This window comes from Aeromonas sp. MdU4 (genome assembly GCF_041929505.1).
Classification (GTDB): Bacteria; Pseudomonadota; Gammaproteobacteria; order Enterobacterales; family Aeromonadaceae; genus Aeromonas.
The window spans coordinates 57,672-115,342 of sequence record NZ_JBHFMW010000032.1; the positions used below are offsets into that span (position 1 = coordinate 57,672).

Annotated in this window: 53 protein-coding genes and 2 tRNA genes (1 of these 55 only partly in view); 21 read left to right on the top strand and 34 right to left on the bottom strand. The window is 57.7% G+C overall.

Translation table 11 applies throughout. From position 1 onward, the window contains the following. Nucleotides 1-74: 74 nt before the first annotated feature. The 11 genes from ACE1BR_RS19335 (at nucleotide 75) to ACE1BR_RS19385 (ending at nucleotide 12,318) form a co-directional block, all read left to right on the top strand. Nucleotides 75-1,163, top strand: coding sequence for a ketoacyl-ACP synthase III (locus ACE1BR_RS19335; protein ID WP_374873143.1), 1,089 nt, complete (start codon nucleotides 75-77; stop codon nucleotides 1,161-1,163). A gap of 253 nt (nucleotides 1,164-1,416) precedes the next feature. Beyond that, a complete protein-coding gene (locus ACE1BR_RS19340) occupies nucleotides 1,417-2,637 on the top strand; it encodes a methyl-accepting chemotaxis protein (protein ID WP_374873145.1) in 1,221 nt (406 codons plus the stop codon). A gap of 9 nt (nucleotides 2,638-2,646) precedes the next feature. Continuing rightward, nucleotides 2,647-3,015 carry a response regulator gene (locus tag ACE1BR_RS19345; protein WP_042018146.1) on the top strand — a complete coding sequence of 123 codons (369 nt, stop codon included), beginning with the start codon at nucleotides 2,647-2,649 and terminating at the stop codon, nucleotides 3,013-3,015. A 13-nt stretch (nucleotides 3,016-3,028) separates the two neighbouring features. After that, entirely contained in the window at nucleotides 3,029-3,355 is a 327-nt protein-coding gene (locus tag ACE1BR_RS19350; RefSeq protein WP_374873147.1) for an STAS domain-containing protein, read from the top strand. A 22-nt stretch (nucleotides 3,356-3,377) separates the two neighbouring features. Continuing rightward, a complete protein-coding gene (locus ACE1BR_RS19355; protein ID WP_374873149.1) occupies nucleotides 3,378-5,588 on the top strand; it encodes a chemotaxis protein CheA in 2,211 nt (736 codons plus the stop codon). A gap of 10 nt (nucleotides 5,589-5,598) precedes the next feature. Then, on the top strand, nucleotides 5,599-7,524 hold the full coding sequence (locus ACE1BR_RS19360; protein WP_374873151.1) for a methyl-accepting chemotaxis protein: 1,926 nt from the start codon (nucleotides 5,599-5,601) through the stop codon (nucleotides 7,522-7,524). A 12-nt stretch (nucleotides 7,525-7,536) separates the two neighbouring features. Then, nucleotides 7,537-8,106 (top strand): chemotaxis protein CheW, encoded by a 570-nt coding sequence (locus ACE1BR_RS19365; RefSeq protein WP_374873153.1) that lies wholly within the window; start codon nucleotides 7,537-7,539, stop codon nucleotides 8,104-8,106. 44 nt (nucleotides 8,107-8,150) lie between these two features. Next, complete coding sequence (locus ACE1BR_RS19370; RefSeq protein WP_374873155.1) at nucleotides 8,151-9,908, top strand: methyl-accepting chemotaxis protein; 1,758 nt, start codon at nucleotides 8,151-8,153, stop codon at nucleotides 9,906-9,908. Between the two features lie 56 nt (nucleotides 9,909-9,964). Next, complete coding sequence (locus tag ACE1BR_RS19375) at nucleotides 9,965-10,768, top strand: CheR family methyltransferase (protein ID WP_374873157.1); 804 nt, start codon at nucleotides 9,965-9,967, stop codon at nucleotides 10,766-10,768. Between the two features lie 3 nt (nucleotides 10,769-10,771). Then, nucleotides 10,772-11,263 carry a chemoreceptor glutamine deamidase CheD gene (gene cheD, locus ACE1BR_RS19380; RefSeq protein ID WP_374873159.1) on the top strand — a complete coding sequence of 164 codons (492 nt, stop codon included), beginning with the start codon at nucleotides 10,772-10,774 and terminating at the stop codon, nucleotides 11,261-11,263. Beyond that, nucleotides 11,260-12,318 (top strand): chemotaxis response regulator protein-glutamate methylesterase, encoded by a 1,059-nt coding sequence (locus ACE1BR_RS19385; protein WP_374873161.1) that lies wholly within the window; start codon nucleotides 11,260-11,262, stop codon nucleotides 12,316-12,318. Before cheD ends, ACE1BR_RS19385 begins: the two co-directional genes overlap by 4 nt. Before the next feature lie 99 nt (nucleotides 12,319-12,417). Here ACE1BR_RS19385 and pnp read toward each other — a convergent pair whose 3' ends face one another. The 15 genes from pnp to rlmE form a co-directional block, all read right to left on the bottom strand. After that, the gene (gene pnp / locus ACE1BR_RS19390) at nucleotides 12,418-14,562 is read right to left on the bottom strand and encodes a polyribonucleotide nucleotidyltransferase (RefSeq protein ID WP_374873163.1); all 2,145 of its coding nucleotides are present in this window, start codon (nucleotides 14,560-14,562) and stop codon (nucleotides 12,418-12,420) included. Nucleotides 14,563-14,732: 170 nt separating this feature from the next. Next, on the bottom strand, nucleotides 14,733-15,002 hold the full coding sequence (gene rpsO / locus ACE1BR_RS19395) for a 30S ribosomal protein S15 (protein WP_005326646.1): 270 nt from the start codon (nucleotides 15,000-15,002) through the stop codon (nucleotides 14,733-14,735). 147 nt (nucleotides 15,003-15,149) lie between these two features. Next, nucleotides 15,150-16,109: a tRNA pseudouridine(55) synthase TruB gene (gene truB / locus ACE1BR_RS19400; protein WP_374873165.1), complete on the bottom strand. Its 960-nt coding sequence runs from the start codon at nucleotides 16,107-16,109 to the stop codon at nucleotides 15,150-15,152. Between the two features lies 1 nt (nucleotide 16,110). After that, nucleotides 16,111-16,548, bottom strand: a complete 438-nt coding sequence (gene rbfA / locus ACE1BR_RS19405) for a 30S ribosome-binding factor RbfA (protein ID WP_042060105.1) — start codon at nucleotides 16,546-16,548, stop codon at nucleotides 16,111-16,113. A 55-nt stretch (nucleotides 16,549-16,603) separates the two neighbouring features. Next, nucleotides 16,604-19,300, bottom strand: coding sequence for a translation initiation factor IF-2 (infB, locus tag ACE1BR_RS19410; RefSeq protein ID WP_374873167.1), 2,697 nt, complete (start codon nucleotides 19,298-19,300; stop codon nucleotides 16,604-16,606). Nucleotides 19,301-19,320: 20 nt separating this feature from the next. After that, nucleotides 19,321-20,823: a transcription termination factor NusA gene (gene nusA, locus ACE1BR_RS19415; RefSeq protein WP_005338808.1), complete on the bottom strand. Its 1,503-nt coding sequence runs from the start codon at nucleotides 20,821-20,823 to the stop codon at nucleotides 19,321-19,323. 14 nt (nucleotides 20,824-20,837) lie between these two features. Continuing rightward, on the bottom strand, nucleotides 20,838-21,296 hold the full coding sequence (gene rimP, locus ACE1BR_RS19420) for a ribosome maturation factor RimP (RefSeq protein ID WP_042060102.1): 459 nt from the start codon (nucleotides 21,294-21,296) through the stop codon (nucleotides 20,838-20,840). Between the two features lie 166 nt (nucleotides 21,297-21,462). Then, nucleotides 21,463-21,539, bottom strand: a tRNA-Met gene (locus ACE1BR_RS19425). Nucleotides 21,540-21,631: 92 nt separating this feature from the next. Next, nucleotides 21,632-21,716, bottom strand: a tRNA-Leu gene (locus tag ACE1BR_RS19430). Between the two features lie 9 nt (nucleotides 21,717-21,725). Beyond that, nucleotides 21,726-22,052 carry a preprotein translocase subunit SecG gene (gene secG / locus ACE1BR_RS19435; RefSeq protein ID WP_374873169.1) on the bottom strand — a complete coding sequence of 109 codons (327 nt, stop codon included), beginning with the start codon at nucleotides 22,050-22,052 and terminating at the stop codon, nucleotides 21,726-21,728. Next, nucleotides 22,053-22,817, bottom strand: coding sequence for a triose-phosphate isomerase (gene tpiA, locus ACE1BR_RS19440; RefSeq protein ID WP_374873171.1), 765 nt, complete (start codon nucleotides 22,815-22,817; stop codon nucleotides 22,053-22,055). A gap of 131 nt (nucleotides 22,818-22,948) precedes the next feature. Next, complete coding sequence (gene glmM / locus ACE1BR_RS19445; RefSeq protein ID WP_374873173.1) at nucleotides 22,949-24,283, bottom strand: phosphoglucosamine mutase; 1,335 nt, start codon at nucleotides 24,281-24,283, stop codon at nucleotides 22,949-22,951. A 15-nt stretch (nucleotides 24,284-24,298) separates the two neighbouring features. Then, entirely contained in the window at nucleotides 24,299-25,144 is an 846-nt protein-coding gene (gene folP, locus ACE1BR_RS19450; RefSeq protein WP_374873175.1) for a dihydropteroate synthase, read from the bottom strand. 59 nt (nucleotides 25,145-25,203) lie between these two features. After that, nucleotides 25,204-27,150 carry an ATP-dependent zinc metalloprotease FtsH gene (gene ftsH, locus ACE1BR_RS19455; protein ID WP_374873177.1) on the bottom strand — a complete coding sequence of 649 codons (1,947 nt, stop codon included), beginning with the start codon at nucleotides 27,148-27,150 and terminating at the stop codon, nucleotides 25,204-25,206. A gap of 45 nt (nucleotides 27,151-27,195) precedes the next feature. Beyond that, the gene (rlmE, locus tag ACE1BR_RS19460; RefSeq protein WP_204484039.1) at nucleotides 27,196-27,825 is read right to left on the bottom strand and encodes a 23S rRNA (uridine(2552)-2'-O)-methyltransferase RlmE; all 630 of its coding nucleotides are present in this window, start codon (nucleotides 27,823-27,825) and stop codon (nucleotides 27,196-27,198) included. A gap of 97 nt (nucleotides 27,826-27,922) precedes the next feature. On the opposite strand from rlmE, the gene yhbY reads away from it, so the two are divergent. Beyond that, nucleotides 27,923-28,219, top strand: a complete 297-nt coding sequence (gene yhbY, locus ACE1BR_RS19465) for a ribosome assembly RNA-binding protein YhbY (protein ID WP_005338829.1) — start codon at nucleotides 27,923-27,925, stop codon at nucleotides 28,217-28,219. 690 nt (nucleotides 28,220-28,909) lie between these two features. On the opposite strand, the gene greA is transcribed toward yhbY, so the two are convergent. From greA to pomA, 3 genes are all read right to left on the bottom strand, one after another. Further along, nucleotides 28,910-29,386, bottom strand: a complete 477-nt coding sequence (gene greA / locus ACE1BR_RS19470) for a transcription elongation factor GreA (RefSeq protein ID WP_374873179.1) — start codon at nucleotides 29,384-29,386, stop codon at nucleotides 28,910-28,912. Nucleotides 29,387-29,539: 153 nt separating this feature from the next. Beyond that, a complete protein-coding gene (locus tag ACE1BR_RS19475) occupies nucleotides 29,540-30,436 on the bottom strand; it encodes a flagellar motor protein MotB (RefSeq protein WP_374873181.1) in 897 nt (298 codons plus the stop codon). 8 nt (nucleotides 30,437-30,444) lie between these two features. After that, nucleotides 30,445-31,203: a flagellar motor protein PomA gene (pomA, locus tag ACE1BR_RS19480; RefSeq protein ID WP_374873183.1), complete on the bottom strand. Its 759-nt coding sequence runs from the start codon at nucleotides 31,201-31,203 to the stop codon at nucleotides 30,445-30,447. Nucleotides 31,204-31,414: 211 nt separating this feature from the next. On the opposite strand from pomA, the gene xseB reads away from it, so the two are divergent. From xseB to dxs, 3 genes are read left to right on the top strand one after another with little or no spacing between them, the layout of a single operon-like run. After that, on the top strand, nucleotides 31,415-31,666 hold the full coding sequence (xseB, locus tag ACE1BR_RS19485; protein ID WP_374873185.1) for an exodeoxyribonuclease VII small subunit: 252 nt from the start codon (nucleotides 31,415-31,417) through the stop codon (nucleotides 31,664-31,666). Then, nucleotides 31,667-32,557, top strand: coding sequence for a (2E,6E)-farnesyl diphosphate synthase (gene ispA / locus ACE1BR_RS19490; protein ID WP_374873187.1), 891 nt, complete (start codon nucleotides 31,667-31,669; stop codon nucleotides 32,555-32,557). It begins immediately after the preceding gene. A 21-nt stretch (nucleotides 32,558-32,578) separates the two neighbouring features. After that, a complete protein-coding gene (gene dxs / locus ACE1BR_RS19495; protein WP_374873189.1) occupies nucleotides 32,579-34,447 on the top strand; it encodes a 1-deoxy-D-xylulose-5-phosphate synthase in 1,869 nt (622 codons plus the stop codon). A gap of 74 nt (nucleotides 34,448-34,521) precedes the next feature. On the opposite strand, the gene ACE1BR_RS19500 is transcribed toward dxs, so the two are convergent. From ACE1BR_RS19500 to ribD, 11 genes are all read right to left on the bottom strand, one after another. Beyond that, nucleotides 34,522-35,463: an ABC transporter permease gene (locus tag ACE1BR_RS19500; RefSeq protein WP_005358470.1), complete on the bottom strand. Its 942-nt coding sequence runs from the start codon at nucleotides 35,461-35,463 to the stop codon at nucleotides 34,522-34,524. Nucleotides 35,464-35,467: 4 nt separating this feature from the next. Further along, nucleotides 35,468-36,442: an ABC transporter permease gene (locus ACE1BR_RS19505; RefSeq protein WP_374873192.1), complete on the bottom strand. Its 975-nt coding sequence runs from the start codon at nucleotides 36,440-36,442 to the stop codon at nucleotides 35,468-35,470. A gap of 99 nt (nucleotides 36,443-36,541) precedes the next feature. Then, the gene (locus ACE1BR_RS19510; RefSeq protein ID WP_374873194.1) at nucleotides 36,542-38,098 is read right to left on the bottom strand and encodes an ABC transporter substrate-binding protein; all 1,557 of its coding nucleotides are present in this window, start codon (nucleotides 38,096-38,098) and stop codon (nucleotides 36,542-36,544) included. Nucleotides 38,099-38,168: 70 nt separating this feature from the next. Further along, nucleotides 38,169-39,893, bottom strand: a complete 1,725-nt coding sequence (locus tag ACE1BR_RS19515; protein WP_374873196.1) for a dipeptide ABC transporter ATP-binding protein — start codon at nucleotides 39,891-39,893, stop codon at nucleotides 38,169-38,171. Nucleotides 39,894-40,379: 486 nt separating this feature from the next. Further along, the gene (locus ACE1BR_RS19520; protein ID WP_374873198.1) at nucleotides 40,380-40,874 is read right to left on the bottom strand and encodes a phosphatidylglycerophosphatase A; all 495 of its coding nucleotides are present in this window, start codon (nucleotides 40,872-40,874) and stop codon (nucleotides 40,380-40,382) included. Next, nucleotides 40,871-41,830, bottom strand: coding sequence for a thiamine-phosphate kinase (gene thiL, locus ACE1BR_RS19525; RefSeq protein ID WP_374873200.1), 960 nt, complete (start codon nucleotides 41,828-41,830; stop codon nucleotides 40,871-40,873). Before thiL ends, ACE1BR_RS19520 begins: the two co-directional genes overlap by 4 nt. A gap of 57 nt (nucleotides 41,831-41,887) precedes the next feature. Next, the gene (nusB, locus tag ACE1BR_RS19530) at nucleotides 41,888-42,301 is read right to left on the bottom strand and encodes a transcription antitermination factor NusB (protein WP_374873202.1); all 414 of its coding nucleotides are present in this window, start codon (nucleotides 42,299-42,301) and stop codon (nucleotides 41,888-41,890) included. 14 nt (nucleotides 42,302-42,315) lie between these two features. Beyond that, nucleotides 42,316-42,786, bottom strand: a complete 471-nt coding sequence (ribE, locus tag ACE1BR_RS19535; RefSeq protein WP_374873204.1) for a 6,7-dimethyl-8-ribityllumazine synthase — start codon at nucleotides 42,784-42,786, stop codon at nucleotides 42,316-42,318. Nucleotides 42,787-43,022: 236 nt separating this feature from the next. Then, the gene (gene ribBA, locus ACE1BR_RS19540) at nucleotides 43,023-44,132 is read right to left on the bottom strand and encodes a bifunctional 3,4-dihydroxy-2-butanone-4-phosphate synthase/GTP cyclohydrolase II (RefSeq protein WP_374873206.1); all 1,110 of its coding nucleotides are present in this window, start codon (nucleotides 44,130-44,132) and stop codon (nucleotides 43,023-43,025) included. Nucleotides 44,133-44,268: 136 nt separating this feature from the next. After that, a complete protein-coding gene (locus tag ACE1BR_RS19545) occupies nucleotides 44,269-44,922 on the bottom strand; it encodes a riboflavin synthase (protein ID WP_374873208.1) in 654 nt (217 codons plus the stop codon). Nucleotides 44,923-44,977: 55 nt separating this feature from the next. Then, the gene (ribD, locus tag ACE1BR_RS19550) at nucleotides 44,978-46,087 is read right to left on the bottom strand and encodes a bifunctional diaminohydroxyphosphoribosylaminopyrimidine deaminase/5-amino-6-(5-phosphoribosylamino)uracil reductase RibD (protein WP_374873210.1); all 1,110 of its coding nucleotides are present in this window, start codon (nucleotides 46,085-46,087) and stop codon (nucleotides 44,978-44,980) included. 47 nt (nucleotides 46,088-46,134) lie between these two features. Between ribD and ACE1BR_RS19555 the strand changes: the two genes are divergently transcribed. Further along, on the top strand, nucleotides 46,135-46,317 hold the full coding sequence (locus ACE1BR_RS19555) for a hypothetical protein (protein ID WP_374873212.1): 183 nt from the start codon (nucleotides 46,135-46,137) through the stop codon (nucleotides 46,315-46,317). 80 nt (nucleotides 46,318-46,397) lie between these two features. On the opposite strand, the gene nrdR is transcribed toward ACE1BR_RS19555, so the two are convergent. The 3 genes from nrdR to glyA form a co-directional block, all read right to left on the bottom strand. After that, nucleotides 46,398-46,847: a transcriptional regulator NrdR gene (gene nrdR, locus ACE1BR_RS19560; protein ID WP_005298086.1), complete on the bottom strand. Its 450-nt coding sequence runs from the start codon at nucleotides 46,845-46,847 to the stop codon at nucleotides 46,398-46,400. 143 nt (nucleotides 46,848-46,990) lie between these two features. Then, nucleotides 46,991-47,425 (bottom strand): hypothetical protein, encoded by a 435-nt coding sequence (locus tag ACE1BR_RS19565; protein ID WP_374873329.1) that lies wholly within the window; start codon nucleotides 47,423-47,425, stop codon nucleotides 46,991-46,993. 105 nt (nucleotides 47,426-47,530) lie between these two features. Further along, the gene (gene glyA / locus ACE1BR_RS19570; RefSeq protein ID WP_374873214.1) at nucleotides 47,531-48,784 is read right to left on the bottom strand and encodes a serine hydroxymethyltransferase; all 1,254 of its coding nucleotides are present in this window, start codon (nucleotides 48,782-48,784) and stop codon (nucleotides 47,531-47,533) included. Nucleotides 48,785-49,108: 324 nt separating this feature from the next. On the opposite strand from glyA, the gene ACE1BR_RS19575 reads away from it, so the two are divergent. Continuing rightward, the gene (locus tag ACE1BR_RS19575; RefSeq protein ID WP_374873216.1) at nucleotides 49,109-49,393 is read left to right on the top strand and encodes a hypothetical protein; all 285 of its coding nucleotides are present in this window, start codon (nucleotides 49,109-49,111) and stop codon (nucleotides 49,391-49,393) included. Nucleotides 49,394-49,441: 48 nt separating this feature from the next. Here ACE1BR_RS19575 and torS read toward each other — a convergent pair whose 3' ends face one another. Continuing rightward, nucleotides 49,442-52,264, bottom strand: coding sequence for a TMAO reductase system sensor histidine kinase/response regulator TorS (torS, locus tag ACE1BR_RS19580; protein WP_374873218.1), 2,823 nt, complete (start codon nucleotides 52,262-52,264; stop codon nucleotides 49,442-49,444). A 70-nt stretch (nucleotides 52,265-52,334) separates the two neighbouring features. Between torS and torT the strand changes: the two genes are divergently transcribed. Both torT and ACE1BR_RS19590 read left to right on the top strand, forming a co-directional pair. Next, nucleotides 52,335-53,381 (top strand): TMAO reductase system periplasmic protein TorT, encoded by a 1,047-nt coding sequence (gene torT, locus ACE1BR_RS19585; RefSeq protein WP_374873220.1) that lies wholly within the window; start codon nucleotides 52,335-52,337, stop codon nucleotides 53,379-53,381. Nucleotides 53,382-53,418: 37 nt separating this feature from the next. Continuing rightward, complete coding sequence (locus tag ACE1BR_RS19590; protein ID WP_283940657.1) at nucleotides 53,419-53,823, top strand: GFA family protein; 405 nt, start codon at nucleotides 53,419-53,421, stop codon at nucleotides 53,821-53,823. A 39-nt stretch (nucleotides 53,824-53,862) separates the two neighbouring features. Here the strand turns inward: ACE1BR_RS19590 and torR are convergent, their stop codons facing one another. Beyond that, on the bottom strand, nucleotides 53,863-54,573 hold the full coding sequence (gene torR / locus ACE1BR_RS19595) for a two-component system response regulator TorR (protein WP_374873222.1): 711 nt from the start codon (nucleotides 54,571-54,573) through the stop codon (nucleotides 53,863-53,865). Nucleotides 54,574-54,718: 145 nt separating this feature from the next. Here torR and torC point away from each other — a divergent pair, with 145 nt between their 5' ends. Together torC and torA are read left to right on the top strand one after the other, a co-directional pair. Then, nucleotides 54,719-55,885, top strand: coding sequence for a pentaheme c-type cytochrome TorC (gene torC / locus ACE1BR_RS19600; RefSeq protein ID WP_374873224.1), 1,167 nt, complete (start codon nucleotides 54,719-54,721; stop codon nucleotides 55,883-55,885). A 27-nt stretch (nucleotides 55,886-55,912) separates the two neighbouring features. After that, a protein-coding gene (gene torA / locus ACE1BR_RS19605) for a trimethylamine-N-oxide reductase TorA (RefSeq protein WP_374873226.1) crosses the window boundary here: on the top strand, nucleotides 55,913-57,671 show its 5' portion. Its footprint extends 734 nt past the window's final position; 1,759 of the gene's 2,493 nt are visible here — the first part of the coding sequence; it begins with the start codon at nucleotides 55,913-55,915; its stop codon lies beyond the right edge, outside the window.

A 57,671-nucleotide genomic window follows, 5' to 3' on the forward strand; every position in this document is an offset into this window, starting at 1 on the left:
CAGTGGTGGTCTCGTGCGGCATAATTGCACGATTTTCCGCCTGCGGGCGATCCACTTTGAGAAGCGGTAACAAGATGAAATACGCCAATATCACCGGCTGGGGCAAATGCCTGCCCCCCTCAGTGCTGACCAACGACGACCTCAGCACCATCATGGATACGTCAGATGAGTGGATCTATCCGCGAACCGGCATCAAGGCCCGCCGGATCTCCCATGTCAGCACCTCGGATCTCGCCACGCTGGCCGGGCGCCGCGCGCTGGCCTGTGCAGGCCTCGAAGCGAGCGATCTCGACGGCATCATTCTGGCGACCGCCACCCCGGACAACCTGTTGCCAAACGCCGCCTCTGCGGTGCAGAAGAAGCTGGGAGCCGTCAACGCTGCGGTCTTTGATCTCAACGCAGCCTGCACCGGTTTCGTCTACTCCCTCTCGGTCGCTACCTCGCTGGTACAGACCGGCATGATGAAGAAGGTGCTGGTGATCGGCGCCGAGCGTCTCACCTATCTGCTTGACTGGGCACGCCGCGATACCGCCGTACTGTTTGGCGATGGTGCCGGTGCCGTAGTGATCGAAGCGAGCGAACAAGAGTGCGGCCTGATTGCCAACAAGCTCGGCTGTGACAGCGAAGCGCGCGAGATCCTGCACGTACCGAACTTCGGTACCGATCGGGTGCGTTTTGCCGATATCGACGGTCTGTTCACCTTCAACTTTGAAGGGCCGGAGATCTTCAAGCGCGCCGTACGCGGCATGGGCGAAGCCACCAGCACAGTACTGGCGCAGGCCGGTATCGCCCCGGAACAGGTTGACCTGATCGTCCCCCATCAGGCCAATATCCGCATCATCGAAACCCTCGCCAAACGGATGAATGCGCCGATGGAGAAGGTTATGGTCAACATCGAAAACTACGGCAACACCTCTGCCGCTACCGTCCCCATCGCCCTGTGCGAAGCGCTGGAGCAGGGCCGCGTCAAACCGAACTCCTATCTGTTGACCGCCGCCTTCGGTGCCGGCCTGACCTGGGGTGCTGCCATCATCAAATGGGGCGATCGCGTCACCCCCATCAACCCGTGCGATGCCGAGCTGCCCCCCTGCGACAAAAGTGCGCTGGAGCTGATCGCCCACGCCGTGGAAGGATGCCAAAAGGCCCACGCCAACGAGGCCTAATCCTTATCAGGAGCCTGAATCATCAGGCTCCTTCTCTCCCTTCCTTGCCAGCCTTGCTCTGCTCATGTCCAGCCCCTTCCCCCGAAACACCTCTCCCTGATACAAACAAATCCGATTTACAGCCAATTTATTTTTTTCCGCTAATCTTACTGAGCCAACTATAAATAAAGAAAAGAGCCTCAAGGGGCACCATGACTCTCACAGTCCCGCTCCTTGACCTCTTAACAGATACTTGCACAGGGATAAGCTACGTATGGCACAACACAAAAGTGGCGTGAACACACCGCTTTGGGAACCGGTTTGCTGGATTTGCTGCATCGGGCTTGGTCTGCTGAGCACTCTGCTGCTACAACTGGCTGGCGCCCTGTCACCTCTTTATCTACTGCTTACACTAGCAGGATCCATTGCTGCAGCTATCTGGACATCCCATCACTGCCATCAGCAGCAACACCAACTGCCGGTTGAAAATACCCACGCCCCAACCCTGGATCCCCATGCAGTCTCCCGCTCCATCGTCGGTCTGGAGCAGGTATGCGAAAAGGCGCTGCCCATCTGGTCAAAACAAATTGAAAATTCCCGCCAGCAGACTGAAGCGGCAATGATTGAGTTGACCCAACGATTCAGCGGTCTGGCCAACAAGCTGGAGGAGGCTGTCAACGCTTCCCATCAAGCCGCCGGGGAGCTGGGAGGGGTCAATTCACGCGGTATGGCCGGCGTCTTGAGCGAAAGCCAGCAACAGCTCAATGACGTGGTCTCCATCATGCACTCGGCCCAAGCCAATCGGGATGCCATGCTGGCCGAAATCAAGAGCCTGACTACCTACACCATCGAACTCAATACCATGGCGATGGATGTGGCCAAGATTGCCTCCCAGACCAATCTGCTGGCACTCAACGCGGCCATTGAAGCGGCTCGGGCTGGGGAAGCAGGTCGTGGCTTTGCGGTGGTCGCTGATGAAGTGCGCAACCTCTCCCGCCTCTCCAGCGAAACCGCCCAGAAGATGACCGACAAGGTAGAGACGATCAATGCAGGGATCGGACGAGCCTTCCAGATTGCCGAATCAGCCGCAGCCAAGGATCACGCGTCAGCGCGTGATTCCGAACAGGCTATCGAACAGGTGTTGACTCGCTTTAGAAATGCCACCGATAGCCTGGCGGAATCTGCCTCCCTGCTGCAAAGCGAGAGCACCGATATCCACCGGGAAATATCAAGCGTTATTGTCTCGCTGCAATTTCAGGACCGGGTCAGCCAGATCCTTAGCCACGTCCGGCAAAACATGGAAGGTCTATCCGAACATCTGCTCACCTCAACGCAGAGTAGCCATGCAACCGGCCCGATAAAAATTGATGCAAACCGCTGGCTGGCAGATATGGAGCTCTCTTACGCCACCGATGAGCAACGCAACATTCACCATGGTCGCACGACCCGTCCTGTCAAAGCGCAAGCGAGCAGCGCTGACATCACATTTTTCTAGGAGAGAGATATGGGCAAAACGATCCTAATCGTGGATGACTCGGCAACTATTCGCCAAGTCGTTGGCATGACACTAAAGGGGGCCGGTTACGAGGTGATGGAAGCCTCTGATGGCAAAGATGCGCTCAAAAAACTCGACGGCAAGAAGATCAACCTGATCATCAGCGACGTCAACATGCCGAACATGGATGGGATCACCTTCGTCAAAGAGGCCAAAAAGCTGGCCAGTTACAAATTTACCCCCGTGATCATGCTGACCACGGAGTCGCAAGACAGCAAGAAGCAGGAAGGGCAGGCAGCCGGAGCCAAAGCCTGGGTGGTTAAACCCTTCCAGCCAGAGCAGATGCTGGCAGCCGTTGCCAAGCTCATCATGCCGTGATCCGGAGCCCATCATGCAACTACAGAGTGAGCGGCTCGACAACAGAACGGTGGTCACCCTACCCGATGAGCTCACTATCTATACAGTAGGCGAGCTCAAGGAGGCCCTCTCGCCTCTGCTATATCAGGGATGCGATTTGGAGCTGAATCTGGCCAATGTGACCGAGATCGACAGCGCCGGACTGCAGTTGCTGCTGGCAGCAAAGAAAACCGCGCAGCAACAGAGCTATTCCCTCTCTCTGGTTTGGCACAGCAACGCCGTACTGGAGTTGCTGGAGCTGTGCCAACTCTCTGCCTTCTTTGGCGACCCCACCCTTATCACCCATGGCGAACGGCCTTGAGCCACCATGACAAGGAGTCACCGTGAGCATCGATCTTGATCAGGCTTTGCAAACCTATATCGCCGAGGCGCGTGAGTTACTCGACGAAATGGAGTCTGCCCTGCTCTCGCTGGAGGCGGATCCTGACAATAGCGAACTGATTGGCGCTATCTTTCGTGCAGCCCACACGATCAAGGGTTCGGCTGGACTGTTTGGCTTGCAACCAATCGTCGGGTTTACCCATATCGTTGAGGATCTGCTCGACCAAATCCGCAATCAACAGCTCACCGTCACTTCCTCCCTGATCAAGGATTTGCTAGAGAGCTGTGACCACATCCAGACTCTCATCAGTGTCGTAGCAGAACAGGGAAGCACATTAAGTGATGGCGATGCCAGCCAGGACGAGCGGCTGAGGTTCGCCCTCACCCGTCATCAGTGCGTCCCCCATGCCACGCTGCCAGATACGGTGCATACACCTGAACCAAAAATCGAGAAAGAGGGAGGAATTACCAGCTCAGCCTCCTTGTGGCATATCTCCCTGCGTTTTGGTCCGGATGTACTGCGCAACGGCATGGATCCGGCTGCATTTCTGCGCTATCTCGGCACACTCGGAACCATCTGCTCGTTGGAGACCATCCATCAGTCGATACCTGATTGGGAACAATTCGATCCGGAAAATTGCTACCTTGGTTACGAAATTGACTTTGACTCCCAAGCTGACAAAGCGGCTATCAGCGATGTCTTTGAATTTGTCCGAGATGACTGCCAGATCACCATTTTGCCGCCCCACAGCAAGATCGCCGAGTTCATCAACCTGATCGAGTCGCTGCCGGAAGACAACGCCATGCTGGGCCAGTTGCTGGTCAACACCGGCGCACTGACCGCAGAGGAGTTGGCCAACGGTCTGCAGGCACAACAAGCCACCCCGGCTGAGCAAGCGCCCAAACTCGGGGAGATCCTGATTGCGCAGGGAGCCGTCAACGAAGCCGTGGTCGATGCCGCCCTGAAAAAACAGAACCAGACCAAGGAGAGCAAGACTAAAGAGGGTCGTTACGTCAGGGTACATGCCGACAAGCTGGACGATCTGATCAATCTGGTCGGGGAGCTGGTTGTCGCCAGTTCAGGGGCCAATCTGCTGGCCCAACGCACTAGAGAGAGCCAGCTACAGGAAGCCACCTCAGTTATCGCCATGCTGGTGGAAGAGATCCGTGACAGTGCGCTGCGCCTGCGAATGGTGCCTATCGGCGATACCTTCAACCGATTCCAGCGGGTGGTACGTGATGTCAGCCAGGAGCTGAACAAGGATATAACCCTGATGATCTCCGGAGCCGAGACCGAACTGGACAAGTCGGTGGTGGAGAAGATCGGCGATCCGCTGATGCATCTGGTCAGAAACTCGATGGATCACGGTATCGAATCGGCAGAGCAACGCATGCTGGCAGGCAAACCTCCCCGTGGCACCCTGAATCTCAACGCCTATCACGACTCCAACAGCATCGTCATTGAAATCCGGGATGATGGAGCCGGACTGAACAAAACCAGGATCCAGCAAAAAGCCATCGAGCGCGGTCTGATCAGCGCCACCACCACGCTGACGGATCAGGAGATCTACAACCTGATCTTCGAACCGGGGTTCTCCACCGCCGAGGCCATCACCAACCTGTCGGGACGTGGCGTCGGTATGGATGTGGTCAAACGCAACATTACCGCGCTGCGTGGCACGGTCGACCTCGACAGCATTCCGGGAAAAGGGACCCGTGTGCAGATCCGCCTGCCTCTTACACTCGCCATCATCGACGGTTTTCTGGTGCGCGTTTGTGATACCCACTATGTCATTCCACTCGATATGGTGATCGAGTGTGTTGAATTGACCCAGAGTGCACTGGCCGATACTCAAGGTCGCAATTACATCAATTTACGTGGCGAGGTGTTGCCCTTTATCCGACTGCAACACTACTTCGATACCAATGGCAGTAAAGGGCGTCGTGAGAATATCGTCGTGGTCAGCCATGCAGGCAAAAAATCAGGACTGGTGGTCGATGAACTGCTGGGTGAATTCCAGACCGTCATTAAACCTCTGGGAAAATTGTTCCAGCGACTGCAAGGGATCAGCGGTTCCACCATTCTGGGAGGTGGCGAGGTGGCGCTTATCCTCGATATCCCCTCATTAATCCAGCACGCGATAGTTCAAGAGTCCGGTCAGCTGAACAGGTTGACCATGTCGCGCAGCCAGCCTCAATCCAGTATCAACTGAGAGGTCCATCATGTTTAAAGACTCCACCATCAAATTGCGCCTGATTCTTTTGCTTTGCATGCTCTGCCTGTTACTGCTCGCTGTTGGTTGCCTGGGCTTATACAACATGCAGAGCAGCAACACTGGATTGCAGCGCGTTTATAACGACCGGGTGGTTCCTCTCAAGCAGTTGAAAACCATCTCTGACAGCTATGCGGTCTCGATCATTGACAACGTCAACAAGGTCAATGCAGGCCTTATCCCGGCAGAAGAGGCACTCAGCCAAATAAAACAGGCTCAGCAGCAGATTAAGCAAGAGTGGCAACAATATCAGTCCACTATCCTGACCAAAGAGGAGCAGCGGCTATCTGGCGAAGCCAGCTTGTTGTTCAATGCAGCCAACGAAGATATCGGCAAACTGGAAAAATTCCTGGCAACCCAGCACGGAGCCATTGCTGGGATGGCGAATAATTTTGATGGTGCGCTTTATAGCTCCATCGATCCGATAGGAAACAAAATCACCGAGCTGGTCAATCTGCAACTGGATGTCGCCAAATCGGAATATACCGCAGCCCAATCCTGGTACGACGTCATGCTGATCACGATGGCCACCGTGATTGTGGTTGGTATGGTGCTCGCAGCATGGTTGGGCACCCTGCTGATCAAAAGCATCATAACTCCAATTGAGCAAGCGCTGCGGGTGGCTAATAGTCTGGCCGATGGCAATCTGGATGTATCGATCAAGATTGAATCCAGCGACGAAGCAGGTCAGCTCCTGATGGCCATGGATAACATGGTCAAAAAACTGGGGGCGTTAATTACCGATATAGAAACTGTGGTCACCGCAGCCGTTGAACAGGGTGACTTCAGTCACAAGATCGCTCTGGAAAATCGTCAGGGCTATATCAAGCGGGTATCAGAACTGCTCAACCGCCTCTCCCATGTAACCGATACCAGTCTGGAAGATGTCATGCGCATCGCGACGGCACTCTCCCAAGGGGATCTGACCCAGCGCATCGAAGCCCCCTATCCCGGCATTTTTGGCCAGACCAAGGATGGCCTTAATCAGACTATCACTGCCTTGACCAATATCATCGAAGAGGTACGCAACGCCGCCGACAACCTGACCAACGCCTCCAACCAAGTGAGTAATACTGCGCAGGCATTGAGCCAGGCTACCAGTGAACAGGCGGCCAGTGTGGAGGAGACCAGTGCCTCCATCGAACAGATGAGCGCGAGCATCAACCAAAATACTGAAAACGCCAAAATCACTGACAGCATGGCCAGCAACTCGGTACAAGAGGCAACCGAGGGTGGCAAATCAGTGCAACAAACGGTCACTGCCATGCAACAAATCGCCAGGAAAGTCAGCATCATTGATGACATTGCCTATCAGACCAACCTACTGGCTCTCAACGCGGCTATCGAAGCCGCCCGCGCCGGAGAGCATGGCAAGGGCTTCGCCGTGGTTGCTGCAGAGGTGAGAAAACTGGCAGAACGTAGCCAGATCGCGGCTCAGGAGATTGGTGAACTATCATCTGACAGTGTCAGCACAGCAGAGCGTGCTGGCAGCCTGCTAGACAAAATCGTGCCCTCTATTCGCAAGACCTCGGATCTGGTTCAGGAAATCAATGCCGCCTCCGGCGAACAAGCCAGCGCAGCCAACCAGATCAGTCTGGCCATGAGTCAACTCAACCAGGTGACGCAGCAAAATGCGGCCAGTAGCGAAGAGCTGGCAGCTACCGCCGAAGAGATGAGCTCACAGGCCAGCGAACTGCAACAAACCATGGCCTTTTTCGCGCTGAATAACAGTTCAGCAGCCAACAGCAGACCCCATGAGACAGGCCATAAGGGAGTCCCGCCCCGAGGGGGATTTATTGCCCCCCCACAACGGTCAACCCCGCACCAGCAACCATCATCACAATCCATTGATGACGCGGACTTTGTCCGTTTCTAACCGGAGGCGCGCATGCAAACATCCACCGACATCACGGTGCCATCAGTATCCGCTGACGAGAGCAGTGGCGAAGCCCAATACCTGACCTTTCTGATCAATAACGAGATGTTCGCCATCAACATTCTGGGGGTCAAAGAGATCATCGAATACGGCAACATTACCCCGATCCCGATGATGCCAAGCTTTATCCGTGGGGTCATCAACCTGAGAGGCGCCGTGGTTTCCGTCGTTGATCTTAACGCTCGCTTTGGGAATACACCTTCGGCCATCACCCGCCGCAGTTGCATTGTCATTATCGAAGGGATGACGCAGCCAGGTGATGAACCCGCAGGCCAAGATATTGGTGTGGTAGTGGACTCGGTGTCAGAGGTGCTGGGTATCCCGCAAGCAGATATCGAGCCTCCGCCCAGCTTTGGTGCTCGCATCCGCGCTGACTTTATCAGCGGGATGGGCAAGGTCAACGGTAAATTCGTCATCCTCATCGATACAGAAAAAGTCCTGTCACTCGACGAGATGGCACAACTCAGTGAACAGGTCCCGCCACAGGCAAGGCTGCTGCAAGGCAATCAGCAAGCCTCTTGAGCAGACCTCTAATTTTCCATGACATGCAGCATAAGGATACGCTCATGACCCAATCACTCTTTGGCAAACTCTTCGGAAACGGCACGGCCGAAGCCATGCAACAAACCCGGTTGCTTGAGGCTATCGAGCAAATAAAGCAGGCCATTGAACAAGAGCAAAGCCCTGCCCCGATAGCCATCTCACAACTCGATGGCTCGCTGCGAGAAATAGGACATGCAATCAATGATGTCGTCACTCTGCTCACCGAGAAGCTGGAGCGCTGCCGTACCGAAATGCGAGGTAGCCAAACACTGATCCATGAAAACCGCCTGGTTCGCCGGGCGCTCGACTGTGCCAGCACCAATGTGATGATCGCCGATACCAACCTCGACATTATCTATATGAATGAAGCAGTAACAGAGATGCTGAGCCAAGCCGAAACTGACATTAAAAAAGAGCTCTATAGCTTTAACGCCAATCAACTGATGGGCGCCAATATCGACAGTTTTCATAAAAACCCGGGCCACCAGCGGGCTATGCTGGCCAAGCTGAATAGTTCCTATCGTACCCAGATCCAGCTGGGGGGAAGAACGTTCTCCCTAATTGCCAATCCGGTCTTTAGCGATAGCAACGAACGTTTGGGTTCAGTAGTCGAATGGGCTGACCGAACCAAAGAGGTCATGATTGAACGGGAAATGTCAGACATCGTTCAAGCGGTTATTAACGGTGAACTGCATCGGCGGATGGAGTTGACTGGCAAGAGCGGCTTTTTCCAGGCCATGGGAGAAGGCATCAACCAGATTGCCGAAGTGATCGACAGCACCCTCAACGACGTCATCCGGGTCGTGCAATGTCTGGCAAAAGGGGATCTGACCCAACAGATTGAGTCCGACTACCCCGGCGTGTTTGGCACCACCAAGGATGCACTCAACAAGACCATCGTTTCGCTCACCAAGATTGTCACCGAAGTACGTGGCGCATCTGACAACCTCTCCAGCGCAGCCGAGCAGGTAAGCGCCACCGCCCAGTCCATCAGCCAATCCAGTAGTGAGCAGGCCTCCAGCATGGAGGAGACCAGCGCCTCCATCGAGCAGATGAGTGCCAGCATCAACCAGAACACTGACAATGCTCAAGTTACCGATGGTATGGCCAGCAAAGCAGCGAAAGAGGCTGTAGAAGGAGGAGAAGCCGTAAAACTGACGGTCGATGCCATGAAGCAGATTGCCAAACGGATTGGCATCATCGACGACATCGCCTATCAAACCAACTTGCTGGCGCTCAATGCGGCCATCGAAGCGGCTCGTGCTGGCGATCATGGCAAAGGCTTTGCTGTGGTGGCAGCAGAAGTGCGCAAGCTGGCTGAACGTAGTCAGGTGGCGGCCCAGGAGATTGGCGAGCTGGCCTCCAGTAGCGTCGAGATGGCGGAAAAAGCAGGGCGCTTGCTGGATCAAATGGTGCCCTCTATCAACAAAACATCTGATCTGGTACAGGAGATCAGTGCAGCCTCGACTGAACAGTCAACAGGGGTAAGCCAAATCAACCAAGCCATGAACCAATTAAGTCAGGTCACTCAGCAAAACGCCTCTTGCAGCGAAGAGCTGGCAGCTACAGCGGAAGAGATGAGCAGCCAGGCTGAACAACTGCAGCTGGCCATGGAGTTTTTCACTCTGGAAGAAGTGCGCAAGGATGACCGAGCTCACGTCACGACACGGAGCTCCGGTACCAGAGGGCGTTTCATCAACGAAAATCATGCTTTTGGCAATGAACGGCCATCAAATCAGCCGCGACCACCACTCAACGATGCTGATTTTGTCCGGTTCTAACCACGGGGGAGGCACAGCCTCTCCTGATTCCGACAACACAGGCCGAGGACAGGGGTGTGTATCAAACCCAACTGCATGATGATGAGTTCTCCCGTTTCCAACGCTGGCTTCATCAAACGGCGGGGATAGAGCTGTCCCTGGCCAAAAAGGCTTTGGTTGCCAGTCGGTTGGCAAAACGACTCTGCCACTATGAGCTGGATAGCTATGACGACTATTTCCAGCTCATCATGACCGACCGCAGCAGCGAATTGCAGTTGGCGCTTGATCTGCTCACCACCAATGAAACCTACTTTTTCAGAGAGCCAAAACACTTCGAGTTTTTAACCCGAGAAGTACTTGCGAGCTTTCCTCCCGAACGTACGTTGCGGATCTGGAGCGCCGCCAGCTCATCCGGCGAAGAGCCATACAGCTTGGCAATGACGATTGCGGAGAAGCGACATACGCTCAATTGGGAGATCTTGGCATCGGATATCTCGTCCCGAGTACTTGAGCAGGCAATGATTGGCCGTTACCCCATCGAGCGCGCACACAATATTCCACTCCCCTTTCTGATGAAATACTGCCTCAAAGGGATCGGTCTACAGGAGGGTATCTTCATCATTGATCGCAAGTTGCGGGACAAAGTCCGCTTCATGCAGATCAACCTCAATCAGGAGTTGCCAGACCTCGGCATGTTTGACGTCATCTTTATCAGAAACGTGATGATCTATTTCAACAAGGAGACCAAGGGACAAGTGCTGCAACGCCTCGTGCCCAAACTCAAATCCGGTGGCTATCTGCTAGTTAGTCATGCCGAGAGTTTGCATGGCTTGCATCATGGACTGCAACTCGTCTCTCCTTCCATTTACCAAAAGAGATAAGTCATGGCTCGGGAGGTGATACTGCAACCGGGTGAACTCTACTTTGGCACAGAAGATGTCGTACTCAAGACCTTGCTGGGTTCCTGTGTTGCCATCACCTTGTGGCATCCGGAACAAAAACTGGGCGGTATGTGTCACTACATGCTGCCGAGCCGAGGGCAACCAACCACTCGGTTGGATGGCCGCTATGCCGATGAAGCCATCACTTTACTATTACAAGCTGTTGCGCATTATCCCCCCCCCCTCGGCGAATACGAGATCAAATTGTTCGGAGGCGGCAATATGTTCGACGAGCCACAATACGCCAAACTCGATAACAATGTGGCCACCAGAAATATTGAGGCAGCCTGGCAGCTGACCCGACATCTTGGGCTTTCGATCAAAGCCCACCATCTTGGCCACAGCGGCCACCGAAGCCTGATTTTTGAACTCAGCAACGGTAATGTCTGGCTCCGCCACCATCGCTTGCCACATCAACGGGAGTCGCGAGAATGAAGCAGATCCGGGTAATGCTGGTGGATGATTCCGCCGTGGTCAGACAGGTATTGCAAGCCGTTCTGGAGCAAGAGCCCGATATCAAGGTGATTGCCACGGCATCAGATCCTTTGTTCGCACAAGAAAAGCTGAAGAAAGAGTGGCCTGACGTCATCGTGCTCGATGTGGAGATGCCCCGCATGGATGGCATCACCTTTCTCAGCAAGATCATGGCCGAACACCCGACGCCAGTAGTCATCTGCTCTTCCCTCACAGAGAAAGGTGCCGAAACCACGTTACAGGCCATGGCGGCTGGCGCGGTAGACATCATTACCAAACCGAGCGTCGGGATAAAAAGCTTTCTGCAAGAGTCGGCCCACGATCTGGCTATGGCAGTGCGCGCCGCAGCCCAGGCGAACCTCAAACGAGTGGGCAAGCCCTCCTCTGTTCCGGTCAGCGCCAAGCTCAACGCGGATGCCATACTGGCTCCAAATCAACATGCCATGGCGCAAACCACCGAACGGCTCATCGCCATTGGCACCTCTACCGGCGGCACCCAAGCCCTTGAGGCGGTCTTGACGGCACTGCCCCGGGTCAGCCCCGGCATTGTCATCGTGCAGCACATGCCGGAAAAATTTACCGCCATGTTTGCCGAGCGGCTGAACGGGGTCTGCCAGATAGAAGTACGGGAGGCAAAAAACAATGACCGGGTAATCCCCGGGCTGGCGCTGATTGCCCCCGGAGGCAAACATATGCTGCTCAAGCGCAGCGGGGCCTACTATCACGTCGAAGTGGTCGACGGGCCGCTCATCAACCGCCATCGCCCTTCGGTGGATGTGCTGTTTCGCTCTGTCGCCAAATATGCCGGCAAGAACGCCACCGGTATCATCATGACCGGCATGGGGGATGATGGTGCCCGGGGATTGCGCGAGATGCTGGAGGCTGGCGCCAACACCTATGCCCAGGATGAGGCCTCCTGCGTGGTGTTCGGCATGCCCAAAGAGGCAATCAAGCTGGGAGCCGCCCGCCATGTGCTTCCCTTGCAAGAGATGCAATACGCCATCCTCGGCAAGTAATCCCTTATTGCGCGTTTGGACCATACAAAAAGTCCGGCTCCCCTTGGGGAGCCGGACTTTTTACATCAACCGGAACAGGTCCGGTATCAGGCGAGCAGATTACTCTGCAGCAGGCGCTTCTTCAGCGGCCGGAGCAGCCTCAGCAGGTGCTGCCGCTTCGGTCGGGGCGTTCGCTTCCTTGATGGAGAGACGTACGCGGCCCTGACGGTCCACTTCCAGTACCTTCACCTTGACCACGTCACCGATGGCCAGGTGGTCAGCCACGTTCTGCACGCGAGCGTCGGTGATCTGGGAGATGTGTACCAGACCATCTTTGCCCGGCAGGATGTTGACGAATGCACCGAAATCGGCCAAACGGACAACTTTACCTTCATAGATGCGGTTCACTTCGATCTCGGCAGTGATGGCCTCGATACGACGGATCGCTTCCATGGCGGCTTCGTTGGCCACGGCGGAGATACGTACAGTACCGTCATCATCCAGCTCGATGTTGGTACCGGTCTCTTCGGTCAGCGCACGGATCACGGACCCCCCCTTACCGATCACATCCTTGATCTTCTCAGGATTGATCTTGATGGTGTGGATACGCGGTGCGAAATCGGAGATCTCGGCACGCGGAGCCTGGATAGCTTCGTCCATCACTTTCAAGATGTGCAGGCGAGCACCACGAGCTTGCTTCAGCGCAATCTCCATAATCTCTTTGGTGATGCCTTCGATCTTGATGTCCATCTGCAGCGCGGTCACACCTTCGGTGGTACCGGCTACTTTGAAGTCCATGTCGCCCAGGTGATCTTCGTCACCCAGAATGTCGGACAGCACGACGAAACCTTCTTCTTCCTTCACCAGACCCATGGCGATACCGGCAACGGAGGCCTTGATCGGCACACCGGCATCCATCAGCGCCAGAGAGGAACCACAGACAGAAGCCATGGAGGAGGAACCGTTGGATTCGGTGATTTCAGATACCACGCGCACCACGTACGGGAACTCGGCGGCGCTCGGCATCACGGCAGCAACGCCGCGCTTGGCCAGACGGCCGTGACCGATTTCGCGACGCTTCGGGCTACCCATCATGCCGGTTTCACCGACGCAGTATGGCGGGAAGTTGTAGTGCAGCATGAAGCGATCGGCACGGTTGCCGGTCAGCTCGTCGATATTCTGGGCGTCACGCTCGGTACCCAGAGTGGCAACCACGATGGCCTGAGTTTCACCACGGGTGAACAGAGCAGAACCGTGAGCACGGGGCAGAATGCCGGTACCAACGCTCAGGGCGCGGATCATTTCCGGATCGCGACCATCGATACGCGGCTCGCCACGTACTACGCGACCACGAACGATGCGGCTTTCCAGGCTGTGGAACTCTTCACCGATCTTCTTGGCATCTTCTTCCACGCCGGAAGCGATAACTTGCTCAACCACACGGCCCTTGATGGCAGCGATGGTTTCGTAACGAACAGCCTTTTCGGTGATGCGGTAGGCTTCACCCAGCTCGGCGGTCGCCAGCTCGGCAACCTTGGCTTTCAGCGCTTCGTTGACAGCAGGCGGAGTCCAATCCCACGGCTTGGTACCGACGGCAGCAGCAAACTCGTTGATCGCATTGATCACGGTCTGCATCTGGTCGTGACCAAATACCACGGCGCCCAACATCACTTCTTCGGAGAGGATGGCCGCTTCGGACTCAACCATCAGTACCGCGTTGGCAGTACCGGCAACCACCAGATCCAGATCGCTCTGCGGCAGTTCGGTGGTGGTCGGGTTCAGCACATACTGACCGTTCATGTAACCCACACGAGCAGCACCGATCGGGCCGCCAAACGGGATACCGGAGATGGCCAGTGCAGCAGAGGCACCGATCATGGCAACGATGTCGGGGGATACGGCCGGATTCACGGACATTACGGTCGCAACGACCTGAACCTCATTGAGGAAGCCTTCCGGGAACAGCGGACGAATAGGACGGTCGATCAGACGGGAGATCAGGGTCTCGCCTTCGCTCGGACGGCCTTCACGACGGAAGAAACCACCCGGGATACGACCAGCAGCATAGGTACGCTCCTGATAGTTGACGGTCAGCGGGAAGAAATCACGGCCGTGATCGGCCTCTTTCTTGCCAACTACGGTCACAAATACGCAGGTATCGTCCATGCTGACCATTACGGCCGCAGTGGCTTGACGGGCCATCACACCGGTTTCCAGAGTGACGGTGTGTTGACCGTACTGGAATGACTTTACAATAGGATTCACGTGAATTTCCTTTTTACAATTTGGCTCTTTAAATTCGCGCACAAGTATACTTGATTCGATGCAAAAGGTAAGCGGCGACACGAATTCTGTGAGGGCGGCAACAACCTGCTGAATAGCAATAAAAAAGGGGAACCCGGAGGTTCCCCTTTTTCGCGAAATCTGATGGTCGATTAACGACGCAGACCCAGCTTGGCGATCAGAGCAGCGTAACGCTGAACGTCTTTACGCTTCAGGTAGTCCAGCAGCTTACGACGCTGGGAAACCATGCGCAGCAGACCGCGACGACCGTGGTGGTCCTTGGAGTGCTCTTTGAAGTGACCTTGCAGATGGTTGATCTGGGCAGTCAGCAGGGCAACTTGCACTTCGGGGGAGCCAGTGTCGTTGGCGCAACGAGCGTTGTCAGCAACGATGGAAGCTTTGATCTCAGCATTTAGAGACATGGTATTACTCCAGTAGAGTGTTTAAAGGTTCACAGCCAATCTCTAATTCAGCCGTGAAATGAGGGCGGTATCATAATCGTCCCCGCCCCTTTTCGCAACGATAAAGACGCGCAACGGGCAAGAGAGGGCGATACCGCCCGAGGAGAATCACTCCTCGTCGCGATCGTCGTGATAACGCACCAGTCGCTTGGGAGCGACGCGGCCATCATCATCAATCTCGCCAACCCCGATGAACTCGCGCTCCGGGCCGACCGTCATGCGAACCTGACCGCTTTGCGGCGCGCCAGCTACCTGCACGGCCTGGCCCTGATTCACATAGGCAGCCACAACGGCCAGCATGTTCACCTCGGGCAGAGAAGCCACGGCGGTATCCATCGGCAGCAACAGCGGATCCAGCTGCTCACGCGGCGGGATGCTCTCGGCCTTGGCCTGCTCGAAGATGCACTCGAGCTGCTCTAGGGTCAGCATCCGATCATACGGATAGCTGGCGACCTGGGTACGGCGCAGTTGAGTAACGTGAGCGCCACAACCCAGCACTTCGCCCAGATCATCCACCAGAGAGCGGATGTAGGTGCCCTTGCTGCAGTGCACTTCGAGGCGCACTTCATCACCTTCAAAGCTCAGCAGTTTGAGCTCGAATACGGTGATGGGACGGGCTTCGCGCTCGATTTCGATGCCTTCACGGGCGTACTCGTAGAGCGGGCGACCGTTGTGCTTGAGAGCGGAGTACATGGACGGCACCTGCATGATCGGGCCGCGGAACTGATCCAGCGCCTCGATCAGGGTACCGACCGCCACGTTCACCGGACGGGTGGAGACCACCTCGCCATCGGAGTCGCTGGTGTTGGTGCGCTCGCCCAGTTTGGCGGTCACCTCATAGCGCTTGTCCGCTTCCAGCAGATACTGGGAGAACTTGGTGGCCTCGCCGAGGCAGATCGGCAGCATGCCGGTTGCCAACGGGTCCAGGGCGCCGGTGTGACCGGCCTTGGCAGCGTTGTAGATACGCTTGACCTTCTGCAACACATCGTTGGAGGTCAGGCCAGTCGGCTTGTCCAGCAGCAGAATGCCGTGCACATCACGGCCCTTGAAACGACGTCTTCGGGTCATCTCAGGCTTTATCCTCAGTCGTATCATCCGGTGCGGATTCAGCTTCTTCGTCACGGCCGGATTCGGCCATGCGACGCTTGTCTTCACGCACAGTGTTGGTCACCAGGTTGGAGAGACGCATCCCCTCGACCAGGGTCTGGTCGTAGTAGAAACGCAGCTCGGGCACCACGCGCAAACGCATGGCGCTGCCCAGCAGGCTACGGATATATCCGGCTGCTTCGGTCAGACCCAGCAAGCCTTCCTTGATGCGCTCGGCATCATTTTCCAGCTGCAAGAAGGTGACATAAATCTTGGCATAGTTGAGGTCACGGGACACTTCCACATCGGAAACAGTCACCATGCCGATACGCGGGTCTTTCACCTCGCGCTGCAGGATCAGCGCGATTTCACGCTGGATCTGCTGTCCGACCCGACGGGTCCGGCTGAATTCTCTGGCCATATTCTATCCTGCGATAAAAGGGGGCCGCGGCCCCCTATTTTGTCTAACTCTCGGCTTACAGAGTCCGTTGGATTTCAACAGTCTCGTAAACTTCGATCTGGTCGCCTTCGCGCACGTCGTTGTAGTTCTTGACCGCGATACCACACTCGTAACCGTTGCGAACTTCGTTGACGTCATCCTTGAAGCGACGCAGGGATTCCAGCTCGCCTTCATAGATAACAACGTTATCACGCAGAACGCGAATACGGTTGGAACGCTTGACCACACCTTCGGTAACCATACAGCCGGCAACCGCGCCGAACTTCGGAGACTTGAAGACGCTACGCACTTCAGCCAGACCGATGATCTCCTGACGATACTCAGGAGCCAGCTTGCCGCTCATGGCCTGCTTCACTTCGTCGATCAGGTCATAGATGACGGAGTAGTAACGCAGATCCAGGCTCTCGGATTCGATGACCTTGCGCGCAGAAGCGTCGGCACGGACGTTGAAACCAACCAAGATGGCGCTGGAAGCAGCAGCCAGGGTTGCGTCGGTTTCGGTGATACCACCTACGCCGGAACCCACGATCTTCACCTTCACTTCGTCGGTGGAGAGTTTGACCAGCGCATCGCAGATCGCTTCCACAGAACCTTGTACGTCGGCCTTGATCACCACGTTCACTTCGGACACTTCGCCCTCAGTCATGTTGGCGAACATGTTTTCCAGCTTGGCCTTCTGCTGGCGAGCCAGCTTGACTTCGCGGAACTTGCCCTGACGGTAGAGCGCCACTTCACGGGCTTTCTTCTCGTCACGGACAACGGTGGCTTCGTCACCGGCAGAGGGAACACCGGACAGACCCAGGATTTCCACCGGCAGGGACGGACCCGCTTCCTTGATCTCGCGACCCAGTTCGTCACGCATGGCGCGAACACGACCGTACTCGAGACCACACAGAACGATGTCACCCTGACGCAGAGTACCTTCTTGAACCAGTACGGTAGCAACCGGACCACGACCTTTATCCAGGAAGGATTCGATCACGACGCCGTTGGCCATGCCATCGACAACCGCTTTCAGCTCCAGCACTTCAGACTGGATCAGGATGGCTTCCAGCAGATCATCGATGCCTTCGCCTGACTTGGCAGAAACATGGACGAACTGGCAATCGCCACCCCAGTCTTCGGACATGACGTTGTAACGGGCCAGCTCGGTCTTGACGCGATCCGGATCCGCTTCAGGTTTGTCGATCTTGTTGACCGCAACAACGATAGGCACTTCAGCTGCCTTGGCATGCTGGATCGCTTCGATGGTCTGCGGCATAACGCCGTCATCGGCAGCAACAACCAGCACCACGATATCGGTCGACTTGGCACCACGAGCACGCATGGAGGTAAACGCAGCGTGACCCGGGGTATCCAGGAAGGTGATCATGCCACTTTCAGTTTCAACGTGGTAAGCACCGATATGCTGGGTAATACCACCGGCTTCGCCAGCAGCAACCTTGGCTTTACGAATGTAGTCGAGCAGCGAGGTCTTACCGTGGTCAACGTGACCCATGATGGTAACGACCGGTGCGCGCGGCTTGGCCTCGGAGGTCTCGTCACGATCGGACAGTACCGCCTCTTCCAGCTCGTTCTCACGACGCAACACCACCTTGTGACCCATCTCCTCGGCGACCAGCTGAGCGGTCTCCTGGTCGATCACCTGGTTGATGGTGGCCATGGCACCCATCTTCATCATCGCCTTGATAACTTCAACGCCCTTGACGGCCATCTTGTTGGCCAGTTCGGCCACAGTGATGGTCTCGCCGATGACGACGTCGCGGTTAACCACGGCAGCCGGCTTGTTGAAGCCGTGCTTCATGGCATTCGGCATGGCGACCTTGCCACGCTTGCCTTTACGGGCACGCGGGTTACGAGAATCGCGATCATCTTCACGACGACCCGCTTTTTTCGGGGCCTTGACAGCTGCAGCAGCGGTACGACGACTGGTCTCTTCCTTCCGATCCAACTCATCTTCTGCGGCTTGCGCATGCTTGTTGGTGGTCAGATGGTAGTCGCTGCTCTCTTTGGCGCGAGCGGCCTCTTCTTCAGCCCAGCGGGCTGAGTTCTGTTCCGCCATGAGACGAGCCTCTTCGGCTTTCTTCGCGGCGAGTTCTTCAGCTTTTTGCAAAGCTGTTTGTTCCTGTTGGCGCTTCAGTTCTTCTGCTTCGCGCTTGGCCATCTTTTCTGCCTCTTGCTGAGCTGTGCTACTGGCTGCTTTGGCGGGCTGTGGAGCCTGTCGAGCCTTTGATTGTGCCTCGATCCGCGCCTTTTCCTCAGCTTCACGACGAGCCTGCTCAGCCTCACGGCGAGCCTTCTCTTCAGCGTCGAGGCGAGCCTTTTCTTCGGCCTCGCGACGAGCTTTTTCTTCTGCTTCCAAACGCGCTGTTTCCTCGGCTTCCGCCTGACGCTGTTCATCTTCCAGCGCCGAGCGTCTTACATAGGTGCGAGATTTGCGTACTTCTACCTGCACTTCTTTGTTCTTGCCACCAGTACCTTGCACACTAATGGTGCTCTTGGTCTTGCGCTGCAAAGTCATGCGAGCAGGAGCGGCGACCTCGTCACCTCCATGCTGTTTCTTCAGGTGTGCCAGCAGAGTCTGTTTTTCAGACTCGCTAACCATGTCGTCGGCCTTGCTCTTGCTGATACCGGCATCGACAAACTGCTGGAGAAGACGATCAACCGGTGTGTCGATGTCAGTGGCAAGTTGTTTGACTGATACTTCTGCCATTCATTTTCCTCCGTTTGATCTTACTCGGACTGCTCTTCTCCGAACCAACAGATATTGCGAGCAGCCATAATGAGCTCACCAGCCTTCTCGGCGGTCAACCCTTCAATATCAGCAAGGTCATCGATACCTTGCTCAGCCAAATCTTCCAGGGTGCCCACGCCACGGCCCGCCAGAGCGTATGCCAGTTCGCGGCTCAGACCGTTCAGATTGAGCAACTCTTCGGACGGCTCGACGCCATCGAAAGACTCTTCTTTGGCCAGTGCCTTGGTGGTCAGGGCATCTTTGGCGCGCTTGCGCAGCTCTTCGACCATGTCTTCATCCAGACCGTCGATAGCCAGCAGCTCGTTGACCGGAACAAAGGCGATCTCTTCCAGAGTAGAGAAGCCCTCTTCCATCAGCAGACCGGCGAAATCGTCGTCGATGTCCAGGGTGCTGGTGAACAGGTTCATGATGCGGTCGTTTTCGGCCTGGTGCTTGGCACGCATGTCCTCAACGGTCATCACGTTCAGCTCCCAACCGGTCAGCTGGGAAGCCAGACGCACGTTCTGACCATTGCGACCGATGGCCTGAGCCAGGTTGGCAGCTTCCACGGCGATATCCATGGTGTGGTTGTCTTCATCAACGATGATGGAGGCCACATCGGCAGGCGCCATGGCATTGATCACGTACTGGGCCGGGTTGTCATCGTACAGCACGATGTCGGCACGCTCACCGCTCAGCTCGGCGGAGACAGCTTGCACACGGGCACCACGCATACCGATACAGGCACCGATCGGGTCGATACGACGATCGTTGGTCTTCACCGCGATCTTGGCGCGGGAACCCGGATCACGGGCTGCGCCCATGATTTCGATCATCTCTTCGCCGATTTCCGGTACTTCGATACGGAACAGCTCTTTCAGGAAGTCCGGGCTGGATCGGCTGACGAACAGCTGGGAACCACGGGCTTCCGGACGTACTGCGTAGAGCAGGCCACGGACGCGGTCGCCCGGGCGGAAAGTTTCACGCGGCAGCATGTCATCACGGAAGATCACGGCTTCAGCATTGCTGCCCAGATCCAGGATAACGTTGTCGCGGTTGCTCTTCTTGACCACACCACTGATGATGGTGCCTTCTTTATCTTTAAACTGATCAACTACCTGTGAACGCTCGGCTTCGCGCACTTTCTGCACAATAACCTGCTTGGCGGTCTGGGTAGTGATACGGTCGAAGGTCACAGAGTCGATCTGGTCTTCAACATACTCACCAATCTGGATTTCCGGCTGATCAATCTGAGCCGCTTCCAGGGTGATTTCAGCATAGGGGTTTTCCATCGCGGCTTGATCCGCAATGACTACCCAGCGGCGATAGGTGTCGTAGTCACCGGTCTTGCGATCGATTTCAACCCGAACTTCAATCTCGCCTTCATATTTTTTCTTGGTCGCAGTCGCCAGCGCGGTTTCCAGAGCCTGGAAGATCTTCTCGCGGGGTACCGCTTTCTCGTTGGATACTGCGTCAACGACCAGCAAAATCTCTTTATTCATATCCGATAGCCTCGTTAACCAAAGTTCGGCACTATGTTCGCTTTTTGGATATTGGTGAAAGCCAACACGTCGTCCTTACCATCTACTGTCAGGGTGATCATGTCGCCTTGCACAGCTTTGATTACGCCTTTGAACTTGCGGCGGTTGTTTGTTGCCATCCGAAGCGTTACCGCCGCCTCTTGGCCAACGTATTTTTCGAAATGGGCAACCTTGAACAGGGGACGATCCATGCCGGGGGAGGATACCTCGAGGTAGTACTCCTCGGTGATGGGATCTTCGACGTCCATGATGGCGCCAACCTGATGGCTGACCTCAGCACAGTTCTCGACAGTCACACCCTGCTCGCCATCGATATAGACACGCAAGGTGGAGTGTTTACCCGCACGGATAAACTCAATACCCCAAAGTTCAAAACCCAAGGCAACGACCGGAGCCTCGAGCAGATCGGTCAAACGTTGTTCCAACGTAGCCAAAGTCACCCTCCGAAAAACAAAAAAAGGGCATAAAGCCCAGATAGAGATCGATTCAGAGTAAATTGCACATAACAAAAAGCCCCGATGTCAAATCGGGGCTTGGCGCTTTACCCTGATTGTCGCCTCGCAGCGACCGCCTTCCTGAGCGTAGGAAATGCGTGAAATTTGGTTGCGGGGGCCGGATTTGAACCGACGACCTTCGGGTTATGAGCCCGACGAGCTACCATGCTGCTCCACCCCGCGTCCGAAATCGTGCGAGATTATAGCCACATCACTCTCTCGATACAAGACTGACTGGCTATAATACACCCGGTTACCCGAGCTCACTGCTTAATTGGTGCCGTGGGCGGGACTCGAACCCGCACACCCTAGAGCACTACCCCCTCAAGATAGCGTGTCTACCAATTCCACCACCACGGCAAAACTCACTTACTGGGGAACGTCAGTATCTTTGTTAACTGGCGCTTTGCTCTGCTCAACCTGTTGGGTTTGTTGCAGATTTTCCCACTCACTACCCTGTTTGACCTTGTTGCTGGACATAGAGCCAAGCACCAAGCTGATTACAAAAAACAGAGTAGCCAAAATCGCTGTTGTTCGGGTCAGGAAACTACCTGAACCACTGGAGCCGAATACTGTGTTCGATGCCCCTGCGCCGAAGGAGGCGCCCATATCAGCCCCTTTACCTTGCTGAATCATCACCAGACCAATCAGAGCCAGTGAAACCAGCAGATAAACGACTAAAAGAATCTCGTACATTTAACTTGCACCCTTTGCCGCTTCAACAATTCCTAAAAACGCATCGCTATCGAGACTTGCTCTGCCAATCAGTCCGCCATCAATGTCAGGCTGGGCAAACAAATCTCTTGCATTGGCTGGCGTTACGCTCCCACCATAGATGATTCTAACTTTCTCACCTATTACCGGAGTATCCTCCGCCAAGCGACCACGTATAAAGGAATGAACCTCTTGTGCCTGCTCGGGTGTGGCGCATTTACCTGTACCTACAGCCCAAATCGGCTCGTAGGCGATGATAGCATTATCGAAAGCCATCGCGCCATTTTTCTCTATGACGATATCCAGCTCTTCAGCGATCACCTCGAAGGCTCTTCTCGCCTGCCTTGCCGCTCCTGATTCACCTAAACAGAGGATGGGAATCAAGCCTGCCGCTCTGGCAGCCGCAAACTTCTCTGCGACGATATAACTGGTCTCACCAAAGAGACGCCTGCGCTCGGAGTGCCCTACCAATACGTAACGACACCCTGCCTCAACCAGCATCTGACACGAGATTTCTCCTGTGTAAGCGCCAGTGTCGTGCTGACTCACACTCTGAGCCCCCAACTTTATTACTTTCTGCTCATCGAGCAGTGAAGCGGTAAAGTCGAGATGCACATGGGAAGGACAGAGAACCACATCTACTTTTCCGTCAACACCATTCAGGCACTGACTCGTAAACTGCTCTAACTGCGACCTAACACCGTGTAACTTCCAGTTGGCGGCTACAAACGGCTTGCGATGTCCCATCGGCAACTCCCTTGCGAAAGCGGGGCTGATAATATCCAGAGGATGCTCAGCTGACAAGTGCTATTTTTAAATTTTTGAATCGTTTGAACAAGATACAACCAAGGCGACTAAAAATCCGCCTTGGTTGTTCATTAAAACGCCGATTCAACCTGCTCGGCAATACGCTGAGCCATATCACGCACCTGTTGTTCATGCTCGCCTTCGACCATGACCCGGATCAGCGGTTCGGTACCGGATTTACGCAACAGAACGCGGCCACGACCAGCCAACTCCTGCTCCACCTTGGCAACCTCATCCATGACGGTATCAGCAGCCAGCGGATCCTTGCCTTCGGCAAAGCGAACATTCACCAGCACCTGCGGGAACTTGCTCATGCCGGAGCGCAGTTTGGCCAGCGGCATCTCGGCACTGCGCATGGCGGTGAGCACCTGCAAGGCGGCCACGATGCCATCCCCCGTAGTAGTCTGATCCAGGCAGATAATGTGGCCGGAATTCTCGCCACCGATACGCCAGCCCTTCTCTTCCATCATCTCCAGCACATAGCGGTCACCCACCTTGGCACGGGCAAACGGAATGCCCAGAGTTTGCAGCGCCAGTTCCAAACCCATGTTGGCCATCAGCGTACCGACAACGCCGCCCTTGAGACGGCCATTGCGCAAGGCATCGCGCGCGATGATATAGAGGATCTCGTCACCGTCGATGAGATAGCCCGTGTGATCCACCATGATCAGGCGATCGCCGTCACCGTCGAATGCCACGCCGAGATCAGCCTTGCACTCCCGCACCTTGGCAACCAGCGCCTCAGGGGCAGTCGAACCGACACCATCGTTGATATTGAGGCCATCAGGGGTGCAGCCCATGGTGATCACTTCAGCGCCCAGTTCGCGGAAAACCGATGGCGCGATGTGATAGGTTGCCCCGTGACCGCAATCGACCACCATCTTCAACCCTTCAAGATTCATATTGGAGGGGAAGGTACTCTTGCAAAATTCGATATAACGGCCAGCGGCATCATCGATACGCACAGCCTTACCAAGCTCAGCCGACTCGACACACTTGAGTTCATGATCCAGCTCAGCCTCAATAGCCAGCTCGACTTCATCGGGCAGTTTGGTGCCATCGGCGGAGAAAAATTTGATACCGTTGTCATAGAAAGGGTTATGGGATGCGCTGATAACGATGCCAGCTTCCGCACGGAAGGTGCGAGTCAGGTAGGCAACGGCCGGGGTCGGCATCGGGCCCATCAAAATGGCCTTGAGGCCAGCGGCGGAGAGACCAGCCTCCAAGGCCGACTCCAGCATATAGCCAGAGATGCGGGTATCTTTACCAATCAGCACCTTTTTGGTGCCCTTCTTGGAGAGCACCTTGCCCGCGGCCCAGCCCAGCTTCATCACAAAATCAGGAGTAATGGGATATTCGCCGACTTTACCGCGCACACCATCGGTGCCGAAATACTTTCTTGCCATTGTCTGTTCTCTTTATTATCTGGAAATAAAATCTTGTCCCGTCATTGCCTGCCAGCCGACCCGCAGCGTATCCATGGTTTCCCGAACATCGTGAACCCGGATGACCCGTGCACCATGTTGCATACCGATAAGGGCGCATGCCAAGCTACCAGCCAGACGCTCGCCAACCGGACGAGCCAGCAGGTTGCCTATCATAGACTTTCGCGACATCCCGACCAATAGCGGCAAGCCATAATCAAGAAGTTCCTTTTGAGCCGCAAGCAACTGATAGTTGTGTGCCAATGTTTTGCCAAAACCGTATCCCGGATCCAGCAACAGAGATTCACGCTCGATCCCGGCCGCCAGACAAGCAGCAATGCGCTCATCAAAAAAGGCGCGCACCTCCCCGAGCAGATCGTCATAGTGGGGCTCGACCTGCATGGTTCTCGGCTGCCCCTGCATGTGCATCAGACAAACAGGAACAGCAGCCTCGGCAGCTGCCTGCAACGCTCCTGGCTCTTGCAACGCCCGCACATCGTTGATCAGATGGGCCCCCGCCTGGCAACCCTCTCTCATCACCACAGCCTTGGAGGTATCGAGAGAGATCATGACATCCAGCTCGCGAACTATCTGCTCCACGACAGGGATGACCCTGTCCAGCTCCTCTTGCTCGCCCACATCAGGCGCACCGGGGCGAGTCGACTCGCCACCGATGTCGATGAGGGTCGCGCCATCAGAGACCATCTGCCGCGCATGGGCCATCGCCCGTTCAAACTGATTGAAATTGCCGCCATCGGAGAAGGAATCGGGCGTCACATTGAGGATCCCCATCACATGGGGACGGTCGAGGGAGAGGCTAAGCCCCTTGCTGGTTAACTGCATGTTCACGTCCATCTGATAAAGAAAAACCCCGGGCAAGCCCGGGGTTTGGAGAGTCACGATTACTTGGCCGGGACGTCGTTGGCTTTGTCGACAGTGACATCCGCCACCGGTACGGCCTCATCGGCCGGCTTAGCCTCGGCAGCCACGGTAGAACCACCTTGCGGGGTATCACCGTGTTCGTCATGCCAGTTGCTGGGAGCACGCACCTCGCGACGCGCCATCAGATCATCGATCTGTTTGGCGTCGATGGTCTCATACTTCATAAGCGCATCTTTCATGGTGTGCAGCACGTCCATGTTATCCAGCAAGATCTGCTTGGAACGGGCGTAGTTGCGGTCGATGACCTGCTTGACCTCGGCATCGATAACGCGAGCGGTATCATCGGACATATGCTTGGCCTTGGCCATGCTGCGACCGAGGAACACCTCGCCATCTTCTTCCGCGTAAAGCATTGGGCCGAGACGCTCGGACATACCCCACTGGGTCACCATCTTGCGTGCAATATCAGTAGCTCGCTCGATATCGTTAGATGCGCCAGTTGATACCTTCTCTGCGCCATAGATCAGCTCTTCTGCCAGACGACCGCCATACAGGCTGGAGATCATTGACTCCAGATGCTGCTTGGAGTGGCTCCAGCGGTCCTGCTCCGGCAGATACATGGTCACACCCAGCGCACGACCGCGCGGAATGATGGATACCTTGTACACCGGGTCATGATCCGGAACCAGACGACCAATGATGGCGTGGCCAGCTTCATGATACGCAGTCATCTCTTTCTCGGACTCTTTCATCACCATGGAGCGACGTTCCGCACCCATCATGATCTTGTCCTTGGCCTTCTCGAACTCGGCCATGGAGACCACTCGACGGCTCTCACGGGCAGAGAAGAGGGCTGCCTCGTTGACCAAGTTGGCCAAATCCGCACCGGAGAAACCGGGAGTACCACGGGCAATCAACGCTGGATTGACGTCATCGGCCAATGGAACTTTGCGCATGTGCACTTTCAGGATCTGTTCGCGACCACGGACATCCGGCAAACCGACCACAACCTGACGGTCGAAACGGCCCGGTCGCAGCAAGGCTGGATCCAGTACGTCAGGACGGTTGGTTGCAGCGATAACAATGATGCCTTCGTTACCTTCAAAACCATCCATCTCGACCAACATCTGGTTAAGAGTCTGCTCACGCTCGTCGTGACCACCACCCAGACCGGCGCCACGCTGACGACCGACCGCATCAATTTCATCGATGAAGATGATGCAGGGAGAGGACTTCTTGGCCTGTTCGAACATGTCACGCACCCGGGAAGCACCGACACCGACGAACATCTCCACGAAATCGGAACCTGAGATGGTAAAGAACGGCACCTTGGCTTCACCAGCAATAGCCTTGGCCAGCAGGGTTTTACCGGTACCGGGAGGACCAACCAGCAGCACACCGGTCGGGATCTTGCCACCCAGTTTCTGGAATTTGCTCGGGTCGCGCAGATAGTCGACCAGCTCTTTCACCTCTTCCTTGGCTTCATCGCAACCTGCAACGTCAGCAAAGGTGGTCTTGATCTGATCTTCGCTCATCAGGCGAGCCTTGCTCTTGCCAAACGACATGGCACCTTTGCCACCGCCGCCCTGCATCTGACGCATGAAGAAGACCCAGACACCGATCAGCAGCAGCATCGGGAACCAGGAGATGAAGATAGAGGTCAACAGAGACGGCTCTTCCGGCTTCTCGCCCATCACTTTAACGTTGTGATTGAGCATGTCGTTGAGCAGCTGGGGATCCGGCGCCGGGATGATGGTGGTGAATCGTTCACCAGTACGCTTGACGCCATTAATGACCTTACCGTCCATCCGCACTTCACGGATCTGCTCTTGGGTCACCTCTTTAACGAAGCTGGAATAGTCCAGCTGGCGACTGGTGGTATCGCTGGGGCTGAAGCTATTAAACACCGACATCAAAACGACGGCGATGACCAGCCACAGGATTAAGTTTTTCGCCATGTCACTCAAATCAGTAACCTCGCAGACTGACAGTTAACGATGAAGGTTAGGGTACTACAGTTTAAAACCGGTAGCCACAATGTAGACTTCCCGTGAACGAGCGCGGGATGAGTCTGGTTTACGAATTTTGACAGCTGAGAAAAGTTGACGAATTTCATTGAGATAGGCATCAAACCCCTCTCCCTGAAACACCTTCACCACGAAACTGCCGTCACTGCGCAATACCTGATTGCACATGTCCAGCGCCAGCTCGACCAGATACATGGCGCGAGCCTGATCCACCTGCTGGGTACCGCTCATGTTTGGCGCCATATCAGACATCACCACATCGACCTTGTCGGGACCCACTCGCTCCAGCAACGCGCCGAGTACAGTTTCCTCCCTAAAGTCCCCTTGCAGGAAATCGACACCAGCAATGGGATCCATCGGCAAAATGTCACATGCGATGACGCGACCCGAATCACCAACCTGTTCAACCGCGAACTGGGACCAACCACCGGGGGCTGCCCCCAAATCCACTACGGTCATGCCATGTTTCAGCAAGCGATCCTTGCCCTGGATCTCGTCAATCTTGAAAACAGCACGAGAACGCAGACCCATTTTCTGGGCTTTTTTGACGTATTGATCGTCGAAATGTTCTTTTAACCAGCGAGTTGAACTGGGGGAACGTTTTTTCTGGGTCATGATAATCGACTTTAAAAAACCACAAGGGTTATTAGTATTAAGGGCTAAGTGGGGGTAGAATACGCCCCTTTCAACCCTGACTTATGAAGAAATTGCGATGATTCTCAACAATAAACAGAAACAGTACCTCAAGGGCCTTGCCCACAGCCTCAAGCCTGTCGTCCTGCTGGGTCAGCATGGTCTGACCGAAGGCGTACTGGCCGAGATCGATCTGGCACTGAACCATCACGAGCTGATCAAGGTTAAGGTTGCCTCTGAAGATCGCGAAATGAAACAACTGGTTATGGATGCTATCGTCCGTGAAACCGGTTCAATCAAGGTGCAAAGCATGGGTCATGTGCTGACCATTTATCGTCAAGCCAACGAACCCAAAATCCAGCTGCCCCGCAAGTAAAAGGAAAGAGCATCGCTCTTTCCTTATTCCACTTCTTCCCGAGTCGCTGCCAAGGTAGTCGCAGAGCCCTTAACCTGCGATGAATACTTTCGGACACGCACTATGGCTCACCATCAAATCTGACCGACGATGAGCTGACCATGCTGCGGGACTTGGGGAACCATCAGGACACCCACGTTCTGAGCGGTCATCTCGATGCCCGCTTCACAGGACAGCCGTTACGCTTTCCCCGCACCTTCGCGCAGCTCAAAGAGAAGACAGCGTCCTTGAACCACGCCTATCGACTCCGATAATCAATGAGCTAGGTTTCGCCCAGCCTAACGCCTGGCGACTCAGCCAGGCGGCGCCACTGCGCACCGACCGCAACCATTATCAGGTGATCACCCCTCCCTCTACGGCCTTATCGTAGAAAACATGCCTCTCTGCATGGTGGCGGATACATTGAACAACGGTGAGATCGGCATCGCAGAAGAAGGGACCCTACCGCATAGAGGCGACAAATAAGACCCATAAGGTACCACGCACCAGTGCAACATGGGCAATTCGCTTCAAGATAAGCAAAAACAACATTGAGCATCTGCGCCACTGGCGGTTGCCGTGCCATCAGGACGCTTTTACCCAAGGTTATCAAACCGGGTAAAGAGAAACAGGGGAGCACCGGCTCCCCTGTTTCATCAAACACGCCTGCGCTCAGATATAAGCGACTTCCAGCACTTCATACTCGACATCACCGGCAGGCGTCTTGACGATGGCCACATCGTCCACTTCCTTGCCAATCAAGGCGCGGGCAATCGGTGAGTTGACGGAGATAAGGTTCTGTTTGATGTCAGCCTCATCATCGCCCACGATGCGGTAGACCACCTCTTCCTCTGTCTCGCTCTTGAGCAAGGTGACGGTCGCACCAAAAATGATACGGCCATTGTTGGTCATCTTGGTGACATCGATCACCTGAGCATTGGAGAGCTTGGCTTCAATCTCTTGAATGCGCCCTTCACAGAACCCCTGCTGCTCACGAGCGGCATGGTATTCGGCATTTTCCTTCAGATCACCGTGCTCACGGGCATCGGCAATCGCTTCGATAATCTGGGGACGAAGCTCGGTCTTGAGATAGTCGAGCTCTTCGCGCAGCTTCTCAGCACCGCGAACAGTCATCGGAGTATGATTCATAGTCGAAACCTGGGTTGCTTGAAAATAGAGACTGCGGCTATCAGCAAGGAGGCCGCAGCAATCGGTTCGGATGGGGCATCTTAATATGAAGCCAACACAAAATCCACGCCAGCCCCCTGATGCAGATCTCGCTTTATCACTCGACCTGACAAATTATTCCTTCCTTTCCGGCGCCGAGATGGGCGCTGATACCGCAGGTTTGCCTTGCATGATGGAGATCTCTACCCGCCGATTCATTCGGCGATTTTCCGGCGTAGTGTTGGGCATCAATGGCTGGGAATCCGCCATGCCCTGCACCACCAGTCGCCCCTGATCAAAACCGGGTTCCTTTATCATCTGGTGAGCTACCGCTACCGCCCGCTGGGATGACAACTCCCAGTTGGACTGGAATAGCTCATCTTCGGTCGCCACGTTGTCAGTGTGGCCGGAAATGGTGATTTCACCCGGCACATCCTTGAGCAGGGCTGCCACTTTGCGAATGACCGGCCAGAACTGGGGTTGTAGAAAGGCAGATCCAGCCGGAAATGATGCTTTTTCCCTGATCCGGATAATAATCTGCTGGCCTAGCGCCTCGATCTCGATCGCCCCATCCTGAATCTGTTCTTTCATCTGCTCCGCTAGCTTTTTGGCCAGCTCATTGGATTGCAGCTGAGCCTTGTGCGAATCCTGCGCAGTATCGCCGCCAGTCTGCTTGCCATCGGTTTTGTCCTGCCCACCCGCTTGGTCAGACTCGCCAGGCAAAAACTCCAGCTCGGTCTGGGTCATGTCAACGGTCTGCTGCATGATGGTGTCGATCGGGGTCGGTTCTGGACGACCAGGCCGAAACTCCTGAGCGATCACCGAAGTACCCTTGGGAATATCTTTCACCTCGAGAATATTCTGCACCCCGAACGCCTTCTCCATGGAACCCGCGATCTGCTTGAATTTCTGCACATCCATCTCGGCAAAAGAGAGCAGCAGCACGAAGAAGCACATGAGCAGCGACATCAGGTCGGCGAAAGTCCCCATGTAGCCAGGCAACCCTGGTGGCGGACACTTGCAATCAGACATACGTCTCCCTACTCAGCACCATTGCTACGTTTGGACTGGTTCAGATAGTTTTGCAACATGGACTGAACCACCCGCGGGTTCTGGCCATCCTGGATACTCATGATGGCGTCCAGCACCAAGCAGCGGCTCAGCCGCTCCTCACCACTGCGCAGCTCCAACTTGTCGGCAATGGGGATGGCGATCATGTTGGCCTCGATAGCACCATACAGCGTAGTGAGCAATGCCACCGCCATGGCCGGGCCGATGGACTTGGGATCACTCATATTGGCCAGCATGGCCACCAAACCAACCAGCGTACCTATCATTCCCATGGCAGGCCCCAGATCCCCCAGGGAGCGAAACACCTTGATGGCGATAACATGCCGTTCAGCCGTCAGCTCGATATCCTTTTCCAATACGCCGCGAATGACATCGGCATCATGGCCGTCCACCAACATGTCGATCCCCTTTTTCATGAAGGCATTGGGCACTTCGGCCGCCTCCAGAGCCAAAAAGCCCCCCTTGCGCGCCGCGTCAGCCAACTCGACCGCCTTGGTAATGAGATCTTCCAGCTTGTCGCCCTTGTACACAAAGGCTTTACCGGCCACCTTGAACGCCATCAGGAACTGACCAAGGTTGAACTTCATCATGGCAATAAAGATGGAGCCGAGAATGGTGATATAGACGGAGGGCATATCTACATACATGCTCATGGGGCCACCCAGCAACATGCCGTACACCACGACCCCGAAGCCCAGCACTATCCCTATCAGACTACCTAGATCCACACTCCTACTCCTGTCACCTGTGCCGATATGACTATTATACACTGTTGAATTTTCTGCTATTGCGGCCCCAGCGGCAAGTTTCTATCCGAAGGCTAGGCCAGTTCATTATCGACCGATTTGTCGAGAGTTTGAGGCTCTGGCGTTTTCAGCCTCCCCCCGGTGGGCGGTCGATGTTAATATAAGCCGTTTTTTTCAATCCCCGAGGATGGACATGGCCAGTAAAAAAATCGACCGTCTGAGTTTTGATGCCACTCTGGAAGAGCTGGAAACCATCGTTCATCAGCTGGAGCAAGGTTCCCTCCCGCTGGAAGAAGCGCTCAAGCAGTTCGAGCAAGGAGTCCATCTGGTGCGTGCCGGCCAGCAGAAGCTGGAGCAGGCAGAGCAGAAGATCCAAATCCTGCTCAGCAAAGCCGATGGCAGCGAACAGCTTGCCCCCTTCCAGCCAGAACAAGGAGAAGAGTGAGTGGCGCTGGACCATTTTTCCCGTCTGCATCGTCAGCGTATTGACGACTGTCTGTCAGCACAACTTGAATCCTTGCCGGCCATGGCACCGCGCCTGCGCGATGCCATGAAATATGGCCTGCTGCTGGGCGGCAAGCGGGTACGCCCTTTTCTGGTCTACGCCGTGGGCGAGATGCTGGGGGTAAAGAGCGAACTGCTGGATGGCCCGGCCGCCGCAGTGGAGTGCATCCATGCCTACTCCCTGCTGCACGACGATCTGCCCGCCATGGATGACGACGATTTGCGTCGCGGCCAGCCGACCGTCCACAAGGCGTTCGATGAAGGCACCGCTATTTTGGCTGGCGATGCCCTGCAAACGCTGGCGTTCTCCATTTTGGCCGACCATCCCATGCCCGCTACGCTACTGAGCAACCGGGTGCGAATGCTGAGCACCCTCGCCCGCGCCTCGGGTTATCTGGGCATGTGCGGTGGTCAAGCGCTGGATCTGCAAGCGGAAGGGCGCCAGATCTCGCTCGCCGAGCTGGAGCAGGTGCACCGTCACAAGACGGGAGCCCTTATCGAATGCGCCGTCATCCTCGGCGCTCTGTGCCAAGAAAATGTGGACGAAGCGACCCTGAGTGCGCTGCAAGCGTATGCTTCCGCCATCGGTCTCGCCTTTCAGGTGCAGGATGACATCCTCGACATCACCGGCGATACCGCCACCCTGGGCAAACCGCAAGGGTCGGATCTGGCGCTGGAGAAGAGTACCTACCCGGCGCTGCTCGGACTCGAAAACGCCCGTGAGCTGGCTCGCGAACTGCACGGTAAAGCCTTAACAGCCCTGCAATCCTTGCCCTACAATACCGACATTCTGGAAGCGTTTGCCGATTACATCATCGAGCGAACCCACTAAACGCTGGATAACAGTAACAATATGAGCGTTGATATTAGCAATTTCCCCAACCTGGCCCTTGCGGACACCCCGATAGAGCTGCGTTCCCTGCCCAAAGAGCGGCTGCCGGTGCTGTGCAACGAGCTGCGCGAATATCTGCTGCGCTCCGTCAGCCGCTCCAGCGGACACTTTGCCTCCGGGCTCGGCACGGTCGAACTGACCGTGGCCCTGCACTACGTCTACAACACCCCGTTCGATCGGCTGATCTGGGATGTGGGCCATCAGGCCTATCCCCACAAGATCCTGACCGGACGCCGTGATCAGATCCATACCATCCGTCAGAAAGATGGTCTGCACCCCTTCCCCTGGCGCGGCGAGAGCGAGTACGACGTACTGAGCGTCGGCCATTCCAGCACCTCCATCGGTGCGGCACTCGGCATGGCGGTCGCCGCCGAGAGCGAAGGGCTGGGTCGCAAGGTGGTGGCGGTGATTGGTGACGGTGCTATTACCGCAGGCATGGCCTTTGAAGCACTCAACCACGCTGGTGATGTTCACAAAGACATGCTGGTGATCCTCAACGATAACGAGATGTCCATCTCTGAAAACGTCGGCGCGCTCAACAACCATCTGGCCCGGGTCATGTCCGGCAAGCTCTACACCACCATCCGCGAAGGCGGCAAGAAGGTGCTGGCAGGGCTGCCACCGGTCAAGGAGCTGGCCAAGCGGGCCGAAGAGCACCTCAAGGGGATGGTGGTGCCCGGCACCCTGTTCGAGGAGTTCGGCTTCAACTACATCGGCCCCATCGACGGTCATGACATCGAAGCGCTGGTCGAGACCCTGCGCAACATGCGCAATCTCAAGGGCCCGCAGTTGCTGCACGTCAAGACCAAGAAGGGCAAGGGCTACGAGCCTGCGGAGAAAGACCCCATCGGTTATCACGCCGTGCCCAAGTTCAATCCGGACGAGTGCGCACTGCCCAAGGCGAGCGGGGCCAAGCCCACCTTCTCGTCCATTTTCGGCCAGTGGCTGTGCGATATGGCAGCGAAAGACGAGAAGCTGGTCGGTATCACCCCCGCCATGCGTGAAGGCTCCGGGCTGGTGAAATTCAGCCAGCAATATCCGGATCGCTACTTCGACGTGGCCATTGCCGAGCAGCACGCAGTTACCTTTGCTGCTGGTCTCGCCATCGCCGACAAGAAGCCGGTGGTTGCCATCTATTCGAGCTTCCTGCAACGTGCCTACGATCAGGTGATCCACGATGTGGCGCTGCAAAATCTGCCGGTGCTGTTCGCCATCGACCGGGCCGGTCTGGTAGGCGCCGATGGCCCTACCCATCAGGGGGCATTCGACATCAGCTTCCTGCGCACCGTGCCCAACATGGTGGTGATGACGCCATCTGACGAGAACGAATGCCGCCAGATGCTCTATACCGGCTATCGCCATCAGGGTCCCGCCGCGGTGCGCTACCCCCGTGGCAGCAGCCTGAGCGATGCCCCCATCTCGTTAGAGATGCAGGCGCTGGAGCTTGGTAAGGGACGCATTATTCGAGAGGGCAAGGGCACCGCCATTCTGGCGTTTGGCACTCTGCTGCAACACGCCAAAGCTGCGGCCGAAGCGCTCGATGCCACCTTGGTGGACATGCGCTTCGTCAAGCCGATGGATGAGGCACTGGTGCTGTCGCTGGCGGCCAGCCACGATCACTTCGTCACTATCGAAGACAACGCCATCATGGGCGGCGCCGGTTCAGCGGTGAACGAGCTGCTGATGCGCAATAAACAGTGCAAGCCAGTGCTCAACCTCGGCCTGCCGGATCGCTTCGTGGAACAGGGCACCCAGCAGGAGATCTATGCCCTGCTCGGTCTGGACAGTGCAGGTATCCAGCGCAGCATCGAAAGCTGGTTACAAGCCTGATAACGCTTAAAGCTATCAAACAAAAGAAGGGCGCCACATTGGCGCCCTTTTTATTTTTGCGTTTCTGGCCCGAATTACCCTTTGTAGATCTTCGGGTTAAACACATCCCGCAGCCAGTCACCGAGCAGGTTGATGACTAGCACCAGCACCACCAGACAGATACCCGGGAAGGCGGTGATCCACCAGGAGCCGGAGAAGATGTAGTTGAAACCGACGCTGATAAGCGATCCCAGTGACGGCTGGTCTACCGGCATCCCCAGACCAAGGAAGGAGAGTGCCGCCTCGCTCATGATGGCGTTGGCCACCTGCACGGTGGAGATAACCAGGATCGGCGATAGGCAGTTGGGCAGAATATGGCGGAACATGATGCGCGGGGCACGGAACCCCATAACCTTGGCAGCTTCCACATACTCCTTCTTCTTCTCCGCCAGCACAGAGGCGCGCACGGTACGGGCGTACTGCGGCCACTCGGCGATACCGATGATCACCACCAGCATCATGATGGCGAACTTCGAGTAGAACTCGGAGCCAAAGGTTGCCTGAAAAATGGCAGAGATGATGATCGCCACCATCATGGTGGAGAACGACAGCTGCACGTCGGCAAAGCGCATCAGCAAGTTGTCGATGCGACCACCGAAGTAACCGGCAATCAGACCGATGACGATGCCGAGCACCAGTTGCAGCGCCACCGCAAACAGACCGATGGTGAGGGAGATACGGGCGCCATAAAGGATGGTGCTCCAGATATCCCGCCCCTGGTTGTCGGTACCGAGCCAGAAGCGCTCCTCGCCGCCATCCAGCCAGGAAGGAGGCAACTCGGCATCCATCAGGTCAAAGCTGGTCTGGTCATAGACGTTGTGCGGTGCCAGCCAGGGCGCCAACAGCGCCGCCAGCACAAACACCACGAACACCGCAAAGCTGAACATGGCTACCTTGTCCCGCAGGAAGTAGTAGACGATGTCGGAGTTCTTGAAACGTGCCCAACGGCTTGGGCTTGCAGTTACAGCATTAGTCATGCGCTTACCCCTTGGCGGTCAGGTTAACGGTCGGGTTGATCAACCCGTAGAGCAGGTCGACCAAGGTATTGGTCACCACGAAGATCAGACCCACGAAGATGACGTAGGCGGTGATCAGCGGGGTATCGACCCGGTGGATCGCCTCAAGGAACAGGAAGCCGGTTCCCGGCCACTGGAACACGCTCTCGGTCAGGATGGTGTAGGCCACCATGGTGCCGATCTGCACCCCGCCGACGGTAATGACCGGCAGCATGGTGTTTTTGAGGGCGTGCTGGTAGTAGACCTTGTTGTTGTCCAGCCCCTTGGCGCGGGCAAACTTGACGTACTCGGAGGAGAGCTGCTCCAGCATCTCGGAGCGTACCAGCCGGATAAACAGTGGCAGCATGATGGAGGAGAGCGACACCGCGGGCAGGATCAGGTGCTTGATGCCGTCCCAGGTGAAGAAGCCCGACTGCCAGCCCAGCAGATTACGGGTCTCGCCGCGGCCATAAGCCGGCAGCCAACCCAGCTGGATGGAGAAGAGGTACATCAGCATGATAGCGGTCAGGAACACCGGGATCGAGATGCCGATACTGCTCCCCGCCATGATGATCTTGGTGGGAATGCTGCGCGGCCGGATCGCCGAGTAGACGCCAAGCGGAATGGAGACCACGACGATGATCAGAGCTGCGGCAAAGACCAGCTCAAGGGTCGCTACCAGCTTGTCGAGGATCACCTCAAGAGCCGGTCGCTTGAAAAAGTAGGAAGTACCCAGATCCCCGTGCACCGCATTTTTCAAAAAGCGGCTGTATTTGACGAGGAAGGGATCGTTGAGGCCCATCTTCTCGCGCAACTCGTGGCGCTGGGCTTCGGAGACGGATTGTCCCACCAGCTCGCGCAACGGGTCACCCAGGTTGTCCTGGATGGAGAAGGCGACCAGGCTGATGACGAACATCACTATCACGGCCTGATAGAACCGTTTCAGCAGGAATGTAAACATGCTTGTCCTTCTACGTGGCCTGTGTCGTGGCACAGGCTTCTGTTAGCAGGCGGAGTGGCCAGCTGACCACCCCGCCCCGTCCTTCCTTGCGACGTTCTCTTACTTGCTGACCACCAGGTCACCCAGGTAAGGGAAGTTCATCACGTTGACGATCGGCTTGATATCGACGTTCTTCTTGGCACCATAGGCCAGATCTTCCCAGTGCAACGGCACGTAGGCAGCATCTTCGATCACCATGGCTTCCACCTTCTTCAGCATCTCGGCACGCTTGGCCGGATCGGTCTCGGCGTTGGCCTGCTCGATCAGCTTGTCAGCCTCGGCGTTGGCATAGCCGGCGCAGTTGTACTGACCCATACCGGTTTTGGCATCCTTGGTGAAGGTCAGGAACTCGAAGAGGTTCGCGGTATCTTCGGTGTCGGAGTGCCAGCCAATCATCTGCATGTCGGCAGCGCACTTGTCAAACTCCGGCCAGTACTGGGCCACCGGCATGGTCTTCAGATCCACCTTGATATTGATCTTGGCCAGCATGGCTGAGACCGCCTGAGCAATCTTGACGTCGTTGACATAACGGGCAGCCGGGGCGATGAAGGTCATCTTGAAGCCCTTCTCCTGACCGGCTTCCTTCATCAGTGCCTTGGCCTTGGCCAGATCATACTGGGGCACCAGCGCCTCGTTGTAGCCAGCATACCCTTTCGGGCTCAACTGACCGGCAGGGGTACCGAAACCCTTGTTGATCTTCTCGACGATACCCACCTGGTTGATGGCGTAGTTGATCGCCTGACGCACCCGCTTGTCTTTCAACGCCGGGTTGGTGTTCTGGTTCAGCTCGATGATGATGACACGGGTACCGGACAGGGTGACCAGCTGGGAATCCTTGCCATTCTTCACCCGCTCCAGATCGTTTGGCGCCACCGGGTAGATCATGTCCACGTCGCCACCCAGCAGGGCTGCAACACGGGTCGCATCTTCCTTGATCGGCACCACGGTCAGGTTGTCGACGTTACCCTTGGAGGCCTTGTCCCAGTAGTTGGGGTTGCGGGCATAATCGAGCTTCACGCCCTGCTCGCGGAACTTGACGATGAACGGGCCGGTACCGGAAACATGGGTAGAGGCGTAGGAGTCACCATTCTTGACGATCTCGCCTTTGTCTTTGCCCGCATCGGTCTTGCCGGTATAGAACTTGGAGTCCATCGGGAAGATATAGGTGACGGTCTGCAGGATCAGCGGGAACGGCTTGGCAGTGATCAGATCGACGGTGTAGTCATCGACCTTCTTCACTTCAACGATGGGCTCGAAAATCGCCTTGAAATCGACGGAGGATTTCAGGCGGTTGACGGTCCACACCACGTCGTCGGCGGTGAAGTCGTTGCCGGAGTGGAACTTGACCCCTTTGCGCAGGTGGAAGCGGACAGTCTTGTCATCGACACGTTCAAACTTCTCGGCCAAACGGGGCTCAAACTGCAGGTCCTGGGTGTAACGCATCAGGGGATCGAATACCAGGTGCGACATCTCCAGAGTCTGACCGGAGAGCTGCTCCTGCGGATCCAGCGAAGTGGCATCAGAAGCGACGCCCACCTTGATATCAGCGGCTGACACGCTGAAAGCGAAACCGGCGGCAAACAGCGCCAGTGCAATCTTGGACAATCCTTTCTTCATCTTGTTCTCCATGCTTTTGGCTTTCTTATGACACTTTTTTTGACAAGCAGGCCGGTGAACCGGCGCTCTCCTAGCTTGCGATTTCCAGCCCCTCGCGGGACATTCCCTTGAACTCCGGCATGAGGGAGATCAGCTTGCGGCTGTACTCATGCTCGGCATTGGTAAAGAGTTTCTCGGTCTCGGCCACCTCCACCAGATTGCCGTGCTGCATCACCCCGATGCGGTCGCACATCTGACGAATGACCGGCAGGTCGTGGCTGATAAACAGCATGGTGAGCTTGAGCTCCTGCTGCAGATCCTTGAGCAGGTTGAGGATCTGGGCCTGTACCGAGACATCCAGCGCCGAGGTGGGCTCGTCGCAGATAAGGAAGCGGGGGCGCGTCGCCAGAGCACGGGCAATGGAGATGCGCTGGCGCTGGCCGCCGGAGAACTCGTGGGGATACTTGACCCCGGCACCACGGCCAAGGCCGACATGATCCAGCAGATCGCCGACAATCCCCTCGATCTGGCTCTCGCTGCTCGCCAGTTTATGGAAACGGATCGGCTCGGCGATGATGTCGCGCACCTTCATCCGCGGGTTCATCGACGAATAGGGGTTCTGGAACACCATCTGCATCTGGCGACGCAGGGGGCGGCGCTCGCGCTCACTATGCAGGGCGGTCAGATCGATCCCCTCGAAGACAATCTTGCCGGTATCAGGCGGATAGAGACCGGTGATGGCGCGCGCGATAGTCGATTTGCCGGAGCCCGACTCCCCCACCAGACCGAAGGTCTCCCCTTCGAAGATCTCGAAGCTGATGTTGTTGCAGGCGCGCACATACTGGCGGCGGCTCGGGAAGATGGAGTCCTTGGTGACAAACTTCAGATCGACGTTCTCCACTCGCAGCAGTGCCCCTTCATAGGCACGCTCATCCTGGCTCTGGCCGAGCCAGTGGGTCTTGAGGTCGATATTGGTATCGGCTGCACTGGCATCCTCGATATAGGAGACCAGCGGGAAGCGCACCAGCTTCACATCGGAACGGGGCACCGCCGAGATGAGGCTGCGGGTATAAGGATGATTGGGCGACCCCAGCACCTGCTCGGTGCGGCCAAACTCCACCAGATCGCCGCGATACATCACCGCCACCTTGTCGGCCACGTTGGAGACCACCCCCATGTCGTGGGTCACCAACATGCAGCCCACCTGACGCTCTTTGCAGAGGTTGCGGATGAGCTGGAGGATCTGGTCTTGAATGGAGACGTCGAGCGCCGTGGTCGGCTCGTCGGCGATGATCAACTCCGGATCACACGACAGGGCGATGGCAATGACCACCCGCTGACGCATGCCACCGGAGAACTGGTGTGGATACTGCTTGATGCGCAGCTCCGGCTGCGGAATACCCACCGCCCCCATCAGCTCCAGCGCCTTGGCAAAGGCCGCCTCGCGGGAAAGCTTGGTATTGGCCAGAATGGTCTCAACCAGTTGATGTTCAACGGTGAACAGCGGGTTGAGAGAGGTCATCGGATCCTGAAAGATGAACCCGATACGGGAGCCACGGATGGCGCGCATCTCGTTCTGGCTCTTGCCGGAGATGAGCTCGCCATTGAGATAGATATCGCCACGGGCAATGTGCCCGGGGGGACTGAGCAGATCGATGACAGCGTTGCCGATGGTGGACTTGCCGGCGCCGGATTCCCCGACCACACCAACAATCTCACCCTTTTCGATCGAGAAAGAGAGATCCTTCACTGCGGCCAGCACCCCGTAGCGGGAGGGATACTCGATCCGCAAGTTCTTCACTTCGAGCAAGGACATGTTTACCTCTGCGGGGGACATCCGTCCCAAATAATTCGTCCATAAATCGGCCGCAGATGCCGGTGCTACCAAGGGCAATGAATGCGCAATCCATGTAGCAGTTAAACCAGCGATCCGGGCGGGTTTTTTGCATTTTTTTGGAATAACCCGCGAGTAAATTAGACGGTTTGGCCACGGGTGTAAATGATTGAGTTATACAATTCCGCAATGTTTTGCGCAGATAACCATCAATTTAATAGCGACAAATGATGACTTTCATCACAAAAACGGCCAGTACGTCCACTCACCTATTGGTATCATTACTTTAGTTTCAACAAAAGTGCAACAAGCAGCATTTATCACTATTCTCTATCCGCGGTAAGGCCCCGAATGAGTAGTGAATATTTATGTGAAATAGATGATAAACGGCAGCATATGCCGATGAATGAAAATTAGGCAGATATAAATCGGGGAGTGCTGTAACAGTCACTCCCCGGGAGAGGGCACTTAACCGAGCCAGACGGCCAGTAATTGCATACAAAAGAGAGCGAACAGACCGGCGATCAGATCGTCCAGCATGATGCCGAGGCCGCCGTGGATCCGGCGATCAAACCATGAGATGGGCCAGGGCTTGAGCACATCAAAAAACCGGAACAGCACAAAACCAGCCAGCACCCACTCCCAACCGGCCGGGGCCGCGATCATGGTCACGCCGAAACCAATCACCTCGTCCCAGACAATGGCGCCGTGATCCGGCATGCCGATGGCGTCGGTGGCACTCTGGCAGATGCGGATCCCCACCGCGAACCCCACCACCAACAGGGCGATAAACCACGGCATAGGCAAACCGCTCACCAGCAGGTAGAGCGGGATGGCGGCGATCGTCCCCATGGTGCCCGGCGCTTTGGGGGAGAGACCGGAGCCAAAACCCACCGCCAGAAAGTGGAGTGGATTCTTCAGATCCAGTCGTTTCAGCTCGGGCTTTATTCTGAACAAACTCATGCGAAGTGATCCCACCCTTTCAGTTGCAACTCGACCGGCTGTTCGCCGCGCAGATAGTCGATGCCCGGCTCACCGGCCAGGATCCGCCCGATGCGGGTGAACTTGACCCCGCTGTGAGCCAGCGCAGTATCGAGCGCACCGTGATGCTCCTGCGGTACGGTAAAGCAGAGCTCGTAGTCATCGCCACCGGCCAGCGCCAGCTGCCACGCCTCTTGCTCGCTCACCGCATCCTGCAGCACCGGCGAGAGCGGCAGCAGATCGAGATCGATCTGGGCCCGCACGCCGGACGCCTTGAGGATATGGCCGAGATCCGACGCCAACCCATCGGAGAGATCCAGCGCACTGCCGGCCAGCCCGCGCAGCGCCTGACCGGCCAGAATGCGGGGATGGGGATGGTCGAGGCGCGGCAGCACGGCCGCCAGCTGGTTCTCGTTGAGGGTGCGTTTGCCCAGCAGGTGGGAAAGCGCCAGTGCGGCATCCCCCAGGGTGCCGGTGACATAGATGCCATCACCTGCCTTGGCGCCGCTGCGCAGCAAGGCGCGACCGGCAGGCACCGAACCCTTGACCGATACCGTGATGGAGAGCGGCCCGCGGGTCATGTCCCCGCCTACCAGCGCCACGTTGTAGTACTCGGCAAGCTCCAGAAACCCCTCGGCAAAACCGGCGACCCAACTCTCGTTGATGGCGGGCAAGGTCAGCGCCAGCGAGACCCAGCGCGGCTCGGCGCCCATGGCAGCGAGGTCGGAGAGATTGACCGCCAGCGCCTTGTAGCCAAGATCAACCGGATCCATGTCGGGGAAGAAGTGCACGCCGCTGACCAGGGTATCCGTGCTCACCGCCAGCTGGGTGTCGGGGGGCAGGGTCAGCAGGGCGCAGTCGTCTCCAGGGCCCATCACCACGTCCTTGCGGGCGTGGGGGACCTTGAAGTACTTATCAATCAGCTCGAATTCACCCATACAGTAAAAAGCCAGCGATAAGCTGGCTCCTCTATTAGATGCTGACGGACAGCAGGATCAACGCTTGTTCAGCGACTTGATCACCTTGTCCAGTACACCGTTGACAAACTTGTGGCTGTCATCGGCAGCAAAGGCTTTGGCCAGCTCGATCGCTTCGTTGATCACCACGCGCGGCGGTACATCATCACGACGGGTCAGCTCATAGGTCGCCAGACGCAGGATCGCCTTGTCCACCATGTCCACTTCTTCCAGCGGACGGGAGAGGTAAGGTGCAAACACCTTGTCCAGCTCGCTGCAGTGAAGGGCAACCCCGAACAGCAGATCGCGGAAATAGTTCAGGTCTACACCCTTGGTGTCCTGATCGATCTTGAACTGCTCTTCGATGTCACCCACGTTAGCCTTGGTCATCTGCCACTGGTAGATGGCCTGGGTGGCGCAATGGCGGGCTTTACGGCGCTCAGACGGTTTCAATGCATTTCTCCTCGTTACACGTCCAGTTCTTTCAGGACGTTGATCATTTCGAGCGCTGCCAGTGCAGCCTCTGCACCCTTGTTACCCGCCTTGGTACCTGCACGCTCGATGGCTTGTTCAATGTTTTCTGTGGTCAGCACGCCGAAGGAGACCGGAATTTCATATTCCATCATCACCTGGGCCATGCCCTTGCTGTTCTCGTTCGCCACCAGATCGAAGTGGTAGGTGCCGCCACGGATGACAGTACCGACCGCCACGATGGCGTCGTATTGACCACTCTTGGCCAGCTTCTTGATGACCAATGGCATTTCAATCGCGCCCGGCACTTTTACCAGTGTCAGGTTGCTGTCCTGCACTTGACCTTGACGCTTCAGTACGTCCACCGCACCGTTCACCAGACTGTCGTTGATGAAGCTGTTGAAACGGGCAACAACAATAGCAACGCGCGCCTCAGGAGCGGCGATATTTCCTTCGATAACCTTCATTGGAAATCCTGTATCTGTGCAATCAAAAGGGCCGGAGTCAAAAGTGCGCACATTCTAGCACAACAGACCCACGACAAAAACCATGGCCGCAACCCGCGGCCATGATCGCCATGTAATCATTTCGGCAAGCTTGCTCGCCGATATATTCCACCCCCGTCAGCAGGTAATCAGCGCTGGCGGGGATGCGTTCATTTCAGCACGCTAGGCAGCAGCCACCTGGCCACTACCAAGCCTGCTTATTCACCAATATATTCAACCACTTCCAGCCCGAAACCGCCGAGCGCGTGGTACTTCTTCGGCGAGCTCAGCAGGCGCATCTTGCTCACCCCAAGGGCCTTGAGGATCTGGGAGCCGACGCCAACCCGGCGCGAGGTGCCCTGCCACTTGGCCCCTTCCGGTGCCAGCCCCTTGTCGGCGGCTTCAAAGCCCTTGACCCGGGCCAGCAGCTCCTCGCCATGGGATTCAGTATCCAGGATCACCAGCACCCCGCCCTCGTCGGCAATGCGGGCCATGGACTTGGGCAACGGCCAGCTGCGAGCGGCGTGACGGTCGGTCAACAGCAGATCGCTCAGCACATCGTGCAGATGGACCCGCACCAGAGTCGGCTGGTCGGCCTTCACTTCCCCCTTCTTCAGGGCGAAGTGAACCTGATTGTCGATGGTGTCACGGAAGGTGATGAGGTCAAATTCGCCAAACTCGGTGGGCAACTTGCACTCGGCCACTTTCTCGACCGTGGTCTCGTGCTGGTTGCGGTATTCGATAAGGTCGGCGATGGTGCCAAGCTTGATGCCATGCTGCTCGGCGAAGATCTCGAGATCAGGACGGCGCGCCATGGTGCCATCTTCGTTGAGGATCTCGACGATGACAGAGGCCGCCTCATAACCGGCCAGCCGGGCCAGATCGCAACCCGCTTCGGTGTGACCGGCACGGGTCAGCACGCCGCCATCCTGCGCCATCAGCGGGAAGATGTGGCCCGGCTGCACCAGATCGGCCGCCTTGGCATTGGGTGCCACCGCTGCCTGCACGGTCACCGCGCGATCGGCAGCGGAGATACCGGTAGTCACCCCTTCCGCCGCTTCGATAGTCACGGTAAAGGCGGTGGAGAACTGGGCGTTGTTGCGATCCACCATCAGCGGCAGCGCCAGCTGTTTGCAGCGATCCCGGGTCAACGTCAGGCAGATGAGGCCACGGCCATAGCGGGCCATGAAGTTGATATCCTCAGGACGGACACAGGAGGCGGCCATGATGAGGTCCCCTTCGTTCTCCCTGTCTTCGTCATCCATCAGGATCACCATCTTGCCCGCCTTGATATCGGCAATGATTTCCTGGGTTGTGCTCAGCGCCATGGGCTACTCCATCAGTGTGCTTGGGAATCGAGCCCGCAGGCTCAACGCAAATGCGAGTGTATGTTGCTCTAGATTGGGGCGAGTGGCCCCATTTCAATCCGAGCAAGATCACAGAAAATCGAATTGGTGACCCGATTTAGAGAAAACCGGCCTTGGCCAGCGTCTCCATGGTCAGGGTGGAGGCGCTGCTCTCCTGACTCTTGCCCATCATCAGCCGCTCCAGATAGCGAGCAATCTGATCGACCTCGAGGTTCACCTTGTGACCCGGTTTCCAGCTGGCGATGGTGGTCTCCTGCGCGGTGTGGGGCACGATAGTCAGGCGGAACAGATCCCCCTGCACGGCGTTGACGGTGAGGCTGATGCCATCCACCGCAATCGACCCCTTCTCGGCGATGTAGCGGGAGAGCTCGCCCGGCGCCTTGATCCAGTACTCGATGGCACGGCCGCTGCTGGAGACGCTTTTCACCTCCCCTACCCCGTCCACGTGGCCAGAGACCAGATGACCGCCGAGGCGGGAGGTGGGCATCAGCGCCTTCTCGAGGTTGACCCGATCGCCCACTCTGGCGGCGGCAAAGCCGGTGCGCGACAGGGTTTCCAGCGACACATCAACGGTATAGCTCTTGTCACCCAGCGCAATCACCGTCAGGCAGACGCCGTTGGTAGCAATAGAGTCGCCCAGCTTGACGTCGCTAAAATCCAGGCTCGGAGCGTGCACGGTAAGGGCCATATCCTCACCCTGACGGCGCAGCTCGGCCAGGGTTCCCACCGCTTCGATAATTCCGGTAAACATGCAGATCACCTTGCTGATGACGGGGGCAGGCTCTGCCCCCTTGAACATTGAAAAATCAGGCTATTTTGGCGGTAATGCGAATATCCTGGCCAACCATGCGCACATCCTTGATGTTGAGCTTGGGCGCCTGGAACAGCCGGGTCAGGCCGGGCAGATGGAACAGGCCACGCCCCTCATCGCCCATCAGTTTCGGCGCTTGATAGAGTACCAGCTCATCCACCAACCCCTTCTCCAGCAGGGCGCCGCACAGCCGCGGCCCCGCCTCGATCAACACCGAGTTGATATTCTGCTTGGCCAGCAGCATAAACAGGCTGACCAGATCCAGCTGGCCATCCAGCAGCGGCAACTCCAGCTGTTGCACCCACGCAGGCCACTCGCCAGCTGCCTTGTGACGGGCCAGCAGCACCGGGCTCTCGCTCTGGAACAGCGGCAAGTCGGGGGTGAGCCGGTTTTGCGAATCGACGATGACCCGCAGCGGCTGGCGCAGGGTCTCTTTGGGATAGCTCGCCTTGACCGAGGGGGGCAGCTCGTCCCAACGCACGGTCAGGGAGGCACCATCGACCAGCACGGTTTCAGCGCTGGAGAGCACCGCATCGTGGCGGGCCCGCAGCCGCTGCACGTCGCGGCGCGCATCGGGGGAGGTGATCCACTGGCTCTCGCCGCTCGCCATGGCGGTGCGGCCATCGAGGCTGGCCCCCAGCTTGACCGTCACCCGCGGGAAGGCGGTACGCATCCGCTTGAAAAAGCCCGGATTGAGCGCTTCGGCTTCGTTTGCCAGCAGGCCGAAATCGGTCTTGATGCCTGCCTCGGAGAGCATGCGCAGACCGCGTCCGCCCACCTCGGGGTTGGGATCAACCATGGCCGCCACCACCCGGGCCACGCCAGCTTTAATCAGCGCCTCGGCGCAGGGAGGTGTGCGTCCGTAATGAGAACAGGGTTCGAGGGTGACATAGGCGGTGGCGCCACGGGCATTGACACCGGCAGCACGCAAGGCATAGACCTCTGCATGGGGCTCGCCCGCCTTCTGATGCCACCCTTCGCCAACTACCACGCCATCTTTGACCAGCACGGCACCGACGCAGGGGTTGGGGGCCGTGGTGTAACGGCCGCGGCGGGCCAGTTCGAGGGCCCGACTCATCCATTGGTAATCATCTTGACTAAACATTCGGGCTCCTGTTTCCTGCAACGTATCCCGTGTGGTGCAGCAATCTGATGAAGCAAGAAGAGGTATTGTGCGCTCTTGCCGCTCACCACCTTATCGCTAACAACATCGGGCAGATCGGCCATGGCATTTCCCGCCATGGCGGCAGGCGCCGACTCGCAAGTTGCAGCCGCACGCCCTCATATTTTTTCACCAGCGCAACGATGTTCTTATTGGGTGTTTCACTGGCGTAACAGTTTACTTGCCAACCGGCAGCCAGCGTGGCGGCACCGACTTGTTATGCTCCCTCCGATCCGGGCGGAGCACGCTGCCGTTACTTCTCCAGCTTGGCAATCTCTTCGCCAAATTCGCGAATATCTTCGAAGCTGCGATAGACAGAGGCAAAGCGGATATAGGCCACCTTGTCGAGCCCCTTGAGCTCATCCATCACCAGATTGCCCACCAGCTCGGAGGCGACTTCGCGTTCGCCGGTGGCGCGCAGGCGTGACTTGATGTGGTTGACCGCCTTTTCGATGGCCTCCATGCTCACCGGCCGCTTCTCCAGCGCCCGCAGGATACCGGCCCGCAACTTGTCTTCGTTGAACGGCTCGCGCGAACCGTTGGACTTGATGACGCGAGGCATCACCAGCTCGGCCATCTCGAAGGTGGTAAAACGCTCGTGACAGAGCAGACACTCACGACGGCGGCGCACTTGATGACCTTCGGCCACCAGACGAGAATCGATCACCTTGGTATCAACGGCACTACAGAAAGGGCAATGCATCTGACCTCCGGCGTTAATTGAACAGACTCCGGCCTCACTGGGCCGAGATATAGGCCGGCCAGTGTAGCACGGCCATCCAAAACCGGTAAAAGCCAGAAAAAACAATGCCGCCCACTGACAATCATCACAGTGGCTCAGCTGATTCAATCATCATATGGCAGCGCATCGGGCTCACAATCGACGTAATCCGGCGCCGGATCCCGCACAAACCGCACCGCATCGATATGGCGGTGGCCCAGCAACAACGCCTTGCCGATCCGGTGCATGCCATCCATCACCCGCCCGGCGCAATCGAGAATGATCGGATAGGCGAGATCCGCCGCCATAATAAGCTGGCAGTGATCGACCACGCTGCGCACCGTGGGGCTGGCGCCGTCATGGCCATACCAATGCACCCGGTCGATCTCGGCAATCTCGCCGAGCGCCACCGCCTGCACCGGCAGATCGCGGCTCAGTCGCACCAACCGCCGCACATCCCAAGCTAGCAGCCCCTGCTCGCTGACGCGAAAGTGGTACTGGGCGCGGATCGCCTGCCGGAGTTCAGTCTCCCACTCCTCATCACGCCCTTCATCGCACATCTTTGCTTCGCTACTCAGAGTCATCCGCCCTCACCTCTTGCCAAACGCCCCAAAAACAATGCCACCCGAAGGTGGCATTGGTCTCAAACCGGATGGTCTGACTTATCAGCCATAGACCGGGAAGCGGCGGCAGATATCCAGCACCTTCTCGCGTACGGTGGCCAGCACGGCATCGTTGTCGTGGTTGTCCAGTACGTCGCAGATCCAGTGGGTCAGCTGGATAGACTCGGCTTCCTTGAAACCGCGGCGGGTGATGGCCGGGGTACCGATCCGCACACCGGAGGTGACGAACGGGGAGCGCGGGTCGTTGGGCACGGAGTTCTTGTTAACGGTGATGTTGGCTTTGCCCAGCGCAGCGTCAGCATCCTTACCGGTCAGCTCGCGACCGATCAGGTCAACCAGCATCAGATGGTTGTCGGTACCGCCGGAGACGATCTTGTAACCGCGCTCGATAAATGTCGCAGCCATCGCCTTGGCGTTTGTCACGACCTGAGCCTGATAGGTCTTGAACCCGGGCTCCAGCGCCTCTTTGAAGGCAACCGCTTTACCGGCGATGACATGCATCAGCGGGCCACCCTGACCACCCGGGAAAACGGCAGAGTTGAGCTTCTTGTAGAGCTCCTCGTCGTCAGCGGCGGAGAGGATCAGACCACCGCGCGGACCGGCCAGGGTCTTGTGGGTAGTGGAGGTAACGACATGAGCGTGGGGCAGCGGGCTCGGGTAGACGCCAGCGGCGATCAGACCAGCCACGTGGGCCATGTCGACGAACAGGTAAGCACCGATCTTGTCGGCGATTTCGCGCATGCGGGCCCAGTCAACGATGCCGGAGTAGGCGGAGAAGCCACCGATCATCATCTTCGGCTTGTGCTCAATGGCCAGACGCTCCATCTCGTCGTAGTCGATCTTGCCAGACTCATCGATGCCGTAAGGAATGATGTTGTACAGCTTGCCGGAGAAGTTGACCGGGGAGCCGTGGGTCAGGTGACCACCGTGGGCCAGGTTCATGCCCAGCACGGTGTCGCCCGGTTGCAGCAGAGCCATGTAGACGGCGCTGTTGGCCTGGGAGCCGGAGTGCGGCTGCACGTTGGCGTAAGTGGCACCGAACAGCTCTTTGGCGCGCTCGATGGCCAGGGTTTCGACCACATCCACATACTCGCAACCACCGTAGTAACGCTTGGCGGGGTAACCTTCGGCGTACTTGTTGGTCAACTGGGAGCCCTGGGCTTCCATGACACGGGGGCTGGTGTAGTTCTCAGACGCAATCAGCTCGATATGCTCTTCCTGACGACGGGTTTCGTCTGTGATGGCCTGCCACAATTGCGGATCATAATTGGCGATGGTCATGTCACGTTTCAACATCCGTTTATCTCCTGAAAATCGTTTGCGCATTAGGTGAAGTGGGCGTGGGCATTGTAACGTGAGCTGGATCAAAGAGACAGTCCAAACACCTAAAAAAATGTTGAATTTATGTTGTAAAAAACAAGTTCATCTCTGATTTCAACCCGCCCATAGCGCGGAAAAAGCGCTCTCCAATCCCCTCTCTACAAGCAGGTAAAACCCGAAGGGGATCACAACGCCAACGTTATCCATCTTGTAACATATTCATTCGAAACATTTTTCAAGACGATGGCATTGCCTGTCGCCACCACCTCAAGGAGCGACACCTGACCGGAGGAGTTCAAGATGGACCATCTGCTGACATTTGTGATCCTGGCTGTCTTTTTTCTGTTCTATTGGGTCTATTACACCAGCCAGCGCAAACATATTCCCACCACCTCGTGGGAGCAGCTCCCCACCAAGGCTGAATATCTGGCGGCCCACCCGGAAGCGGTCGATGGCGACATCATCTTCTGTCATCACTGCGGCCACCACGAATTGCGTGAAGTAGGTCTGGTACATCTGGCCGACTTTCGCCGCGAATGGGTCTGTACTCACTGCAAGCAGGTGCTGTTTCGGGAAACAGAATAACGGCGCAGAAACCGGTTCCCCCTGACCTTTGTACCCCGCCAGAAGGGATTAGGGTTGTGCATCCCTGTTGGCCGCCAGCCAGCGCTGCAAGGCAGCCACCGCCTCGTCAAATTGCGACCCGATTGCCGCTGGCTCCCCGCCTCCCGCCTCAATGACCGCACAGTGGCTGGCAAACCCGGTCAAGCCCAGCGCCAGCGCACTCCCCTTGAGCTTGTGTGCCAGTTGCCGCTGCTGACTGCCATCCCCTTGAATCAACGTATCCACCAACACCCGCCCTTGCGACTCAAACAGCGCGACAAGCTGGCGGATCCGCGCCATGCCGAGCAGGGGCAGATCGGCATCCAGCACCGGATTGGCCCACTCTGGCTGGTTAGTTGAGGGCGCAGCAGATAACTGCACAGGCGGCTCGATGGAGGCACCCTCCTGCCGAAACAGCCGCTCGATGGCATTGGCCAGCACTGCCAGCCGCACCGGCTTGCCGACAAAATCGACAAACCCGGCGGCGAGGCAGTGGCAGATATCCTCCGGATACATCTGGGCCGAGATGGCGATGGCGGGCAGCGGCCGCTCATGCATCTCTTCGCTGATGGCGGCCAGATCCTCGCGCAGGGTCATCCCGTCCATATCGGGCAGATTGATATCGAGCAGCGCCAGCTCGAAGGGGTGCTCGGTCACCAGTGCCAGCGCGCTGCGACCATCCTCCGCCAGGGTGACGCGATGGCCGAGGCGGGTCAGCATGCCGTGCGCCACCAGCCGATTGATCTCGTTATCCTCCACCAGCAGGATGTCGCGGGACTGACCAAGATGCAGCGGCTGTGCCTCGGCAGGCAGTTGAGCGCTTGAGCGCTGCAACGGCAAGCTGAAGCTGAATTCACACCCCTTGCCCGGTTCGCTGGCAAGGATAAGCTCGCCCCCCATGGCGGCCACCAGCTTGCGGCTGATCGCCAGTCCCAGCCCGGTGCCGCCCTGATGGCCCACGTCTCGCTGGCGCTGGCGAAACGCCTCAAACACCGCCTCCTGCTCATCGGCCGGAATGCCGGGGCCAGTATCGCGCACCACAAAGCGGATGCAGGGTTCGGCACAAGGGCCATGACAGACAAGGGACGCCACCGTCAGGGTAATCTGGCCACGGGCAGTAAACTTGACCGCATTGCCGAGCAAATTAGCGAGCACCTGCCGCAATTTACCCAGATCCCCCTCGACCACAGGCGCCAGCCCGGGCGCATATTCCAGCGCCAAGGTGACCCCCTTGGACGCAGCTTTTGGCCGGAACAGCGCACTGAGCTCATCCACCAGCTGGAACAGGGGGAAGGGTTCGCGGCGCGCCTCCACATGGCCCGCCTCGATCTTGGAGTAGTCGAGAATGTCGTTGAGGATCTCCAGCAGGGATTCACCGCTGTGCTCGATGGCGGCCAGATAGCGCTGCTGGGTATCGCTGAGGTGGGTATCTTCCAGCAGCGTCAGGCCGCCCAGAATGCCGTTCATGGGGGTGCGGATCTCGTGGCTCATGGTGGCAAGAAAGACCGACTTGGCCCGATTGGCCTGTTCAGCCTCGGCGCGGGCCTGCCGCTGCTTCTCCACCTCCTCATTGAGCCGCTCGTTGGCGTGGCTGAGCTGGCCGGTGCGCTCCTCGACCCGCGACTCCAACTCGCGCTGATAGCGGCCCAGCTCCACCGCATTGTCACGAAACACCTGCAAGGCCCGGCCCAGCTCTGCCAGCTCATCGCGCCCGACACTGGCAATCGGCTCAAGAGGAGCCAGCTCCCCGCGTGCCAACCGGCTCATCCCCGCCACCGCCCGTTGCAGCGGCCAGACGATCCGGCCGTAGACCATGCGCCACATCAACAGCATCAGCAGTAGCAGGGTGAGCAGGCCAATGCCCATCAATGCCTGCTCCAGCAGTCTGAGTCGCTGGCTTAACGCCTGCTGGCTCTGCCCCAGCGAATCGCGGGCACGGCTGACCAGCTCACCGACCTGCTGGTTGAGGCTGCTCATCAGGGCCTCATTGGCGCTGGCCAGCACCTGCAGCGCCTCCCCCTTGCCGAGCCAGTCACTGCGCAGTTGCACCAGCTTGTCACTCTGCGCCAGCACGGTCAGCGCCTGCTCCACCGCCTGACGGCGGGCCGGATCGGTCACCGCACCAGCCCGCAGTTGCAAGATGGCCAGCTCCCGCTGCCCCTCTTGCAATAGCGTTTGCAATTGTTCCTGCCGTTCGCTGCGCCACATCTCTTCGATACGCTGCTGCTGCATCAAAGTACGATGACGCAGCTCGGTCATCTGCTCCAGCCAGTCGAGATCCTGCTCCAGCAATCGATCCAGCGTCCGGGCCGCCTGCGCACCTTGCGGTTGGTAGAGGGAACCCAATCCCGCCACCATCACGGTTTCGGCGTTCTCCATCTGACTGCGCGCCAGCTCGGCGATCTGCCCGGCCGCCGCCACCAGACGGGCCCGCTGCGCCTCACCCTGCGCCATCAGGGTCAACCGTTCCCCCACCAGCCAGCCCTGCTGACCCAAATTACCGATGATGCTCTGACTGAGCTGATCGAGGCTTGTTGAACCCTGGCCACGGCCAAGTTGAGCCAGCACCTGTTGTAGCTGTTGCCCCTGCAGAGTGAGCAAGCGTCCCTGATGCTCCCGCTCCTGCTCACTGGTCGCGGTGGCCAGCAGCCGCGACGCGCTCTGGATCTCGCCGCTGAGGCGAGAGAGCGTGCGGGCCAGCTCCTGATCGGCCAGGGTCTGCTGCACCCCTTGCTCAAGCTGGCGCAGATGGCTAAGCCCCACCCAGCCCAGCAGGGAGGCACTCAAAGTGAGTAACGCCATCAGGGAGAAGGCCAGCAGCAACTTGCCACCGAGGCCGGAAAAGATTCTCACGGGAAGTCCCTTGGTTGTGGTCGGCTTTGACCGGATAATATGGCTCAACACTTTAACAAAACCCCTGACCATGCGAAGCGTCTATCTCTCCCTGCTGTTGCTAATGTGGTTGCTCACGCTTCCTCGCGCCGCCCTCGCCTTTGCGGTCGATATCTGGCCCGGCGGCGAATTCAGCGGCCAACCGCTGCGCCAGCAGTGGCCGGAACCCGCCGCGGCAACCAAACCGCTAACCCTCTGTGCCCTCTACCCCCATCTGCGCGACGCCTACTGGCTCTCGGTCAATCAGGGCATGATGGACGAGGCGAAACGGCTGGGAGTCAAGTTGCAGATCCACGAAGCGGGGGGCTACGGTGCCCTCGTCGAGCAGCGCCAACAACTGCAGCGGTGCGTGCAGGAAGGGAGCGACGCCATCTTGCTCGGCGCGGTGAGCTATCAGGGCTTGCGCGAGGCAATCAAGGCCACGCCGCTGCCGATCTTTGGTCTGGTCAACGATCTGCCCACTGGTCTGGTGCAGGCCAAGGTGGGAGTCTCCTGGTACCAGATGGGCTGGCAGATTGGCCACTGGCTGGCGCAGCGCCACCCCGCCGGCAGCAAGCCGGTCTCGGTTGCCCTCTTCCCCGGCCCGCAGGCGAGCGGCGGCAACAACTTTGTCGAACCGGGCTTTGCCGATGCCATCAAGGGGAGCGCCATCAAGCTGGTCACCACCGAGCGCGGCGACAACAGCCGGGAAATCCAGCGCACGCTGGTGCAGCAGACGCTGGCCCGCTATCCCGACCTCGACTATCTGGTGGGGGGCGCCATTGCCGCCGAAGTGGCGGTCAACGAGCTGGCGCAGCGCCATCTCGGCCGGCCCCAAGTGCTGAGCACCTACTTCAGCCACGGGGTACAGCGTGGCCTGCGCCGGGGCAAGATCCTGGCCGCCAACAGCGATCAGATGCGACTGCAGGGGCGCCTTGCGGTGGCGCAGGCGGTCTGCCTGCTGCAACACCCGGGCGCTAGTGCACAGCAGTGCCCGCGGGTGATGGGGCCACCCATTCTGACGCTGTCTGCGCCACTGGCCGACCCCGCCGATTCCCTCTCGGATGGCGCTTTTCGTCCCGTCTATCGGGTCGAATAGCCGTTCCGAATCCGATTAGCACACTCAAGGAGAAGAGATGAAAGAGTTACATGCCAGCTGCCTGTGCGGCGCCGTTGCCCTGACCCTGCCGGATCAGTTCGACTATATGGGTAACTGCCACTGCAGCGAATGCCGCAAGTTTTCAGGAGGAGATTACGCCTCGGTCGGCGGACTGGATGGCAACAAGGTCACCATCGTAAAGGGCATTGATGCCATCAGCCGCTACCAGAAATCGGCAGAGACCACCCTGGCCTTCTGTCGTCACTGCGGCTCCAGCCTGTTCAGCCAGAAGAGCAGCAGCGGCAAGATCAACCTGCGCCTCGGAGTACTGGACGATGTGCCGAGCCAGCGGCCCGCGTTTCACATCTTTGTCGGCTCCAAGGCGCCCTGGCACCAGATTGGCGACGACTGCCCGCAATTTGATACCCGCCCGCCGCTCTGATCCTCGCGAGTTAGACAGACCAAGGCCACCACGCCGGAGTCAGGAGGCTATCTCGCCTGCAAACAGATAGCCTTCACCATGGACGGTAACAAACAGCTGGGGATCCCGCGGATCCGGTTCCATCTTGCCGCGCAGCCGCCGGATCAGCACGTCGATGGTGCGATCGCTCGGGCCATCGCCGCGATGGCTGATGAGGGTCAGGATCCGCTCCCGGCTCAGCACCCGCCCGGCATGGGCGACAAAGGCCACCAGCACCTCATATTCGGCCTTGGTCAGGCGCACCGGCACCCCGTCCTTGCTGAGCTGGCGGCGGGGAATGTCAAAACGCCAGGGGCCAAAGCGCACCGCATCGTCGGTCGTCTCGGGTTCACTCGGGGCGGCGGCCAGCGAGATCCGCCACAGCAGGTTTTTGACCCGCACCAGCAACTCCCGCAGCTCGAACGGCTTGGTGACATAGTCGTCGGCCCCCATCTCGAGGCCAACAATCCGGTCCACCGCATCGCTGCGGCCGGTGACCAGAATGATCCCCACCGTGCTGCGCGCCCGCAGTTCACGGGTCAGCAGCAGACCATCTTCCCCCGGCAGGTTGATATCCAGCATCACCAGATCGACCGTCTGCTCCGCCAGCACGGCCCGCATCTCCTGGCCATTTTCGACCGCAGTCACCCGATAGCCCTCCCGCTCAAAATAGCCGGTCAGCTTCTCGCGGGTAACCGCATCATCTTCAACAACCAGAATGTGGTAGTGCATGGGCAGGGTTCACGATGGTCGACAAGGGAGGATTATTCTATTCACATTTTGTCATAAATACCCCTATTTCATTAATTTGTGGCGGCAGCCCTGTTCACAACGCCTCCCTATCATGGCCCCCATCAAAAAAGTGATGTGAGAGAGCATGATGAAAAAACTGTGGCACTTCCTGCGCACCCCCAGCCGTCGCTGGTCGGTACTGGCGCTGCTTCTGGTGGGCGTCGGCGTCACCCTCGCGGGTACCGTCGGCCTGCACTATGGCTTTGAGAAAACCAGCAGCCTCGAATTCTGCATCTCCTGCCACTCCATGAAAGACACCGTCTATCCGGAGTACAAGGAGTCCATCCACTTCAAGAATGCCTCAGGGGTACAGGCGGTCTGTACCGACTGTCACCAGCCGAAGGATTTTGTCGGCAAGGTGGCCCGCAAGATGGAGGCGGCCAACGACCTCTATCAGGAGTACATAGGCCACAGCATCGATACCCAGGAGAAGTTCGAGGACCGACGCCTGCATCTGGCCGAGAAAGTGTGGGCCCGGATGAGCAGCCAGAACTCCAAGACCTGCAAGTCGTGCCATAGCTACGACAACATGGATCACGCCAAGCAGTCCCCGGCGGCAGCGCTGGCGATGAAAGATGCGGCGGCGAAGAACATGAACTGCATCGAGTGCCACAAGGGCATCGCCCACGAACTGCCCAACATGGCGGGGGGCTTCCGAGCCACTTACGCCACCCTGGCCAACGACGCGCAACAGGCACCGGCCGCCGAGACCCTCTACAACCTGGGTGAAAAAGATCTCTACGCCAGCGAACAGAGCAACGAACCGGTCGGCAAGCTGCTGCCCGCCTCCCGCATCGAGGTAGTGGCCCGCAGCGGCGATCGCCTCAAGGTGACCATCGAAGGGTGGCGCGAGAGCGACGGCAAGGGCCGGGTACTGAGCGAATACATGGGCAAGCGGGTCTTTGTCGCCACCGTCCGTGACGAGCTGAAAGCGAGCGAAACACTCCTCAAACAGGAGACCGACAGCGCCACCCATATCAAGTGGGAACAGGTTCAGGTACAGGCCTGGGTCGATGGCAAGGGCTTTGAATCCTCGCTCAAGCCGATCTGGGATTACGCCGGCGAGATGTACAAATCCACCTGCAACTCCTGCCACGGCGCGCCGGATCCGGCTCACTTCACCGCCAACGGCTGGATCTCGGGGCTCAAGGCGATGTCAGCCTACTATCGCCTGAGCAAGGAAGAGGAGCGAACCCTGCTCAAATACCTGCAAAACCATGCCGCCGATACCGGTGGTCAGGGCAGCCACTAAGTCCGGATTCGAAAGAGGAATAACAAGATGATCAATATTTCCCGTCGTGGTTTTCTGGGTGGCTTGCTGGCCAGCGGTGCCTCTGCCCTGATCGGCCCCTCCCTGCTCGGTCGCGCCGTGATGGCCGCCGAGTCCGGCGACAAGCTGGTGCAGTCCGGTTCCCACTGGGGCGCCTTCCGTGCCCGGGTGGTCGATGGTCGCTGGGTCGAGACCCTGCCGTTCGAGCACGACAAACACCCCACCGAGATGCTCAAGGCCTTGAGTGAGGTGGTCTACAACCCCTCCCGCATCCGCTACCCCATGGTGCGACTGGACTGGCTGCGCAAGGGCCACCAGTCCGACACCAGCGAGCGTGGCCAGAACCGCTTCGTGCGGGTGACCTGGTCCCAGGCGCTGGACTTCTTCTATCACGAGCTGGAACGGGTGCAGAAAACCTATGGCCCGAGCGCCCTCTATGCCGGTCACTCCGGCTGGCAGTCGGTGGGTAAGCTGCACTCAGCTGGCGCCATGCTTGGCCGCGCCATGAACCTGCACGGCACCTATCTGGCCAAGGCCGGTGACTACTCCACCGGCGCCGCCCAGGTGATCCTGCCCCACGTGGCAGGGGCCATGGAGGTGTACGAGCAGCAGACCTCCTGGCCGCTGGTGCTGGAGCACAGCAAGACCATCGTGATCTGGGGTTCCGACCCCGTCAAAAACCTGCAGGTGGGCTGGCTGGTGCCGGATCACAGCGTCTACGACTACTGGGCACAGCTGAAAGAGAAGGTAGCCAAGGGCGAGATCCGGGTCATCAGCGTCGATCCGGTCAAATCCAAAACCCAGAAGTACCTCAATTGCGATCAGGTAACCCTGAATCCGCAGACCGACGTGCCGCTGATGCTGGGCATCGCCCACACCCTCTACAGCGAGAAGCGCCACGACGAGAAGTTCCTGAAAGACTACACCACCGGCTTTGACAAGTTCCTGCCCTACCTGCTGGGCACCAGCGATGGTCAGGTGAAGGATGCCGAGTGGGCCGCCGCCATCTGCGGCGTCCCTGCCGAGACCATTCGCGAGCTGGCCCGCGCCATGAGCAGTGGCCGCACCCAGCTCATCGGCGGCTGGTGTGTGCAGCGCATGCACCACGGCGAGCAGTACGCCTGGATGCTGGTGGTTCTGGCCTCGATGATTGGCCAGATCGGTCTGCCGGGCGGTGGTTACGGCTTTGGCTGGCACTACAACGGGGCGGGCACCATCACCTCCAGCGGCCCCATCATGTCCGGTTTCAGCTCGGTCATTCCCGGAGTCAAACCGCGCCATGACGGCGACTGGAAGGGCTACTCAAAATTCATTCCGGTGGCCCGTTTCGTCGACTGCATCCTCAATCCGGGCAAACAGATCGCCTTCAACGGCCAGACCATCACCTACCCCCACATGAAGATGGCGGTGTTCTGCGGCAACAACCCGTTCCACCACCAGCAGGATCGCAACAAGATGGTCGCCGCCTGGCGCAAGCTGGAAACCGTGGTCAGCATCGATCACCAGTGGACCGCCAGCTGCCGTTTCGCCGATATCGTGCTGCCCGCCACCACCACCTATGAGCGGGATGATATCGAGCAGTGGGGCTCTCACTCCAATGCGGGCATTCTGGCCATGTACAAGGTGGTGGAGCCGCTGTTCGAAGCACGCGATGACTACGACATCTTTGCCGATCTCTGCCGTCGCTTCGGTCGCGAGGCCGAATTCACCGGCGGCAAGAGCAAGCTGGAGTGGATCCAGAGCATCTACGACGACGCCCGCCTGCAGG

Bases quoted from the DNA above. Each gene is read 5' to 3' on its own strand.
- ACE1BR_RS19335 (WP_374873143.1), top strand. From the start codon at position 75: ATGAAATACGCCAATATCACCGGCTGGGGCAAATGCCTGCCCCCCTCA.
- ACE1BR_RS19340 (WP_374873145.1), top strand. From the start codon at position 1,417: ATGGCACAACACAAAAGTGGCGTGAACACACCGCTTTGGGAACCGGTT.
- ACE1BR_RS19345 (WP_042018146.1), top strand. From the start codon at position 2,647: ATGGGCAAAACGATCCTAATCGTGGATGACTCGGCAACTATTCGCCAA.
- ACE1BR_RS19350 (WP_374873147.1), top strand. From the start codon at position 3,029: ATGCAACTACAGAGTGAGCGGCTCGACAACAGAACGGTGGTCACCCTA.
- ACE1BR_RS19360 (WP_374873151.1), top strand. From the start codon at position 5,599: ATGTTTAAAGACTCCACCATCAAATTGCGCCTGATTCTTTTGCTTTGC.
- ACE1BR_RS19365 (WP_374873153.1), top strand. From the start codon at position 7,537: ATGCAAACATCCACCGACATCACGGTGCCATCAGTATCCGCTGACGAG.
- ACE1BR_RS19370 (WP_374873155.1), top strand. From the start codon at position 8,151: ATGACCCAATCACTCTTTGGCAAACTCTTCGGAAACGGCACGGCCGAA.
- cheD (WP_374873159.1), top strand. From the start codon at position 10,772: ATGGCTCGGGAGGTGATACTGCAACCGGGTGAACTCTACTTTGGCACA.
- ACE1BR_RS19385 (WP_374873161.1), top strand. From the start codon at position 11,260: ATGAAGCAGATCCGGGTAATGCTGGTGGATGATTCCGCCGTGGTCAGA.
- rpsO (WP_005326646.1), bottom strand. From the start codon at position 15,002: ATGTCTCTAAATGCTGAGATCAAAGCTTCCATCGTTGCTGACAACGCT.
- truB (WP_374873165.1), bottom strand. From the start codon at position 16,109: ATGACCCGAAGACGTCGTTTCAAGGGCCGTGATGTGCACGGCATTCTG.
- rbfA (WP_042060105.1), bottom strand. From the start codon at position 16,548: ATGGCCAGAGAATTCAGCCGGACCCGTCGGGTCGGACAGCAGATCCAG.
- infB (WP_374873167.1), bottom strand. From the start codon at position 19,300: ATGGCAGAAGTATCAGTCAAACAACTTGCCACTGACATCGACACACCG.
- nusA (WP_005338808.1), bottom strand. From the start codon at position 20,823: ATGAATAAAGAGATTTTGCTGGTCGTTGACGCAGTATCCAACGAGAAA.
- secG (WP_374873169.1), bottom strand. From the start codon at position 22,052: ATGTACGAGATTCTTTTAGTCGTTTATCTGCTGGTTTCACTGGCTCTG.
- tpiA (WP_374873171.1), bottom strand. From the start codon at position 22,817: ATGGGACATCGCAAGCCGTTTGTAGCCGCCAACTGGAAGTTACACGGT.
- glmM (WP_374873173.1), bottom strand. From the start codon at position 24,283: ATGGCAAGAAAGTATTTCGGCACCGATGGTGTGCGCGGTAAAGTCGGC.
- folP (WP_374873175.1), bottom strand. From the start codon at position 25,144: ATGCAGTTAACCAGCAAGGGGCTTAGCCTCTCCCTCGACCGTCCCCAT.
- rlmE (WP_204484039.1), bottom strand. From the start codon at position 27,825: ATGACCCAGAAAAAACGTTCCCCCAGTTCAACTCGCTGGTTAAAAGAA.
- yhbY (WP_005338829.1), top strand. From the start codon at position 27,923: ATGATTCTCAACAATAAACAGAAACAGTACCTCAAGGGCCTTGCCCAC.
- greA (WP_374873179.1), bottom strand. From the start codon at position 29,386: ATGAATCATACTCCGATGACTGTTCGCGGTGCTGAGAAGCTGCGCGAA.
- ACE1BR_RS19475 (WP_374873181.1), bottom strand. From the start codon at position 30,436: ATGTCTGATTGCAAGTGTCCGCCACCAGGGTTGCCTGGCTACATGGGG.
- xseB (WP_374873185.1), top strand. From the start codon at position 31,415: ATGGCCAGTAAAAAAATCGACCGTCTGAGTTTTGATGCCACTCTGGAA.
- dxs (WP_374873189.1), top strand. From the start codon at position 32,579: ATGAGCGTTGATATTAGCAATTTCCCCAACCTGGCCCTTGCGGACACC.
- ACE1BR_RS19500 (WP_005358470.1), bottom strand. From the start codon at position 35,463: ATGACTAATGCTGTAACTGCAAGCCCAAGCCGTTGGGCACGTTTCAAG.
- ACE1BR_RS19505 (WP_374873192.1), bottom strand. From the start codon at position 36,442: ATGTTTACATTCCTGCTGAAACGGTTCTATCAGGCCGTGATAGTGATG.
- ACE1BR_RS19510 (WP_374873194.1), bottom strand. From the start codon at position 38,098: ATGAAGAAAGGATTGTCCAAGATTGCACTGGCGCTGTTTGCCGCCGGT.
- ACE1BR_RS19515 (WP_374873196.1), bottom strand. From the start codon at position 39,893: ATGTCCTTGCTCGAAGTGAAGAACTTGCGGATCGAGTATCCCTCCCGC.
- ACE1BR_RS19520 (WP_374873198.1), bottom strand. From the start codon at position 40,874: ATGAGTTTGTTCAGAATAAAGCCCGAGCTGAAACGACTGGATCTGAAG.
- thiL (WP_374873200.1), bottom strand. From the start codon at position 41,830: ATGGGTGAATTCGAGCTGATTGATAAGTACTTCAAGGTCCCCCACGCC.
- ribE (WP_374873204.1), bottom strand. From the start codon at position 42,786: ATGAAGGTTATCGAAGGAAATATCGCCGCTCCTGAGGCGCGCGTTGCT.
- ribBA (WP_374873206.1), bottom strand. From the start codon at position 44,132: ATGGCGCTGAGCACAACCCAGGAAATCATTGCCGATATCAAGGCGGGC.
- ACE1BR_RS19545 (WP_374873208.1), bottom strand. From the start codon at position 44,922: ATGTTTACCGGAATTATCGAAGCGGTGGGAACCCTGGCCGAGCTGCGC.
- ribD (WP_374873210.1), bottom strand. From the start codon at position 46,087: ATGTTTAGTCAAGATGATTACCAATGGATGAGTCGGGCCCTCGAACTG.
- ACE1BR_RS19555 (WP_374873212.1), top strand. From the start codon at position 46,135: ATGAAGCAAGAAGAGGTATTGTGCGCTCTTGCCGCTCACCACCTTATC.
- nrdR (WP_005298086.1), bottom strand. From the start codon at position 46,847: ATGCATTGCCCTTTCTGTAGTGCCGTTGATACCAAGGTGATCGATTCT.
- ACE1BR_RS19565 (WP_374873329.1), bottom strand. From the start codon at position 47,425: ATGTGCGATGAAGGGCGTGATGAGGAGTGGGAGACTGAACTCCGGCAG.
- glyA (WP_374873214.1), bottom strand. From the start codon at position 48,784: ATGTTGAAACGTGACATGACCATCGCCAATTATGATCCGCAATTGTGG.
- ACE1BR_RS19575 (WP_374873216.1), top strand. From the start codon at position 49,109: ATGGACCATCTGCTGACATTTGTGATCCTGGCTGTCTTTTTTCTGTTC.
- torT (WP_374873220.1), top strand. From the start codon at position 52,335: ATGCGAAGCGTCTATCTCTCCCTGCTGTTGCTAATGTGGTTGCTCACG.
- ACE1BR_RS19590 (WP_283940657.1), top strand. From the start codon at position 53,419: ATGAAAGAGTTACATGCCAGCTGCCTGTGCGGCGCCGTTGCCCTGACC.
- torR (WP_374873222.1), bottom strand. From the start codon at position 54,573: ATGCACTACCACATTCTGGTTGTTGAAGATGATGCGGTTACCCGCGAG.
- torC (WP_374873224.1), top strand. From the start codon at position 54,719: ATGATGAAAAAACTGTGGCACTTCCTGCGCACCCCCAGCCGTCGCTGG.